The sequence below is a fragment of the Bosea sp. F3-2 genome, from assembly GCF_008253865.1.
In the GTDB taxonomy this organism is placed as follows: domain Bacteria; phylum Pseudomonadota; class Alphaproteobacteria; order Rhizobiales; family Beijerinckiaceae; genus Allobosea.
On the sequence record NZ_CP042331.1, the window covers coordinates 4,180,838 to 4,236,135 of the forward strand.

The 55,298-nt window shown below is 66.5% G+C and carries 57 protein-coding genes, 1 other RNA gene and 1 pseudogene (2 of these 59 running past the window's edge); 35 read left to right on the top strand and 24 right to left on the bottom strand.

Features of this window, described 5'->3' with window-relative positions; all coding sequences use genetic code 11:
* A protein-coding gene (locus tag FQV39_RS19220; RefSeq protein ID WP_149131752.1) for a DNA polymerase III subunit gamma/tau crosses the window boundary here: on the bottom strand, positions 1–916 show its beginning. Its footprint begins 950 nt before the window's first position; only the first 916 of its 1,866 coding nucleotides appear in the window; its start codon is at positions 914–916; the stop codon falls past the left edge of the window.
* A 109-nt stretch (positions 917–1,025) separates the two neighbouring features.
* Positions 1,026–1,122, bottom strand: an RNA gene (ffs, locus tag FQV39_RS19225) — signal recognition particle sRNA small type.
* A gap of 259 nt (positions 1,123–1,381) precedes the next feature.
* Here ffs and rpmH point away from each other — a divergent pair.
* The 6 genes from rpmH to FQV39_RS19255 are packed head-to-tail and all read left to right on the top strand — an operon-like array spanning position 1,382 to position 5,637.
* The gene (gene rpmH / locus FQV39_RS19230) at positions 1,382–1,516 is read left to right on the top strand and encodes a 50S ribosomal protein L34 (RefSeq protein WP_038364779.1); all 135 of its coding nucleotides are present in this window, start codon (positions 1,382–1,384) and stop codon (positions 1,514–1,516) included.
* 55 nt (positions 1,517–1,571) lie between these two features.
* Positions 1,572–1,973, top strand: coding sequence for a ribonuclease P protein component (gene rnpA / locus FQV39_RS19235; RefSeq protein WP_149131753.1), 402 nt, complete (start codon positions 1,572–1,574; stop codon positions 1,971–1,973).
* 50 nt (positions 1,974–2,023) lie between these two features.
* Positions 2,024–3,889 carry a membrane protein insertase YidC gene (yidC, locus tag FQV39_RS19240; protein WP_149133931.1) on the top strand — a complete coding sequence of 622 codons (1,866 nt, stop codon included), beginning with the start codon at positions 2,024–2,026 and terminating at the stop codon, positions 3,887–3,889.
* A 58-nt stretch (positions 3,890–3,947) separates the two neighbouring features.
* Positions 3,948–4,580 (top strand): CatB-related O-acetyltransferase, encoded by a 633-nt coding sequence (locus tag FQV39_RS19245; protein ID WP_149131754.1) that lies wholly within the window; start codon positions 3,948–3,950, stop codon positions 4,578–4,580.
* Between the two features lie 9 nt (positions 4,581–4,589).
* The gene (yihA, locus tag FQV39_RS19250) at positions 4,590–5,255 is read left to right on the top strand and encodes a ribosome biogenesis GTP-binding protein YihA/YsxC (RefSeq protein ID WP_149131755.1); all 666 of its coding nucleotides are present in this window, start codon (positions 4,590–4,592) and stop codon (positions 5,253–5,255) included.
* A gap of 7 nt (positions 5,256–5,262) precedes the next feature.
* On the top strand, positions 5,263–5,637 hold the full coding sequence (locus FQV39_RS19255; RefSeq protein ID WP_149131756.1) for a DUF423 domain-containing protein: 375 nt from the start codon (positions 5,263–5,265) through the stop codon (positions 5,635–5,637).
* 9 nt (positions 5,638–5,646) lie between these two features.
* Here the strand turns inward: FQV39_RS19255 and FQV39_RS19260 are convergent, their stop codons facing one another.
* Positions 5,647–5,829, bottom strand: a complete 183-nt coding sequence (locus FQV39_RS19260) for a YegP family protein (RefSeq protein WP_149131757.1) — start codon at positions 5,827–5,829, stop codon at positions 5,647–5,649.
* Positions 5,830–6,008: 179 nt separating this feature from the next.
* Between FQV39_RS19260 and argB the strand changes: the two genes are divergently transcribed.
* From argB to hisA, 7 genes are all read left to right on the top strand, one after another.
* On the top strand, positions 6,009–6,905 hold the full coding sequence (argB, locus tag FQV39_RS19265; protein ID WP_149131758.1) for an acetylglutamate kinase: 897 nt from the start codon (positions 6,009–6,011) through the stop codon (positions 6,903–6,905).
* Positions 6,906–7,170: 265 nt separating this feature from the next.
* Positions 7,171–7,911 (top strand): pyrimidine 5'-nucleotidase, encoded by a 741-nt coding sequence (locus tag FQV39_RS19270; protein ID WP_149131759.1) that lies wholly within the window; start codon positions 7,171–7,173, stop codon positions 7,909–7,911.
* Positions 7,912–8,030: 119 nt separating this feature from the next.
* Positions 8,031–9,227, top strand: coding sequence for an O-succinylhomoserine sulfhydrylase (locus tag FQV39_RS19275; protein ID WP_149131760.1), 1,197 nt, complete (start codon positions 8,031–8,033; stop codon positions 9,225–9,227).
* A 204-nt stretch (positions 9,228–9,431) separates the two neighbouring features.
* Positions 9,432–10,019 carry an imidazoleglycerol-phosphate dehydratase HisB gene (hisB, locus tag FQV39_RS19280; protein ID WP_149131761.1) on the top strand — a complete coding sequence of 196 codons (588 nt, stop codon included), beginning with the start codon at positions 9,432–9,434 and terminating at the stop codon, positions 10,017–10,019.
* Between the two features lie 70 nt (positions 10,020–10,089).
* Positions 10,090–10,578 (top strand): DUF2628 domain-containing protein, encoded by a 489-nt coding sequence (locus FQV39_RS19285; RefSeq protein WP_149131762.1) that lies wholly within the window; start codon positions 10,090–10,092, stop codon positions 10,576–10,578.
* On the top strand, positions 10,575–11,231 hold the full coding sequence (hisH, locus tag FQV39_RS19290; protein WP_149131763.1) for an imidazole glycerol phosphate synthase subunit HisH: 657 nt from the start codon (positions 10,575–10,577) through the stop codon (positions 11,229–11,231). Before FQV39_RS19285 ends, hisH begins: the two co-directional genes overlap by 4 nt.
* Positions 11,219–11,974 carry a 1-(5-phosphoribosyl)-5-[(5-phosphoribosylamino)methylideneamino]imidazole-4-carboxamide isomerase gene (gene hisA, locus FQV39_RS19295; RefSeq protein WP_187640330.1) on the top strand — a complete coding sequence of 252 codons (756 nt, stop codon included), beginning with the start codon at positions 11,219–11,221 and terminating at the stop codon, positions 11,972–11,974. Before hisH ends, hisA begins: the two co-directional genes overlap by 13 nt.
* A 15-nt stretch (positions 11,975–11,989) precedes the next feature.
* On the opposite strand, the gene FQV39_RS19300 is transcribed toward hisA, so the two are convergent.
* The gene (locus FQV39_RS19300; protein WP_149131765.1) at positions 11,990–12,727 is read right to left on the bottom strand and encodes a carbonic anhydrase; all 738 of its coding nucleotides are present in this window, start codon (positions 12,725–12,727) and stop codon (positions 11,990–11,992) included.
* A gap of 150 nt (positions 12,728–12,877) precedes the next feature.
* Here FQV39_RS19300 and FQV39_RS19305 point away from each other — a divergent pair, with 150 nt between their 5' ends.
* Complete coding sequence (locus FQV39_RS19305) at positions 12,878–13,777, top strand: hypothetical protein (RefSeq protein ID WP_149131766.1); 900 nt, start codon at positions 12,878–12,880, stop codon at positions 13,775–13,777.
* Complete coding sequence (locus tag FQV39_RS33235; protein ID WP_187640348.1) at positions 13,761–13,907, top strand: hypothetical protein; 147 nt, start codon at positions 13,761–13,763, stop codon at positions 13,905–13,907. The genes FQV39_RS19305 and FQV39_RS33235 overlap by 17 nt, the downstream gene beginning before the upstream one ends.
* 66 nt (positions 13,908–13,973) lie before the next feature.
* Here FQV39_RS33235 and FQV39_RS19310 read toward each other — a convergent pair whose 3' ends face one another.
* The gene (locus FQV39_RS19310; protein ID WP_149131767.1) at positions 13,974–14,768 is read right to left on the bottom strand and encodes a transporter substrate-binding domain-containing protein; all 795 of its coding nucleotides are present in this window, start codon (positions 14,766–14,768) and stop codon (positions 13,974–13,976) included.
* Between the two features lie 108 nt (positions 14,769–14,876).
* On the opposite strand from FQV39_RS19310, the gene hisF reads away from it, so the two are divergent.
* The 7 genes from hisF to FQV39_RS19345 all read left to right on the top strand — a co-directional run bounded on the left by hisF (position 14,877) and on the right by FQV39_RS19345 (position 20,208).
* Positions 14,877–15,641, top strand: coding sequence for an imidazole glycerol phosphate synthase subunit HisF (gene hisF, locus FQV39_RS19315; RefSeq protein ID WP_149131768.1), 765 nt, complete (start codon positions 14,877–14,879; stop codon positions 15,639–15,641).
* A 175-nt stretch (positions 15,642–15,816) separates the two neighbouring features.
* On the top strand, positions 15,817–16,137 hold the full coding sequence (locus FQV39_RS19320; RefSeq protein WP_149131769.1) for a phosphoribosyl-ATP diphosphatase: 321 nt from the start codon (positions 15,817–15,819) through the stop codon (positions 16,135–16,137).
* Positions 16,138–16,192: 55 nt separating this feature from the next.
* Positions 16,193–17,167 carry a type I pantothenate kinase gene (coaA, locus tag FQV39_RS19325; protein ID WP_149131770.1) on the top strand — a complete coding sequence of 325 codons (975 nt, stop codon included), beginning with the start codon at positions 16,193–16,195 and terminating at the stop codon, positions 17,165–17,167.
* Between the two features lie 17 nt (positions 17,168–17,184).
* The gene (locus FQV39_RS19330; RefSeq protein ID WP_149131771.1) at positions 17,185–17,712 is read left to right on the top strand and encodes a DUF1697 domain-containing protein; all 528 of its coding nucleotides are present in this window, start codon (positions 17,185–17,187) and stop codon (positions 17,710–17,712) included.
* A gap of 41 nt (positions 17,713–17,753) precedes the next feature.
* Positions 17,754–18,209 (top strand): YqaA family protein, encoded by a 456-nt coding sequence (locus tag FQV39_RS19335; protein WP_248313066.1) that lies wholly within the window; start codon positions 17,754–17,756, stop codon positions 18,207–18,209.
* 128 nt (positions 18,210–18,337) lie between these two features.
* Positions 18,338–18,688, top strand: coding sequence for a RidA family protein (locus FQV39_RS19340; protein WP_149131772.1), 351 nt, complete (start codon positions 18,338–18,340; stop codon positions 18,686–18,688).
* Positions 18,689–18,786: 98 nt separating this feature from the next.
* Entirely contained in the window at positions 18,787–20,208 is a 1,422-nt protein-coding gene (locus tag FQV39_RS19345; RefSeq protein ID WP_149131773.1) for a hypothetical protein, read from the top strand.
* 16 nt (positions 20,209–20,224) lie between these two features.
* Here the strand turns inward: FQV39_RS19345 and FQV39_RS19350 are convergent, their stop codons facing one another.
* Positions 20,225–21,373 carry an aminotransferase gene (locus FQV39_RS19350; RefSeq protein ID WP_149131774.1) on the bottom strand — a complete coding sequence of 383 codons (1,149 nt, stop codon included), beginning with the start codon at positions 21,371–21,373 and terminating at the stop codon, positions 20,225–20,227.
* A 359-nt stretch (positions 21,374–21,732) separates the two neighbouring features.
* Between FQV39_RS19350 and FQV39_RS19355 the strand changes: the two genes are divergently transcribed.
* The 3 genes from FQV39_RS19355 to FQV39_RS19365 all read left to right on the top strand — a co-directional run bounded on the left by FQV39_RS19355 (position 21,733) and on the right by FQV39_RS19365 (position 26,026).
* Positions 21,733–23,214, top strand: a complete 1,482-nt coding sequence (locus FQV39_RS19355) for a cobyric acid synthase (RefSeq protein WP_149131775.1) — start codon at positions 21,733–21,735, stop codon at positions 23,212–23,214.
* Positions 23,215–23,407: 193 nt separating this feature from the next.
* Positions 23,408–24,004: a TetR/AcrR family transcriptional regulator gene (locus tag FQV39_RS19360; protein ID WP_248313067.1), complete on the top strand. Its 597-nt coding sequence runs from the start codon at positions 23,408–23,410 to the stop codon at positions 24,002–24,004.
* Between the two features lie 66 nt (positions 24,005–24,070).
* On the top strand, positions 24,071–26,026 hold the full coding sequence (locus FQV39_RS19365; RefSeq protein WP_149133933.1) for a nucleoside-diphosphate sugar epimerase/dehydratase: 1,956 nt from the start codon (positions 24,071–24,073) through the stop codon (positions 26,024–26,026).
* Here FQV39_RS19365 and FQV39_RS19370 read toward each other — a convergent pair.
* The 3 genes from FQV39_RS19370 to FQV39_RS19380 form a co-directional block, all read right to left on the bottom strand.
* Positions 25,950–26,879, bottom strand: coding sequence for an NAD-dependent epimerase/dehydratase family protein (locus FQV39_RS19370; protein ID WP_149131777.1), 930 nt, complete (start codon positions 26,877–26,879; stop codon positions 25,950–25,952). The two genes, FQV39_RS19365 and FQV39_RS19370, sit on opposite strands and share 77 nt — an antisense overlap.
* Entirely contained in the window at positions 26,872–27,909 is a 1,038-nt protein-coding gene (locus FQV39_RS19375) for an MraY family glycosyltransferase (protein ID WP_149131778.1), read from the bottom strand. Before FQV39_RS19375 ends, FQV39_RS19370 begins: the two co-directional genes overlap by 8 nt.
* Before the next feature lie 75 nt (positions 27,910–27,984).
* On the bottom strand, positions 27,985–28,437 hold the full coding sequence (locus tag FQV39_RS19380) for a hypothetical protein (RefSeq protein ID WP_149131779.1): 453 nt from the start codon (positions 28,435–28,437) through the stop codon (positions 27,985–27,987).
* Here FQV39_RS19380 and FQV39_RS19385 point away from each other — a divergent pair.
* On the top strand, positions 28,436–28,654 hold the full coding sequence (locus FQV39_RS19385; RefSeq protein WP_149131780.1) for a hypothetical protein: 219 nt from the start codon (positions 28,436–28,438) through the stop codon (positions 28,652–28,654). The two genes, FQV39_RS19380 and FQV39_RS19385, sit on opposite strands and share 2 nt — an antisense overlap.
* A gap of 181 nt (positions 28,655–28,835) precedes the next feature.
* Here FQV39_RS19385 and FQV39_RS19390 read toward each other — a convergent pair.
* Positions 28,836–29,264, bottom strand: a pseudogene (locus tag FQV39_RS19390) (sugar nucleotidyltransferase); the annotation flags it as partial.
* A 56-nt stretch (positions 29,265–29,320) separates the two neighbouring features.
* Positions 29,321–30,409 carry a 2'-deoxycytidine 5'-triphosphate deaminase gene (locus FQV39_RS19395; protein ID WP_149131782.1) on the bottom strand — a complete coding sequence of 363 codons (1,089 nt, stop codon included), beginning with the start codon at positions 30,407–30,409 and terminating at the stop codon, positions 29,321–29,323.
* A 198-nt stretch (positions 30,410–30,607) separates the two neighbouring features.
* Between FQV39_RS19395 and apaG the strand changes: the two genes are divergently transcribed.
* Both apaG and argE read left to right on the top strand, forming a co-directional pair.
* The gene (gene apaG / locus FQV39_RS19400; RefSeq protein WP_149131783.1) at positions 30,608–31,000 is read left to right on the top strand and encodes a Co2+/Mg2+ efflux protein ApaG; all 393 of its coding nucleotides are present in this window, start codon (positions 30,608–30,610) and stop codon (positions 30,998–31,000) included.
* Positions 30,997–32,172: an acetylornithine deacetylase gene (gene argE / locus FQV39_RS19405; RefSeq protein WP_149131784.1), complete on the top strand. Its 1,176-nt coding sequence runs from the start codon at positions 30,997–30,999 to the stop codon at positions 32,170–32,172. Before apaG ends, argE begins: the two co-directional genes overlap by 4 nt.
* Positions 32,173–32,321: 149 nt before the next feature.
* Here argE and FQV39_RS19410 read toward each other — a convergent pair whose 3' ends face one another.
* From FQV39_RS19410 to FQV39_RS19420, 3 genes are read right to left on the bottom strand one after another with little or no spacing between them, the layout of a single operon-like run.
* Positions 32,322–33,323 carry an Hsp33 family molecular chaperone gene (locus FQV39_RS19410; protein ID WP_149131785.1) on the bottom strand — a complete coding sequence of 334 codons (1,002 nt, stop codon included), beginning with the start codon at positions 33,321–33,323 and terminating at the stop codon, positions 32,322–32,324.
* A complete protein-coding gene (argF, locus tag FQV39_RS19415) occupies positions 33,323–34,243 on the bottom strand; it encodes an ornithine carbamoyltransferase (RefSeq protein WP_149131786.1) in 921 nt (306 codons plus the stop codon). The genes FQV39_RS19410 and argF overlap by 1 nt, the downstream gene beginning before the upstream one ends.
* A 39-nt stretch (positions 34,244–34,282) precedes the next feature.
* Positions 34,283–35,503 carry an aspartate aminotransferase family protein gene (locus FQV39_RS19420; protein WP_149131787.1) on the bottom strand — a complete coding sequence of 407 codons (1,221 nt, stop codon included), beginning with the start codon at positions 35,501–35,503 and terminating at the stop codon, positions 34,283–34,285.
* 543 nt (positions 35,504–36,046) lie between these two features.
* Between FQV39_RS19420 and FQV39_RS19425 the strand changes: the two genes are divergently transcribed.
* Entirely contained in the window at positions 36,047–36,595 is a 549-nt protein-coding gene (locus tag FQV39_RS19425; protein ID WP_149131788.1) for a GcrA family cell cycle regulator, read from the top strand.
* Positions 36,596–36,667: 72 nt separating this feature from the next.
* On the opposite strand, the gene FQV39_RS19430 is transcribed toward FQV39_RS19425, so the two are convergent.
* From FQV39_RS19430 to FQV39_RS19445, 4 genes are all read right to left on the bottom strand, one after another.
* Entirely contained in the window at positions 36,668–37,711 is a 1,044-nt protein-coding gene (locus FQV39_RS19430) for an amino acid ABC transporter permease (RefSeq protein WP_149131789.1), read from the bottom strand.
* A complete protein-coding gene (locus tag FQV39_RS19435) occupies positions 37,708–38,871 on the bottom strand; it encodes an amino acid ABC transporter permease (protein WP_149131790.1) in 1,164 nt (387 codons plus the stop codon). The genes FQV39_RS19430 and FQV39_RS19435 overlap by 4 nt, the downstream gene beginning before the upstream one ends.
* A 186-nt stretch (positions 38,872–39,057) precedes the next feature.
* Positions 39,058–40,089, bottom strand: coding sequence for an amino acid ABC transporter substrate-binding protein (locus FQV39_RS19440; RefSeq protein ID WP_149131791.1), 1,032 nt, complete (start codon positions 40,087–40,089; stop codon positions 39,058–39,060).
* Between the two features lie 127 nt (positions 40,090–40,216).
* Complete coding sequence (locus FQV39_RS19445) at positions 40,217–41,092, bottom strand: LysR substrate-binding domain-containing protein (protein WP_149131792.1); 876 nt, start codon at positions 41,090–41,092, stop codon at positions 40,217–40,219.
* Positions 41,093–41,190: 98 nt separating this feature from the next.
* On the opposite strand from FQV39_RS19445, the gene FQV39_RS19450 reads away from it, so the two are divergent.
* Positions 41,191–42,414 (top strand): MFS transporter, encoded by a 1,224-nt coding sequence (locus FQV39_RS19450; RefSeq protein ID WP_149131793.1) that lies wholly within the window; start codon positions 41,191–41,193, stop codon positions 42,412–42,414.
* Positions 42,415–42,436: 22 nt separating this feature from the next.
* Here the strand turns inward: FQV39_RS19450 and FQV39_RS19455 are convergent, their stop codons facing one another.
* The gene (locus FQV39_RS19455; protein WP_149131794.1) at positions 42,437–43,480 is read right to left on the bottom strand and encodes a GMP reductase; all 1,044 of its coding nucleotides are present in this window, start codon (positions 43,478–43,480) and stop codon (positions 42,437–42,439) included.
* 138 nt (positions 43,481–43,618) lie between these two features.
* Positions 43,619–44,683 (bottom strand): DMT family transporter, encoded by a 1,065-nt coding sequence (locus tag FQV39_RS19460; RefSeq protein WP_187639990.1) that lies wholly within the window; start codon positions 44,681–44,683, stop codon positions 43,619–43,621.
* A 209-nt stretch (positions 44,684–44,892) separates the two neighbouring features.
* Between FQV39_RS19460 and FQV39_RS19465 the strand changes: the two genes are divergently transcribed.
* The 5 genes from FQV39_RS19465 (at position 44,893) to hemA (ending at position 50,638) form a co-directional block, all read left to right on the top strand.
* Positions 44,893–46,005, top strand: coding sequence for an AbrB family transcriptional regulator (locus FQV39_RS19465; RefSeq protein ID WP_248313068.1), 1,113 nt, complete (start codon positions 44,893–44,895; stop codon positions 46,003–46,005).
* A gap of 292 nt (positions 46,006–46,297) precedes the next feature.
* Positions 46,298–47,044, top strand: coding sequence for an SDR family NAD(P)-dependent oxidoreductase (locus tag FQV39_RS19470; RefSeq protein ID WP_149131797.1), 747 nt, complete (start codon positions 46,298–46,300; stop codon positions 47,042–47,044).
* Positions 47,045–47,318: 274 nt separating this feature from the next.
* A complete protein-coding gene (locus FQV39_RS19475) occupies positions 47,319–47,834 on the top strand; it encodes an invasion associated locus B family protein (protein WP_248313069.1) in 516 nt (171 codons plus the stop codon).
* A 251-nt stretch (positions 47,835–48,085) separates the two neighbouring features.
* A complete protein-coding gene (locus FQV39_RS19480) occupies positions 48,086–49,345 on the top strand; it encodes an allantoate amidohydrolase (RefSeq protein ID WP_149131798.1) in 1,260 nt (419 codons plus the stop codon).
* An 81-nt stretch (positions 49,346–49,426) separates the two neighbouring features.
* Complete coding sequence (gene hemA / locus FQV39_RS19485) at positions 49,427–50,638, top strand: 5-aminolevulinate synthase (protein ID WP_149131799.1); 1,212 nt, start codon at positions 49,427–49,429, stop codon at positions 50,636–50,638.
* 284 nt (positions 50,639–50,922) lie between these two features.
* Here hemA and truB read toward each other — a convergent pair whose 3' ends face one another.
* From truB to FQV39_RS19505, 4 genes are all read right to left on the bottom strand, one after another.
* The gene (truB, locus tag FQV39_RS19490) at positions 50,923–51,870 is read right to left on the bottom strand and encodes a tRNA pseudouridine(55) synthase TruB (RefSeq protein ID WP_149133935.1); all 948 of its coding nucleotides are present in this window, start codon (positions 51,868–51,870) and stop codon (positions 50,923–50,925) included.
* Entirely contained in the window at positions 51,860–52,294 is a 435-nt protein-coding gene (gene rbfA / locus FQV39_RS19495; protein ID WP_149131800.1) for a 30S ribosome-binding factor RbfA, read from the bottom strand. Before rbfA ends, truB begins: the two co-directional genes overlap by 11 nt.
* 153 nt (positions 52,295–52,447) lie before the next feature.
* Entirely contained in the window at positions 52,448–55,285 is a 2,838-nt protein-coding gene (infB, locus tag FQV39_RS19500; RefSeq protein ID WP_149131801.1) for a translation initiation factor IF-2, read from the bottom strand.
* Positions 55,282–55,298: the 3' portion of an RNA-binding protein gene (locus FQV39_RS19505; protein WP_282570088.1), read on the bottom strand. The gene runs 673 nt beyond the window's last position; the window shows 17 of its 690 coding nt (coding positions 674–690); the start codon falls outside the window, past its right edge — the gene reads right to left on this strand; it ends in the stop codon at positions 55,282–55,284. Before FQV39_RS19505 ends, infB begins: the two co-directional genes overlap by 4 nt.

Consider the following 55,298-nt stretch of genomic DNA (forward strand, 5'->3'; position numbering starts at 1 on the left):
GCAGCTCGCCCAATGCCGTGGCAATGTCGCCCTTCATCACCGACTCGAAGAGGTCGATGACGCGCGCCCGGTCGGCGAGGCCGAGCATGGCGCGGATGTCGTCAAGCGTGATCCGGCCGGCCGCGTGCGCAATGGCCTGGTCAAGGATCGAGAGCGAGTCGCGCACCGAGCCCTCGGCGGCGCGGGCGACGGCGGCGAGCGCCTCCTGCTCGGCATCGACGCCCTCGGCCTTGCAGATGCCGGCGAGGTGATCGACCAGCACATCGGCCTCGACACGGCGCAGGTCGAAGCGCTGGCAGCGCGACAGCACCGTGATCGGCACCTTGCGGATCTCGGTGGTCGCGAAGATGAACTTCGCGTGCGGCGGCGGTTCCTCCAGCGTCTTCAGGAAGGCGTTGAAGGCGCCGGTCGAGAGCATGTGCACCTCGTCGACGATATAGACCTTGTAGCGCGCCGAGACCGGGGCATAGCGCACGGCGTCGTTGATCTGGCGGATATTGTCGACGCTGTTGTTCGAGGCCGCGTCGATCTCCATCACGTCGATATGGCGGCCCTCGATGATCTCGCGGCAATGCACGCCGAATTCGCGCAGATCGGTGGTCGGGCCGCCCTGTCCGTCGGGCGTCTGGAAGTTCAGCGCGCGCGCCAGGATGCGGGCGGTGGTCGTCTTGCCGACGCCACGCACGCCGGTCAGCATCCAGGCCTGCGGAATGCGGCCGGCCGCGAAGGCGTTGGTGAGGGTGCGCACCATCGCTTCCTGGCCGATGAGGTCGCCGAAATGGGCGGGCCGGTACTTGCGGGCGAGCACGCGGTAAGGCGTCGGCGCCGTGCCGGACGCCGCCTGCGGCGCAGGCGCCGGATCGAAACCGGCGAATCCCGGTTCGTCAGCAGAGGCGGCGTCGATCTGGTCGGTCATGAGGACTGGTTTCGCCAATCGGGAGGCGAGGGTCAATGGCGCTATGCCGACTTGGGCGCCGTACCGACTTTAAGCCGGCCTGGGCGCAGCGCTTTCACACAGCGCATGAGGTGGGAGGCTGGACGAAGACCCGTTCGGTCTCGTTAGGGCTGCTTCCTTCCGGACCTGACCCGGTTGGCGAGTGAGACGTCCCTCGCCAACCTCCCGCCCGCTATATCGGGGATGTCGGCGCGAAGCGCAAGCCGGCATTGAAAGGCCGCGAAGCTTGGTCGCAGTCGGCGCCCAGGTCGTCAGTTTGGCGTTGGCTGGTTTTAGCGTTGACTTGGCGTCGCCCATCCGTCATAAGCCCGCGACCTGCGCAGCCGAAAGGCCGCGCCGACCCTTATCGCATGACAGGCTCGGTTGGCCATGCTTTCCTAAGGAAAGCCGCGGCCGTCGTGCTCACAAAGGCCCCGGAGACGGACCGTGAAGAGAACCTATCAACCCAGCAAGCTGGTTCGCAAGCGCCGCCACGGCTACCGCGCCCGCATGGCGACCAAGGGTGGCCGCAAGGTCATCGCCGCTCGCCGCGCGCACGGCCGCAAGCGCCTGTCGGCCTGAGCAAGCACTGGCGCGTGACCCTAGCGCGCCCGTTCCGGAAGACTGGCCAATCGCCATGCGCCTCGCCCGTCTGACGCAACGCAAAGAATTCCTGGCGGCGGCCGACCACGGCCGCCGTTTTCGTTCACCTGCCTTCATGGCGCAGGTGCGCGACTGCATGCCCGAAGAAGAGCGGGACGGGCTGAGGCTCGGGCTCACCGCCTCGCGCAAGACCGGCAATGCCGTGAAGCGCAACCGCATCCGCCGCCGCCTGCGCGCCGCCGCCGCCCAGGCCCTGCGCGACCAGACCGCCAAGCGCTGCGACATCGTGATCGTTGCCCGCTCCGAAGTGCTGAACGCGGATTTTCACGCACTCGTGGCCGATCTTTCCATTGCCATCGACCGGGCGAAGCCTCAAAAGCCGCATGCTGACCGACACCGCTCGCGCATAAAGCGCGGTGCGGCGCCGCAAGCCTGACCCGACACGCCGAACCCTGCCGGACCAAGCGAGATCCGTTTCCGATCATGATGAAAGAAGACAACCGCAATCTGCTTCTCGCGATCGTCATGTCCGTGGTCGTGCTGCTCGGCTGGCAGTTCTTCTACGGCGTGCCGCAGATGGAAAAGCAGAAGCAGATCGCGCAGCAGAACCAGCAGGCCCAGAGCCAGCAGGCTCCTGCCGGCTCCGCCGCTCCGGCGCCCTCCACCCCCGGCCAGCCCGGCAGCTCCGCCGCTCCGGGCGCTGCCGCGACGCAGGCCGTCGGCACGCGCGAGCAGGCTCTCGCGGCTAGCCCGCGCGTCCGCATCGACACGCCGAAGATCACCGGCTCGCTCTCGCTGACCGGAGCGCGGATCGACGACGTTTCGCTGAAGGCCTATCGCGAGACGGTCGATCCCAAGAGCCCGCACATCGTCCTGCTCTCGCCGCTCGGCGGGCCGAACGCTTACTACTCCGATTTCGGCTGGGTCGCTGCGCCGGGCAGCAATGTCGCCCTGCCGAACGCGACCACGGTCTGGACCGCCGACAACGAAGTCCTGACCCCGGCCAAGCCGCTGACGCTGAGCTGGGACAATGGCCAGGGCCTGACCTTCCGGCGCGTCATCAGCATCGACGACAACGCCATGTTCACGATCCGCGACGAGGTCGAGAACAAGGGTGGCAACGCCGTGACGCTGTTCCCCTATGGCCAGATCGTCCGGCAGGGCAAGCCCGCCACGCTCGGCTACTACGTGCTGCATGAGGGCCTCGTCGGCAATCTCGGCGACCAGGGCCTGCAGGAATACACCTACGACAAGATCGACAAGGAGCCGCTCCTCTCGCCCGGTACCACCGGCAAGAGCTGGAAGGACGTTGTCGGCGGCTTCGTCGGCATCACCGACAAGTACTGGGCGGCCGCGGTCATCCCCGACCAGCAGCGCAAATATGAGGGCCGCTATTCCGCGGTCCAGACCGGCACCGGCCACACCTATCAGGCCGACTTCCTCGGCGAAGCCATCGCGATCGCGCCGGGTGCCACCGCCTCCGCCAACGCCCGGCTCTTCGCCGGCGCCAAGGAGGTCGCGGCCATCGACGGCTATGAGAAGAATCTCGGCATCAAGCGCTTCGAGCTCTTGATCGACTGGGGCTGGTTCTATTTCATCACCAAGCCGCTCTTCTTCCTGCTCGACTGGATCTACAAGCACGTCGGCAATTTCGGCGTCGCCATCCTGATCGTCACGGTGCTGCTCAAGGCGCTGTTCTTCCCGCTCGCCAACAAGTCCTACGCCTCGATGGCGAAGATGAAGGCGCTGCAGCCGGAGATGACGGCGATCCGCGAGCGCTATGCCGACGACAAGATGAAGCAGCAGCAAGCGCTGATGGAGCTTTACAAGACGCAGAAGATCAATCCGGTCGCCGGCTGCTGGCCGGTGCTGCTGCAGATCCCGGTGTTCTTCGCGCTCTACAAGATCCTGTTCATCACCATCGAGATGCGGCACGCGCCGTTCTTCGGCTGGATCCACGATCTCGCCGCGCCGGACCCGACCAACATCTTCTTCTTCCTGCCGGCGACGATGACGGGCTTCCTGCACCTCGGCGCCTGGCCGATCATTATGGGCATCACGATGTTCATCCAGATGAAGATGAACCCGGAGCCGCCGGACCCGGTGCAGAAGACGATGTTCACCTGGATGCCGGTGTTCTTCACCTTCCTGCTCGGCTCGTTCCCGGCCGGCCTGGTGATCTACTGGAGCTGGAACAACCTGCTCTCGGTGACCCAGCAGGGCTTCATCATGAAGAAGAACGGGGTGAAGATCGAGCTCTTCGACAACCTCAAGGGCATGTTCGGCAAGAAGCCGGCGACGGCAAACACCGCCGCCGCGCCGCCCAAGCCTGCCAACACCAACAAGAAGTGAGAGATCGAAGGGCGGGATTTCCCGCCCTTCGCCTTTTCAGGCCAAGGCCTTATCCGCGATGCCGCTTCCCGACCCGCAGACACGCCATCCCATTCCCGGCTGGAAGGGCACCGCCTTCCTGAAGGCGGTGGTCGATCATCCGCTGATCGAAGTCGGTGACTACAGCTATTATGACGACTCGCGCGGGCCGGAGCATTTCGTCGCGCGCTGCGTGCGCTACCATTTCGACTTCATCGGCGACCGCCTGATCATCGGGAAGTTCGTCGCCATCGCTCAGGCGGCGCAGTTCATCATGAACGGCGCTAACCATCCGATCGGCGGCTTCTCGACCTTTCCCTTCCAGATGTTCGGCCTCGGCGCCCCCGAAGCGCTGAAGCGCCCTGGCCCGAACAACCGCGGCGACATGGTGATCGGCAACGATGTCTGGATCGGACGCGAGGCGGTGATCATGCCCGGCGTCACGATCGGCGACGGCGCGATCATCGGCACACGGGCGCAGGTCACGAAGGACGTGCCGCCCTATGCGGTCGTCGCCGGCAACCCAGGTCGGATCGTCAAGATGCGCTTTCCCCCGGAGATCGTGGCGGAACTGCTGGCGATCCGCTGGTGGGACTGGGAGGCCGACAAAATCGCGCGTCATGTCGACGCGATCCAGGGCGCCGACATCGACGCGCTGCGTGCAGCCGTGTAGGCAGGGGCCATGACCACGTCCACGACCAAGCCCTATGACGCCGAGGAGATCGAGGCCGCCCGCAAGCTCTTCGAGGGGCCGTGGGATTTCGTCTGGGCCTCGACCAAGATCGACGACCTGCCGCCGATGGTCGGCCAGGAGATCGCCTTCGCCGGCCGCTCCAATGTCGGCAAGTCGAGCCTGATCAACGCGCTGACCCGGCGAAACGCCCTGGCACGCACCTCGCACACGCCGGGCCGGACGCAGCAGCTCAACTTCTTCCGCCAGGTCGGCCATGACGAACGCCTGACCATCGTCGACATGCCCGGCTATGGCTACGCCGCGGTGGGCAAGGAGAAGGTCGCGGCCTGGACCAAGCTGATCCACGACTATCTGCGCGGCCGCTCGAACCTGATGCGCGTCTATGTGCTGATCGATGCCCGCCACGGCATCAAGGATGTCGACGGCGCTGTGCTGGAGACGCTCGACAAGGCTGCCGTCTCCTATCAGGTCGTGCTGACCAAGGGCGACGCGCTGAAGCCGGCCGACCAGCAATTCATGGCTGAGGCGACCTATGACGAGATCAAGCGTCGCCCGGCCGCCTTCCCCGAGGTGCTGCTGACCTCCAGCGAGAAGGGGATGGGCATCCCCGAGTTCCGCGCCGCCATCGCGCGGGTGCTGGCGGAACGGCCGTGAGGATCGCGTGACCGCGACCAAGACCCATCTGACCTTCGCCGCCCTGATGGGGCTCGCCGGCGTCGCACTGCTCGCGGCTGCCGCCCACGTCACCGGCACCGCCAATGTCCAGACTGCCGGGCAGATGCTGCTGTTCCACGCCTCGGTCGTCTTCGGCGCTACCGCGGCCCGCAAGGGTGGCCACCTCCACGACGCGCTGGCGCGCTTCGCGCTCTCGGCGATCATCTTCGGCGCAGTGCTGTTCGCGGCCGATCTCGGCCGGCGCGGCTTCGCCAACGAGGGGCTGTTCCCGCGCGCGGCGCCGATCGGCGGCTGGTTCATGCTCGGCGGCTGGCTCGGCCTTGCCGTCTCCGCCGTTCTGGCGAAGCCTGCCGGTCGCTGACGCCTGTGCCTATTGCGGCGTGCAGGTCATGCCGTTGCGCTGAGCGTTGGCGATGCAATTCGCCTTGCTCGTATAGCCCTCCGTCGAAGCGCCGACGATACGCCCGTTCGAGGCGACCCGGCGCCAACGCCATTCGCTGCCCGACGGGTAGATTTCCCACCTGTCTCCGCTTCGATCGGTGCAACTGCTCATCAAAATTCTCCCCAACCAGCGAATCGAGTTCGCGTGTCGAGTAAAGCGCAACATAAGAAAAATTCAACCTGTAGTTGTGTTTCAGTGAAATCCTGTTCGCCGCTGGTCCTTCCGCGTCGGGAAAACTTCCGCTAGAAGCGCCGCCGGACCCTTCCTGCGGCCGCGCGGAGCCTGCCCGAATGACCGACCATCCCCTGCTGACGCCGTCGCAATCTGCCGAGCTGCTCGTGCAGGCGCTGCCGCATATGCAGCGCTACGACCAGGAAATCATCGTCATCAAGTATGGCGGCAACGCCATGGGCGACGCGGCCACCGCCGAGGATTTCGCCGAGGACATCGTGCTGCTCGAGCAGTCCGGCCTGAAGCCGGTGGTCTGCCATGGCGGCGGCCCGCAGATCGCGGCGATGCTGAAGAAGCTCGGCATCCAGTCGGAGTTCAAGCAGGGCCTGCGCGTCACCGACGAGGCGACCGTCGAGGTCGTCGAGATGGTTCTCGCCGGCTCGGTCAACAAGGAGATCGTCGGCTACATCACCCGCGAGGGTGGCCGCGCCATCGGGCTCTGCGGCAAGGACGGCAATATGGTCACGGCCCGCAAGGTGACCCGCACGATCGTCGACCCCGATTCCAAGATCGAGGAGATTCTCGATCTCGGCTTCGTCGGTGAGCCCGATACGGTCAACACCACCGTGCTCGACGCGGTGTTGAAGGCCGAACTCATTCCGGTGCTGGCGCCGGTCTGCGCCGCCGCCGACGGCCAGACCTACAATGTCAACGCCGACACTTTCGCCGGCGCCATCGCCGGCGCGCTGAGCGCCAAACGCCTGCTGCTGCTGACCGACGTGCCGGGCGTGCTCAACAAGGACAAGCAGCTCATTCCGGAGCTCACGGTCGAGGAATGCCGCCGCCTGATAGCGGACGGCACGATCTCGGGCGGCATGATCCCGAAGATCGAGACCTGTATCTACGCGCTGGAAAAGGGCGTCGAGGCCGTCGTCATCCTCGACGGCAAGGTGCCGCACGCCGCGCTGATCGAGCTCTTCACCGATACCGGCGCCGGCACGATCATCCGGCGCTGAGGAGATTCCTCACGCCGTCATCCCGGGCGCAGCGCCGGCCTCCCCTTCTCCCCTTTCGGGAGGAGGTGGCTCGGCGGAGCCGAGACGGATGAGGGGTCGCGCGACCTGTGCCAAGGCGTTCTGGTTCGCCAACGAGTCAGGACGGCATGACCCCTCACCCCAACCCTCTCCCGCAGGGGAGGGAGTTCGTCGCGGCTGCCGCCGCGATTAAGCCTTGGCCAAGGACTTGCAGCGCAGACTCCGGATCGCCACATCACGGAGTCCTATGAAAAGACTCGCTGACATACCTGCCGCGGCGCCGCCCCTTCCGACAGAGGGCTTCGCGCATGTCGATCACTGGATCTTCGACCTCGACAACACCCTCTACTCGCACGAGGCCAGGGTCTGGCCGCAGGTCGATGAGCGCATCACCCTGTTCCTCGCCGAGCTGTTCGGACTCGATGGGCTCTCCTCGCGCGCGCTGCAGAAATACTATTACCAGCGCTACGGCACGACGCTGAAGGGGCTGATGGAGGAGCATGGCATCGATCCGGGCGATTTCCTCGACTTCGCCCACCAGATCGACCTGACTCTGCTCGACCCGAATCCGGACCTGGGCGAGGCGATCGCGGCCCTGCCCGGCCGCAAGCTGATCCTGACCAACGGCTCGCGCGGACATGCCGAGAACGTCGCCGGCAAGCTCGGCATCCTCCACCACTTCGAGGACATCTTCGACATCGTGCAGGCCGGCTTCACGCCCAAGCCCGAGCGTTCGACCTATGAGACCTTTCTCGCCAAGCACGCCGTCGATCCGGGCCGGGCGGCGATGTTCGAGGACATCGAGAAGAACCTCGTCGTGCCGAGCGCGCTGGGCATGAAGACGGTGCTGATCGTGCCGAAGACGCCCGATCCCTTCCGCGAGACCTGGGAACAGGTCGCCGTCGAGGCCGGACATGTCCATCACGTCACGGCCGACCTCACCGGCTTCCTGAAGCCGCTCGGACGGCCTGCCGAACGTCACGCCTGAGGCCGCAGAAGGTTTGTCGCGGGATAGGTTTTCAGAAAAGGAAATTCTGTTCTTCTTTACGAACAGAAGGGGAAGTGCTAGTGGCCTTGTCCGTTATAAAGAACGGACTGAGGTTCCCCATGTCGGCATCGGACAACGCCGCAGCCAAGCTGCATCCTGAAACCCGCCTCGTCCACGCCGGCACCTTGCGCTCGCAGTTCGGCGAGACGTCCGAGGCGCTGTTCCTGACGCAGGGCCATGTCTATGACAGCGCCGAACAGTGCGAGGCGCGGTTCCTCAACAAGGATCCGGGTTTCCAATACGCCCGCTTCTCCAACCCGACCGTGGCGATGCTCGAAGGCCGCATGGCCGCCTTCGAGGGCGCCGAGGCCTGCCGCGCCACCGCAACCGGCATGGCCGCGGTCACGGCAGCGGTGATGGCGCCCTTACGCGCCGGGGACCATGTCTTGGCGGCCCGCGCGCTGTTCGGCTCCTGTCGCTACATCGTCGAGGATCACCTGCCGCGTTACGGCGTCGAGTCGACGCTGGTCGACGGCACCGATATCGAGGCCTGGCGCAAGGCCGTTCGCCCCAACACCAAGGTTTTCTTCCTCGAAACGCCGTCGAACCCGACGCTCGAGGTGATCGACATCGAAGCGGTGGCGAAGATCGCCAAGGCTGCTGGCGCCCGGCTCATCGTCGACAACGTCTTCGCCACGCCGCTCTTCCAACGCCCGCTCGAGCTCGGCGCCGACCTCGTCGTCTATTCGGCGACCAAGCATATCGACGGGCAGGGGCGCTGCCTCGGCGGCCTCATCGTCGGCGCGAAGGAGCTGATCGAGGGCGATATCCAGACCTTCCTGCGCCAGACCGGCCCGGCGATCTCCCCCTTCAACGCCTGGGTGATGCTGAAGGCACTGGAGACGCTGCCGCTGCGCGTCGCCAAGCAGGCGGAGAACGCAACGAAGGTCGCGGACTGGCTCGCCGCGCATGCCAAGCCGTCCAAGGTCATCTTCTGCGGCCACAAGAGCCATCCGCAGGCCGAGATCATCGCGCGGCAGATGAGCGGCCCCTCGACGCTGATCGCCTTCGAGGTGCCGGGCGGCAAGGACGCTGCCTACCGCCTGCTCAACGCCTGCAAGCTGATCCGCATCTCGAACAATCTCGGCGACGCCAAGAGCCTGATCGTCCATCCGGCGACGACGACGCATCAGCGCTTCACACCCGAGGTCCGCGCCGACATGGGCGTCACCGACGGCATGATCCGCCTCTCGATCGGGCTGGAGCATTCCGACGATCTGATCGCCGATCTGGAGCAGGCGCTGGCGAAGGTGTGAGAACTGCCGTTTTCGTCATGGTCGGGCTTGTCCCGACCATCCACGCCTTCTGTTGCCGAAGGCGGAATCCAAGGCGTGGATGCTCGCCACAAGGGCGAGCATGACGTGCAAGCGGGATGACGGCTCCGCTTCTTCGGCCAGTGGCCATCCCCGCCCGCCCCTGCTAAAGCGGGGCCGGTTCCCGCCAAGGCTTGAGAGGCCAGCATGCGTTCGGGCGAAGTGAAGCGCCGTACCAACGAGACCGATATCGCGGTCTCGCTCCTGATCGACGGCACCGGCAAGGCCGAGATCGCCACCGGCGTCGGCTTCTTCGACCATATGCTCGACCTGTTCGCCCGCCATTCGCTGATCGACCTGAAAGTCGCGGTGAAGGGCGACACCCATATCGACGACCATCACTCGGTCGAGGATGCCGGCATCGCCATGGGCGAGGCCCTTAAAGCAGCGCTCGGCTCCAAGAAGGGCATCCGCCGCTATGCGGACGTGCATCTGCCGATGGACGAGACGCTGACGCGCGTCGCCGTCGACGTCTCCGGCCGGCCGTTCCTGGTGTTCCGCACGGAGTTCAAGGCGCAGAAGATCGGCAGCTTCGACACCGAGCTGGTGCGCGAATTCTTCCAGGCCTTCGCCATCAACGCCGGCATCACGCTCCACGTCGAGACGCTCTATGGCGACAACGCCCACCACATCGCCGAAAGCTGCTTCAAGGGGCTGGCGCGGGCGCTGCGCCAAGCGCTGGAGGTCGATCCGCGCGAGGGCGACCGCATCCCCTCGACCAAGGGCGCGCTCTGATTCTTCGTCTGCGCATTTTCTTCACGCGAACCGGTAGCCACTTCGCTCGAAAATGCTCTAGGAGGCGACCATGGCATTCTACACGGTTCTGACACCGCCGCTGGCCGCAGGCGGCCGTGTCGAGGAAATCGAGCAGGCGCGCCTCATCCCCGAGAGCTTCTCCTGGGGCGCCTTCCTGCTCACCGGCCTCTGGCTCCTCGGCCGGAGGCTGTGGCTCATGACCCTGCTGTTCGTGCTGGTCTGGGCCGGTCTCATCTATCTGCGCAGCCGTTTCGGGCTGCATTCGAGCGCGCTCTCGCTGATCTACTGGTCGATCGCGCTGTTCCTCGGCGTCGAGGGCAACAATTTCGTCGTCCGCAAGCTCCTCCGCAAAGGCTGGCGGCTCGCCGACGTCGTTGAAGCGCGCAGCCTGCCAGAGGCCGAGCGCCGCTATTTCGAGCGGGCGCTGGCCGGTGAAGCTGCGCCGCCGCGCGCCGAGCCCGCCGCTCCCACGATGGTGGCGCGCCCGAGCGGGCCGCTGCCGATCATTGGCCTGTTTCCGGAGGCCCGCGGACGATGAGCCAGACCGTCGCCATCATCGATTACGGCTCGGGCAACCTGCACTCCGCCGCCAAGGCCTTCGAGCGGGCGGCGCAGGAGAGCGGCATCGCCTCGACCATCCACGTCACCAGCGACACCGCTGTCGTGCGCGCCGCCGACCGCATCGTGCTGCCGGGCGTCGGTGCCTTCGCCGATTGCCGGCGGGGGCTCGATGCCGTGCCGGGCATGGTCGAGACGCTGGAGGAAGTCGTGCGGGCCAAGGGCCGGCCCTTCCTCGGCATCTGCGTCGGCATGCAGTTGCTGGCGTCGCGCGGGCTCGAATACACGATCACCCAGGGTCTCGGCTGGATTCCGGGCGACGTCGCGCTGATCAAACCGGACGACGACAGCCTCAAGATCCCGCATATGGGCTGGAACGTCCTGCACAAGCAGGATGAGCATCCACTGCTCGACGGCATCGAGACCGGGCCGCAGGGGCTGCACGCCTATTTCGTCCACTCCTATGCCCTGACGGCAGAGCGTCCGCAGGACGTGCTGGCGCTGACCGACCATGGCGGGCCGGTGACCGCAATGGTGGCGCATGGCAACGTCGCCGGCACGCAGTTCCACCCCGAGAAGAGCCAGAAGCTGGGGCTGAAGCTCATCGCCAATTTCCTGAGCTGGAAGCCATGATCCTCTTTCCCGCGATCGACCTGAAGGAAGGTCGCTGCGTCCGCCTGAAGCAGGGCGACATGGCGCAGGCGACCGTGTTCAACGACGATCCGGCCGCGCAGGCGGCCGCCTTCGAGGCCCAGGGCTTCCAGTGGCTGCATGTCGTCGATCTCGACGGCGCCTTCGCCGGCAAGCCGATGAACGCGGCCGCGGTCGAAGCCATCCTCAAGCGCGTGGCCTTCCCGGTGCAGCTCGGCGGCGGCATCCGCGACATGAAGACGGTCGCCGGCTGGCTGGAGAAGGGCATTCGCCGCGTCATCATCGGTACGGCGGCGGTGCGCGATCCCGGCTTCGTGCGCGAGGCGGCCAAGGAATTTCCGGGGCAGGTCGCGGTCGGCATCGATGCTCGCGACGGCTTCGTCGCGGTCGAAGGCTGGGCCGAGACCTCCTCGCTCGCGGCGGCCGATCTCGGCAGGCGCTTCGAGGATGCCGGCGTCGCCGCGATCATCTACACCGATATCGCCCGCGACGGCATGCTCGAGGGCATCAACTGGGACGGCACCATCGCACTGGCCAAGGCGGTCTCAATCCCGGTCATCGCCTCGGGGGGCTTAGCCTCGATGGCCGACATCGAGCGCCTCTGCGCTGATGATGCCGCGATCCTGGAGGGCGCGATCACTGGCCGCGCGCTCTATGATGGCCGCATCGACCCCGCCGCGGCGCTGGCGCGGATCGCCCGTTCGGCAGACGAAGCGGCCGCCTGAACGGGCGCTTCGCGATCAGACCAGGCTCACCTTGCCGGTCGCCAGGTCGTAGAGGCCGCCGACGACGACAAGCTTTTTCTCGGCGACGCGCTGCGACAGGATCGGCGTGGCGGTCTTCAGCTTTTCGACGTTGAGCTTGACGTTGGCGATAGTGGCGGCCTTCAGCAGATCGGCCGCCTCCTCCTTTTGCGCCGCGAGCACGGCCGGCCGGATCGCGTCGATCAGCGAAGGCAGATGCCCCGGCAATTGCGTGTTGTTCTTGACCACGTTGATGGTGGACGAGACGGCACCGCAATTGGTGTGGCCGAGCACCATGATGAGCTGGGAACCGAGCACCAAGGCGCCATATTCGAGGCTCGCCAGCCCATCCTCATTGACGAAATTTCCGGCGACGCGGACCACGAAGAGCTCACCGGCGCCCTGATCGAAGGCGAGCTCCGGGGCAAGACGTGAATCGGCACAGCTGACGATCGAGGCGAAAGGATATTGGGAGCCGACGCGCGCGGCGCGGCCGGCCGAGAAATCACGCTCGTTCGGCGTATTCGCCACATAGCGCGCATTGCCCTCCATCAGCTGCTTCAGGGCTTCTTCCCCACTTACCCCGGCAGGCCTTGCGGCCGGGGCGCTCTGCGCGAATGCGGGGTCGATCACCTGCGCGGTCAGGCCACCTGCGAGTGCGAGCCCCGCCCCACCCTTGAGAAAGGCGCGGCGCGAGGGAACAGGGGAGCGCGTCGTGGCGCAGAACTGGCACATGGCAGGCATCCTTGCGAGGCTGGGCGAGCCGCATCCCTTGCGGGAAGCGGCGTTGCTTGGGAGATTCGACGCGGCGATGGTATAAGCCCCCGCCGCGATGGAGAGTCCAAATTCTGCATCAATCTCGGCGCAGCGGAACGGGCGTTAACAATGCGTGAACCGGAAGAAGCGCTGTCGTCCTATCTGCCGATCAACCCCTTTGCTGAAGATGAAGCGGGAAATTTCGACAATTCAGCCTATCAGACGGCGATTGCTTGCTGCGCCGATGCGATTTTGCGCATGCATTTCGGCGAAAGGCTGGTGAACAAGATCTTCGGCCGCAATTTGCAGTCGCATGCTGCCGGCCTCGTCCTGGTGATGCATTACGAGGCGGAGCTGGGCCACGGCCGGCGCCCGACGCTGGCTCTGATCCAGCAGGAGATGGGGCGGTCTCGCACGCTCGTTGCGTTTTTCGGGCTTCTGCGTCTTGCGGGCTATCTGCAGCAGGAGCCGGTGCCGCATGACGGCCGCTCCACCTATCTGGTGCCGTCCGCACGTTTATCCGATGGCCTGCGCCAGTGGATCGTCCATCATGCCCGTTGCTGCGAAATCGTCGGCTTCGCCCGCCCGGGCCTGGCGGACAGGCTGCGGACTGACGATGACTGGTTCCGGCTTTATATCGGGCACTCGCGCCGGCTGCTTGCCGGGGCGCGCGCCGCCATGGCGGGCGATGGCGCCTGGGCCTGGTTCGACCGCTTCGATTGCGGAGATCGCATCGGCCTCGTGCTGTTGCGTGCCCATTACGGCGCTGGTGAGGTCGATGCCACGGGCCGGAACTGGGCCCCCTTCGGGAGCAGGCAGGTGGCGAGCCAGCTGGGCATTTCGCATTCGCATATCCGCAACGTCATCAACCAGGCGCAGGAGAACGGCCTGTTGTGGCAGGATCGATGCGCTGGCAGGGTCGCCCTATCGCCGCGCTTCCTGCGCGAGAGCGAAGCATGGTTCCTGACATTCTGGCGCTGGGTTGCCGAGACCGCTGCGGAAGCTGAGCAGCATGCGGCGGCGGGGTGACGAGGCCGGCCAGATCCGGCACAGGCTCGCCTGGGGCGCGATCACCAGCCGCGCGCTCCATGATGGCCGGATCGATCCGGCCAAAGCGCTGGCGCGGATTGCGCGTGCCGTGAGTGAAGCAGCTATCTGAACGCCAAAACCTGCGGCCGCGCGACCGATCCGATCGCGCGGCTTTCGGGACGTGCGCTGTCGTGCGTCAGCGCACGAACTGGTCGTAGATCTTTGCGAACTCGCCATTTGCCTTGGCGAGGTGCAGCCACTGATCGACGAAGGCCTTGAAGGTGGCGTCGCCGCGCGGGAGCATGTAGCCCATCTCGCCATATTGCAGCGGCTCGTCTGGATTGACCGCGCAGAGGCCGGGCTTGGCCTTTTCCTGCACCTTCACCTCGATCGACTCCGCGACCATGAGGTCCGCCTTGCCGGCGAGGATCTGGTCGAAGATCGTGACGTTGTCGGGATAGACCTCGATCTTGGCCTGCTTGAAATTCGCGCGCACGAAGCGCTCGTTGGTGCCGCCCGGATTGACGATGACGCGGGTTTCCGGCTTGTCGATGTCGGCGACCGTCTGGAATTTCGCCTTGTCGGCGCAGCGCACGATCGGCGCCTTGCCGTTGACGAGATAGGGCGCCGAGAAGAACACCTTCTTCTGCCGGTCGAGCGTCACCGAGATGCCGCCCATCGCGACGTCGCATTTGCCCGAGCCCATATCGGTCAGAAGATCAGCCCATTTCGTCTGGACGAATTTGGCCTCGACGCCGAGCGCCTTGGCGAGCGACTTCGCCAGTTCGATGTCGATGCCCTCGAAGGAGCCATCTTTCGCCAGAGTAAAAGGCTTGTAATCGCCGGTCGTGCAGATCTGCAGCGATCCGCGGCTCTGGACGGTGTCGAGCAGGCTCTGCGGCGTCTGCGCCTGCGCATCGGAGGCAGCAGCAAAGCCGAGGCAGCCTGCCGCAATGGCAGCACAGCGCAAGATGGTGGATACGATAGTCATGGCACTCCCCTCGTTGGACTGCTATCAGTCCCCGCCAGCAGAGCAGGCTTGCCCTTCGTTATCAATCGATCTCCGCAATCGGTCCCTCGTACGAGTTCCTTTCTGCCGATGACCTTGAAAACCCGCATCATCCCCTGCCTCGACGTCAAGGACGGCCGTGTGGTCAAGGGTGTGAAGTTCCTCGACCTCGTCGATGCCGGCGATCCGGTCGAGGCCGCCAAGGCCTATGACGCGGCCGGCGCGGACGAGCTTTGCTTCCTCGACATCACCGCGAGCCATGAGGACCGCGGCATCCTGCTCGATGTGGTGACGCGCACGGCCGAGGCCTGCTTCATGCCGCTGACCGTCGGCGGCGGCGTGCGCAAGGTCGAGGATATCCGCGCTTTGCTGCTTGCCGGCGCCGACAAGGTCTCAATCAACACCGCCGCCGTCACCAACAGGCAATTCGTCAAGGAAGCGGCCGAGAAGTTCGGCGACCAGTGCATCGTCGTCGCCATCGACGCCAAGCAGGTCTCGCCCGGCCGCTGGGAGATCTTCACCCATGGCGGGCGCAATGCCACCGGTATCGAGGCCGTCGCCTTCGCGCGCGAGGTCGTCTCGCTGGGAGCGGGCGAACTGCTCGTGACCTCGATGGACAAGGACGGCACCAAGTCAGGTTACGATCTCGGCCTGACCTGCGCGATTGCCGATGCGGTCTCGGTCCCGGTCATCGCCTCGGGCGGCGTCGGCAATCTCGACGATCTGGTCGCCGGCGTCAGCGAAGGCCATGCTTCGGCCGTGCTCGCCGCCTCGATCTTCCATTTCGGCACCTACACGATTCAGCAGGCCAAGGCGCATATGGCGGAAGCGGGCTTGAGGATGAGGCTGGACTGATGCCGAAACGCGTATCCGTCATTCCGGGGCATTGCGCAGCAATGAGCCCGGAACCCATGAACACCGGCAGCGACCAGATTGCATCGGGGTTCGGAGCTTCACCGTCCGTCCCAGTGTTCATGAGTTCCGGGCTCGGACCTACGGTCCGCCCCGGAATGACAATGGAGCGGCCGGCATGACCACCTTCACCCTCGCCGATCTCGAAGCCCGCATTGCCGAGCGGGCTAACGCCTCGCCCGAGGAATCCTGGACCGCCAAGCTCATCGCAGCCGGGCCGGAACGGGCCGCCAAGAAGTTCGGCGAGGAAGCGGTCGAGGCCGTCATCGCCGCCGTGAAGGGCGACCGGGCCGAGCTCATCGCCGAAAGTGCCGATGTGCTTTATCATCTTTTGGTCGTGCTCAAGGCCCGCGATGTTGCATTGCAAGACGTCTTGAGCCAGCTTGAGGCTCGCACCGTCCGTTCCGGACTGGCGGAAAAGGCGGCCCGGCCCCGTTGAGTAACGCGAGGATGGCCCTGCGTTGAATCTCGAATCCTGGATTGCGGGTCGCGTCATGGACCAGCGCCCCATCAACACCCCGCCCGAACGCGAACTGATCTCGCCCTACCGTCTGTTCTCGCGGGACGAATGGGCGCATCTGCGCGCCGACACGCCGCTGACGCTCTCGGTCGACGATCTGACCAAGCTGCAATCGATCAACGATCCGATCTCGCTCGACGAGATCGTGGCGATCTACCTGCCGCTGTCGCGCCTGCTCTCGCTCTATGTCGCCGCGACGCAGGGCCTGTTCAAGGCGACGCAGCGCTTCCTCCTGGCCGAGTCCGAGGTCAAGGTGCCCTATGTCATCGGGGTCGCCGGCTCGGTCGCGGTGGGCAAATCGACCACGGCGCGCGTGCTGAAGGCGCTGCTCTCGCGCTGGCCGAACACGCCGAAGGTCGAGCTGGTCACCACCGACGGCTTCCTTCTGCCCAATGCCGAGCTCGAGCGGCGCGGCCTGATGCAGCGCAAAGGCTTCCCCGAGAGCTATGACGGCGCGGCGATCCTGCGCTTCCTCTCGGATGTGAAGGCCGGCAAGCCGCAGGTGACGGCGCCGGTCTATTCGCACCTCGTCTATGACGTGGTGCCGGGCGAGACGGTGACGGTCGAGCGGCCGGACATCCTGATCCTCGAAGGGCTCAACGTGCTGCAGCCGAACCGGATGCCGAAGGACGGCACGGTGATCCCCTTCGTCTCCGATTATTTCGATTTCTCGGTCTATCTCGACGCCGACGAGAACGATCTGCATCGCTGGTATGTCAATCGCTTCATGACGCTGCGCCACACCGCCTTCCGCGATCCGCGCTCCTTCTTCCGCAAATATGCGGAGATCGGCGAGGAAGAGGCGCTCGCCATCGCCGAGAAGCTCTGGACCGGCATCAACCTGCCGAACCTGCAGGAGAACATCCTGCCCACGCGCCAGCGCGCCAGCCTGATCCTGACCAAGGGCGCGAGCCACCGCATCCAGCAGGTTGCGCTGAGACGATTGTAGCACGGGCAGAAGCCGGCATGACGACCTATGTCGCCCTCCTCCACTCGATCGTGCTCGGCCCCGGCAAGCGACTGGCGATGGCGGACCTGAAGGCTATGACGGCGGCGCTCGGCTTTGGCGATCCGCGCACCTGGGTTGCCACCGGCAATCTGATCTTCGAGGGCGACGATGCGCCCCTCGCGGAGATCGAAAACCGATTGGAAGCGGCCTTCCGCTCCGGTTTCGGCAAGCATGTCGATATCATCCTGCGCACAGCGCAGGTCTGGCGGCGGCTTGCCGCCCAAAATCCCTTCCCGGACAGGAACGGCGCCAATATCGGCATCCGCGTCATGCGAACGCCGCTCGGTCCAGACGCCTTGTCCATGCTCGGCGGGATCGCCGCGCCTGGCGTTGGTCTTGCCCTCGCGGACGGCGATTTATGGATCAATTTCGGCGGCAAGCCGAATGAGACGAAGCTGCTCTCGCATCTGACGACCAAAAAACTCGGTATCGGCACGCTGCGCAACGCCAATACCGTCAATGCGCTTTCCACAATGCTGGACTGATGCTCCGGCCAGCTCACTCGGCGCGATAGGAACCTCTGGCGGTGCTGGAGCACCTCGATCTTTCCCCTCTCGGCCTGATGGCCGGTGCGGCCTTCGTCGCCGCCACCTTGCTGCCGGCGCAGTCGGAAGCGGTCTTCATCGGATTGCTGGCGACGAAGAGCGCCGATCCGCTCGCGCTGTTCCTGACCGCGAGCCTCGCCAACACCGCCGGCTCCATCGTCAACTGGTGGCTGGGGCGGCTGATCACGCGCCATGGCGTCGAGAAGCTGCCCGCACGGCTGCGGCCGGACCCGATCCGCTTCGGCCAGGCCCAAGCCTTCTTCGGACGCTTCGGCTGGCCGTCGCTGCTACTGGCCTGGCTGCCCGTCGTCGGCGACCCGCTGACCTTCGTTGCCGGCACGCTGAACTATCCGCCCGGCCGCTTCATCGCGCTCGTGTTGCTCGGCAAGGCGGGCCGCTACGCCGCGCTCTGGGCGGGTTGGGTGAGCCTCGCCTGAACCGACTTGTTCTACGCGAACGCCTTTCTGAAAAGCAGCCTCCGCTTTTCGGGCGCGCGCAGCATATCATTTGCGAAACCGGGCGGGGCGGGCTACCAGCGGAGGCGTCCGTTCAAGGAGATTTCACTATGAGCATTCAGCGTATGGGCGTCGGCCCGCGCATGTCCAAGGCCGTCGTGCACGGCGACACCGTCTATCTGGCGGGCCAGGTCGCGGACAAGGCCGCCGGCAAGAGCGTGGGCGAGCAGACCGCCGACATCCTCGGCATCATCGACGGGCTCCTGGCCGAGGCCGGCACCGACAAGTCGAAGCTGCTGATGGTCAATATCTGGCTCTCCGACATGTCGACCTTCGCCGAGATGAACGCCGTCTGGGACAAGTGGGTCGTCGCCGGCCAGACCCCGGGCCGCGCCACGGTCGAGGCCAAGCTCGCTGCGCCGCAGTTCACCGTCGAGATCGCGGTCATCGCCGCGAAGTAAACACTTAGAGCATTCCGCGTTCCTCGCATTGCGGAATGCTCTATCTCTTTATTTTATCGCATTTTCTTCACGCGAACCAGTATCCACTTCGCTCGAAAATGCTTGAGGCCGAGCCGGAGCGGGAGGCAGCCATCAGTCAACCCGACCAGATCGTCCCGCTTCTGGCGCGCGTCGCCGGACGCCACGGCCTGCCGCCGGTGGCGCTGGCGGCGATGATTGCGGACTGGCTGCGTCGCCCCGGCTCGACACCTCCCGCCGAAGCCTTGCTCGATCGCAAGGCCGCCGACTTCCTGGCCTTAGTTCAGCGCCTTGCCGAAGCGATCGGCGACCCCGAGGTTCAGCGTCTGCGCCAGGAGGCCGCTGCTGCCCTCAACGCCGGAAACTTTGCCGATGCTGACAAGGCTCTGGCGCAAGCCGAGCTGCACGCCATCGGCGGCGTGACCGACCTTTCGACATTGCCGATCGAACGCCGATTGCTGATCGGCGAGAACCGGGCGGACCGGGGCGCGCTCAGCTTCCTGCGCACGACCGCCGAAGGCTATCGCGAAGCTTCCGCCCGTTACGGCGAGGCCTCCACCCTGATCGGTCTCGCCGATGTCGAACGCAGCCGCGCCATGGCGCTGGAACAAGCGAAGGCATTGGCGCGCATCAGCGAAGATTTCGGCGGGCGCGACGGTTATGACGCGGCCATTGCGGCATTGCGCCGCCTGCTCGAAGGTCTCGACCGTCTGGCGGATACCGTGGCCTTTGCCGGCGCCCAGGAGGCCCTGGCCGCCACGCTGGAAGGCCTCGCGGCGCTCACCGGCGAGACGAAACTGCTGACCGCGGCGCTCGTCCATTGCCGCTCGGGCATCGAATATCTGAGCCGCGACGAGGCGCCGCCGCTCTGGCGCATGCTGAGCCTGCGCATCGGTCGCATCGCGGTCACGCTCGGGGTTACGCAGAAGGACGATGAGCTTCTCGAAGAAGCCATCGCCACCTATGCCAGCGTCCTCAGCGCCTGGGACCGTGCCGATGATGAACCGCGCTGGCTCGAAGCCGAACATATGATCTCGCGGGCCCGTGCGACGCTTGGGCGGCGACGGAGCGATCTCTCCCTGCTGGAGCGCGCCTTCAACGGCCTCAACCGGGTTTCCTTGGCGACGGAGCGGGCCCGCGAGCCGCTGCGCTGGGCCGAACTCCAGGACCAGATGGGCAACGTTCTCGCTGCCATGGGCGAACGCTATAGCGAGCCGGTCGTGATCGAGGAGGCGATCGCCGCCTTCGCCGCTGCTCTGCAGGAAAGGCGGCAGGACAGCGTGCCGCTGCTCTGGGCGCGCAGCCTCGCCAACCAGGCCGAGGCCATGCTCCAGCTGGCGCGGCGCAACAAGGACAAGGAGCTGGCCCAGAAGGCACTCACGCAGTTGATGACGGCGACGGAGACGGCTCGCCGCTCATCAGGCGGAGATTCGCTCGCCGCCGATCTCCAGAAGCGACTCGTCGCCGCCGGAGCCATGGCGACCAAGCTGATCGGCGGCTGACGAACAGCCGCCCGCCTCAGCGCGGACGGCGGGTTGCAAGCCTCTCCAGCGCGGCATCGAGCGTCGCATCGCGCTTGGCGAAGCAGAAGCGGACGACATTCCTCACCGCGCCCTCGGCATAGAAGGCGCTGACCGGGATCGCGGCGACGCCGCTCTCGGTGACGAGCCGCCGGCAGAAATCGGCATCATCGCTCTCGCCGAGTGGAGCGATGTCGACATTGAGGAAATAGGTTCCGGCGCTGGGCAGCACCGCAAAGCCGAGATCGCGCAGTCCCGTGGCGAAACGGTCGCGCGAGCGCTGGAAATCGGCACGCATGTCCTCGAAGTAGTCGTCCGCCTTGCCGAGCCCGTAGGCAACCGCCGCTTGCAGGTTCGGCGGGGTGGTGAAGGTGATGTACTGATGCGCCTTGGCCAGGACCCGCATGATCGCGGGAGCGGCCATGACAAGCCCGACCTTCCAGCCGGTGAGCGAGAAAATCTTGCCGGCCGACGAGATCTTAACGGTGCGCTCGCGCATGCCCGGCCGGCCGAGCACCGAGGCATGGCGATGCCCGTCGAAGACGACATGCTCCCAGACCTCGTCGCAGATCGCGATCGCATCGTGGCGTACGCAGAAATCGGCGAGGAGGTCGAGATCGGCCTGGCCGAAGATCGTCGCCGTCGGGTTGAGCGGGTTGTTGAACAGCACGACCTTCGTCTTCGGCGAGAAGGCCTTGGCCAAGGCCTGCTCCGTCAGCCCGAAATGCGGCGGCGTCAGCGTCACGAATTTCGGAATGCCGCCGGCGCGCCGCACCAGCGGCAGATAGGCATCGTACATCGGCTCGAACAGCACGACCTCGTCGCCAGGCGTGACGAGCGCCATCAGCGCTCCGGCAATCGCCTCGGTCGCACCGGAGGTCACCATCACCTCGCTGTTCGGATCGAGATCGAGGCCCTGCCAGTGCTTGTAATGCGTGGCGACCGCCTGGCGCAGTTCAGGCAGACCCATCATCGGCGGATACTGGTTCCAGCCGTCCATGACGGCATCCGCGGCCTTGCGCCGCACATCCTCCGGCCCCGGATCATCCGGGAAGCCCTGGCCGAGATTGACCGCGCCGGTTTCGCGCGCGAGCTGCGACATCGCCTCGAAGACGGTGGTCGGGAGAGCGGAGAAGATCGGATTCATCGCAGAGGCCGGCAGGAACAAGGACGAAGCCGGCTTTAACATGCCGCGAGGCGGCGCGCATCCCGAGCCCCGCAACGAGCACGACCTCATTCCATCAACTGCCGAGTGATGAATGTTGACATTCGTCATCGGTCAGTGTTTACTGAGTCTCAGCCGGTCCTCGGCGGGATCTTGTTGCGACTTCGCCCCTTTGGCGTAGCAAGGTGCCGTAGTGGACCGGCGAACCTTGTCAGGATGACGATCCCTGCGAGCGGGATCATCCGGCGCAGACAGCGGCCAGAGTCCCGCACCTTCCTTGCATGAAGATTGCCCTCGGCAAGCGGCTTTCCGCGCCACGGAAAACCGGGCTAAGCAGGGCGATGCCTCGCGCTCCTACGCCCGCCATCATGATCCTCGGCACCGGCTCCAATGTCGGCAAGTCGCTGGTCGTCGCCGGTCTCTGCCGGCTCTTCGCGAATCGCGGGCTGCGCGTGCGCCCCTTCAAGCCGCAGAACATGTCGAACAATGCCGCCGCCACGGCCGGAGGCGAGATCGGACGCGCACAGGCGCTGCAGGCCCGCGCCGCACGCATCGAGCCGCATCCCGACATGAACCCGGTCCTGCTGAAGCCCGAAGGCGAGCAGGGCAGCCAGATCATCCTGCAGGGCCGCGTCGCCGGGCGGCTGGCCTCCCGCGATTTCGCGCGGCGCGGCGATTTCCTGCCCCGCGTGCTGGAAAGCTTCGGGCGCCTTAGCGAATCGGCCGATCTCGTCATCGTCGAAGGAGCCGGCTCGCCGGCCGAGACCAATCTGCGCGCCCGCGACATCGCCAATCTCGGCTTTGCGCGAGCCGCCGGCGTTCCTGCGGTGCTGGTCGGCGATATCGATCGCGGCGGGGTGATCGCCAGCCTCGTCGGCACCCATGCCGTGCTCGATCCGGCCGATCGGGCGATGATACGCGCCTTCGCGATCAATCGGTTCCGCGGCGATGTCGGGTTGTTCGGCCCCGGCCTCGATACCATCGCGACCGCGACGGGCTGGCCCTCTCTCGGTGTCATCCCCTGGTTCGCGGCTGCGGCGCGCCTGCCCGCGGAAGACGGACTTGATATCCGCTCGGGGCAGAAGCCCGGCGCGCGCCTGAAGATCGCCGTGCCGGTGCTGCCCGGCATCGCCAATTTCGACGACCTCGACCCGCTCAAGCTCGAGGATGCCGTCGACCTCGCGATGATCGGCCCCGGCCAGGCGCTGCCGGGGGATGCCGATCTCGTCATCCTGCCGGGTTCCAAGACGACCTTGCGGGACCTTGCCGCGTTGCGACGGGAGGGCTGGGACATCGACATCCTCGCCCATCGCCGGCGCGGAGGACATATCCTCGGCCTCTGCGGCGGCTATCAGATGCTCGGGCACGTGGTCCGCGACCCGCTGGGACTGGAGGGCACCGCCGGAGAGGCGCCGGGCCTCGGCCTTCTCGATGTCGAAACCTGCCTCGATGCCGAGAAGACCGTTCGCGAGATCGGCTTCGCCGACATTGCGAGCGCCACGCATGGGCAAGCCTACGAGATCCATCTCGGCCGAACCACAGGCGGCGACACCCTCCACGCGCCGTTCCAGGTCGATGGGAGGGCCGAAGGGGCGGCAAGCCCCGACGGGCGGGTCGCTGGCTGCTATCTGCATGGCATCTTTGCTTCGGATGCAGTGCGCGGCGCCTGGCTTACCCGCATTGCGGGCGCCGGCCTGTCGTCGATGCTGAACTACGACGATGCCGTCGACAGAACGCTCGATGCACTCGCGGACCATCTCGAGCGCCATCTCGACACCGTTACGCTGCTGGATATCGCGAAATCGCGCGCTCCGACCTCATAAGCCATCGGAACGCCGGATCAGAGTGTAACCCCTCGCGCGAATGGCAGCGGCTTGTCAGGATTGGACTTCAGCCGAGATTGATGTGAATCAAATCAAAAGCCTTTATTCGCCATAGCGTTGACGAATGACGAAATTCGTCATAAGGATCAATTCTTCACCGCATTCGTTGAAATACAAACAAGCCGGCGACGCCGTGAGTCATTCCGAACGCGATACCAAGCAGATCATCGTCGACACCGCCGAACGTTTTTTTCGGGACATCGGCTATCAGAAGACGACCGTGGCGGACATCGCGAAGTCCCTACGGATGAGCCCCGCCAATGTCTACCGCTTCTTCGATTCCAAGAAGTCGATCAATGAGGCCGTGCTGGAGCGCTACAAGCGCGAGCAGGAAGAAGCCATCGCCACCATCGCCGCCGAGGATCGGCCTGCGGCAGATCGGCTACGCGATATCCTCGCGACCTCCTATCGGCTCAACGCCGCCCGCTTCGCCGGGCATGCCAAGATGCAGGAAATGGTCTGTGCGGCGATGGAGGAGAGCTGGGACGCGATCATCGCGCATATCGAGCGCTTCGACGTCGTTCTGCGCCGGGTCGTGGCCGATGGCATCGCCCGTGGCGAATTCCGGCCTATGGAGCCTGCCCATGCGACGGGCTGCATCCGCACGGCGATGATCCGATTCATGCATCCTCTGCTGATCACGCAATGCGAGTGCATTCCCGGCCCCTCGCCCGACGAAATGATCGCCTTCGTCCTCAGCGCGCTGGAAGCCAGGCCGTCTGTGAACTGAGCGACCGCACAACGGCGCGTTGACAAGCCATCGAGGGAGCGGGATACCCCGCCTGACATGGCCATCCTGCCCAAACAGAATCTGAAGAAGACAGCTGTCGTCGTCCACGACCTCGTGATGACGGCGCTGGCGATCTGGCTCGTCTTCGTCGTTCGCTTCGAAGGCGGGCAGCTCGACGAGCATCTGCGCTACCTGCCGCGCTTCCTGCCGTTCTTCGTGGCTTATGCCGGGCTGGTCTACTGGTTCTTCTCGCTCTACCGCTCGAAGTGGCGCTTCGCCTCGCTGCCGGACCTGTCGAACATCGTCAAGGCCGTCTCGATCCTCACCGTGAGCTTGCTGGTGATCGACTATGTGCTGGTCGCACCGAACTTTTACGGCAATTTCTATTTCGGCAAGATCACCATCGCGCTCTACTGGCTCGTCCAGACCTCTCTGCTGGGCGGACCGCGCCTTGCCTATCGCTACTTGAAATATGCCCGGTCGCGCTCCAACGCAGGACGCGAGGGGACTCTGCCGACCCTGATTCTGGGGCGTGGCGTCGAAGTCGAAATGGTGATCCGCGCGATCGAGACGGGGACGATGAAGCGATTGCGGCCATCTGGCATTCTGTCGCCTCGCCCCGACGATCTCGGCCAGTCGATCCGCGGCGTCCCGGTGCTCGGCTTGCTCTCCGACATCGAGGCGATCGCGTCCGATGCCACCGAACGCGGGGAGGCCTTCCGCCGCATCGTCGCCACGCCGTCGGCTCTGTTGCCTGAAGCACAGCCCGAGAAATGGCTCGCCCGGACCCGCAAGCTCGCCCTGCCGATCTCGCGCATCGAAACCCTGGGCGAAGGCGCGCGCGACACCGAGGTTGCACCGCTGGAGATCGAAGACCTCTTGGTGCGTTCGACGGTCGCCATCGACCGCGAGCGGCTCGGCGCCTTTCTCGAGGGCAAGCGGGTGATCGTCACGGGCGGCGGCGGGTCGATCGGCTCGGAGATCTGCCTGCGCTGCGCCGCCTTCGGCGCGGCCGAGCTGCTGATCGTCGAGAGTTCGGAGCCCGCCCTGTTCCAGATCACCGAGCAGCTTGCTGTCCAGGCTCCGGACACGGCTGTCTCGGGTGTCCTGGCCGATGTCCGCGACCGCGACCGCATCATGCCGCTCTTCGTCGCCTTCCAGCCCGACATCGTCGTCCACGCTGCTGCGCTGAAGCACGTTCCCTATCTTGAGGCGGATTGGAGCGAGGGCATCAAGACCAACATCTTCGGCTCGGTGAACGTCACTGATGCCGCTGTCGCTGCCGGAGCGAAGATCTTCGTGATGATCTCGACCGACAAGGCGATCGAGCCGGTCTCGATGCTCGGCGCGACCAAGCGCTTCGCGGAGATGTATGCGCAGTCGCGCGATGCCGAGTTCGTGGCCGCCGCCTCCGACATGCGGCTCGTGGCGGTGCGCTTCGGCAATGTGCTCGGCTCCGTCGGTTCGGTGGTGCCGAAATTCAAGGCGCAGATCGCCCGGGGCGGCCCCGTCACCGTCACCAGCCCCGACATGATCCGCTACTTCATGACGATCCGCGAGGCCTGTGACCTCGTGCTGACTGCGGCGTCGCACGCCACCGTCGATGGGCAGCATGCCGAGCGGGCAGCGGTTTATGTGCTCAAGATGGGCCAGCCCATGCGGATCATGGACCTGGCCGAGCGGATGATCCGCCTTGCCGGTTTCGAGCCGGGCGAGGATATCGAGATCATCGTCTCCGGCGTCCGCCCCGGCGAGCGCCTGAACGAAATCCTGTTCGCTCGCGACGAGCCGATGGCCGAGACCGGGCTCGACGGCGTCATGGCGGCCAAGCCGATCTTCGCCGGCCGCGCCCGCCTGCAAGGCTGGCTTTCACGGCTGGACGCGGCCGTGAAAGCCGACGACCGCGCCGCGGCCAATGCGGTGCTCGACGAGGCGATCCCCGATTTCAGCCAGCGCGAGGCCCAGCAGCCAGACGCGCCAGAGCCGCTTTCGTCTCTGCAGGCGGCTGCCAGCCGGCCTTGAGCAGGCGCTCGGGCCGCGCGACGAGGCTCCCCGCCAGCTTGAGAAAGGTCTCCTCGCGCCCGGCGAGGCGCGCCAGCCGCCTGAGCAAGGCTTCCGGCACCGCAAGCAGCCCCGGCGAACGGCCGAGGCCGGAGCGCAGCGCCGCCAGGATGTCGGCGACGCTGATCGGCTCGGGGTCGGAGACCGTATAGGCCTGCCGCGCCGGGCAATCGGGCGTCAGGGTGAAGCGGATAGCGTCGGCCATGTTTTCGACGGCAAGCAATGAGCGCGGCGCCTTCAGATCCCCGAACGGGAGGGGGATGGGGAGCCGCGCGAGCCTGAGCAACGCCGCCATGTTGGCCTTGACGCCGGAGCCATAGATCAGCGTGGGGCGCAGCGCCACCCAATCGAGAGCGAGCCGATCGAGCCCGCGTTCGGCCGCGAGCTTTGAGCGGCCATAGGCATCGCCGGGCACAGGCTCTGCCGCTTCGGACAAGGGCGGTCCGTCGAAGGCGCCGGACAGCGCCTTGATCGAGGAGAGGTAGACGAAACGCCGCACGCCGGCCGCCACGGCCGCTTGCGCCAGCTCCAGCGTCGCTTCGGTGTTGATGCGGTTGTAGAGCGCCTCGTCCAGGCCCGGCCCGGCATGGGCAAGACCTGCCATGTGAACGACGTGATCGACGCCTTCGAGGGCCGGCCGCCAATCGATCGGCCCCGCCAGATCGCCCGTCACGATGGTTTCGATGCCGTCTGGTGCGTCGTGCGGCCGACGCTGGGCGAGACGCAGGCGATGGCCGGCCTGGTTCAGAGCCGCAACGACGTGCGGGCCAACGAAGCCGCTGGCGCCGGTCACGAGGATCAACGGGCTAGCCATGCCGCGGCCCTGCCGCAAAGCGGTGCAGCAGCAACCCCGTCAGCAGGCCGGCGGCGGCGAGGCAAGCCAGCTGGACCCCGGTTTGCGGCCAGGCGATCGAGATGCCGGCCAGCACGACGAGAGCGACGTTCAGAAGAGCGACGCGCCCGATCACCGCGATCACGCTGAAGCCGTTCGTCGTCGCCTGCTGGTAGAAATGCGAGCGATGCGCCTCCCAGACCTTCTCGCCACGCGCCAGACGGCGCAGCAGCGTGATGGTGGCATCGGCGATGTGGTAGAGCGGCAGGATCACCGCCGCGGCAAAGGCGCCGGCTCCGGCGAGCCGATAGAGCAGATAGGCGGTGACGAGGCCGATCGGGAGCGAGCCGACATCTCCGAGAAACAGCCGGGCTACCGGCTTGTTGAAGGGAGCGAAGCCGATCAGCCCACCGCAAAGCGCAGCGGCCAGCCAGCCGGTGACCGGATCGATGACACCCGCGCTGCCCGCCAGTGCGAGAGCCCCGGCCAGCGGCACCAGGCCTGCGACGGTGATCCAGTCGAGCCCATCCATGAAGTTGACGAGGTTGACGAACCAGACCCCGGCGAGAAGGGCAAGCGCCCGCTCGATCGCCAGCGGCACGACCTCCGGGAAGAGGCGCAATTCCGGCGCGGCGCGAAACAGGACGTAGCCGACACAGGCCGCCTGCAGCACGAGGCGAATGCCGGCAGGCAAAGGCCGGATGTCGTCCCAGGCGCCGACGAGGGCCAGGGCCAGAACCGCCGAGCCGAGGATCAGCACCGTCCGCCACGCTTCGCTCTCGCCCTGTCCGAGCCAGAGCGCCACCGCCAAGGCCAGGAAGGCTCCGGCGAGCACGGCGATGCCTCCGCCCTGCGGCGTGGGCACCTTATGGCTGGAGCGCGCATTCGGCCGGGCAAGCGCATAGCGCATCAGGAGCGGGCGCAGCCAAACGCAGAGCAACGCCGCCAGGAAGGCAGCGGCGGAGAGGGCGACAAGCGGGATCAGCTGGATCGACAAAGCGGGCCGCACCATAGTCGAGGCTGCGCAAAAGCCTAGAGCTAATGCGCCGCATAGCACCCGATGATCGACGCCGGCCCGCCCTGAGATTTATTGCTTGAAGCCGACCAGCACGCCATCGGCGCCAAACGAAAGCTGCAGCCCCTGCCGACGCGTGGCCAGCCGCAGCGTCACGCCCTTGTCATTGCGCAGCCAGACATTGCCGCTTCCCTGATTGCCGACCGCCCAGCCTTCCTTCAGCTGGACATAGGCGCCGGGGAAATCGGAGACGTTGCGCAGGCCATAGACCGTCCCCGTCGCGACGGTGCGGGAGGCGCCGACCGTACCGATACCGAGACCGCCGACGGTGATCGGATAGGAGCGGCCGCGGAAGCGCAAGGTGCCGCCGCCGCCCTCGCCAGAGGCGATAAAGCCCGCCTGGAACTGCTCGATGCGCACGGAACCCGTGGAAGGTCCGAGCGAGCGCGCCGACTGCGCCATGGCTGGCGGCGCCAGCATCAGAAAGGCCGCGAAGGAAACGGCTGTGTGCCTGATCGTGATCATGTCCTACTCCTTGCGCTCGATTGGCGGCGCAGGGAATGAACCCGCGAAACGCGATTTCGATCCCGACACGGGAGGCGTCGCGATCAGGCTTAGCTCCCCCGACGGCGGCGAAAGGTCGGAAATGACTGCGGCGGAGCGGGAAACCGCACAATTCGACGCAATTTTATCTGCCGAATTGATCCCGATTTCAGAGCTCGCCCGGCATGGTCCCGCGTAACGATCCATCCGCCGCAGGTCACCATGTCTCCTGTCCGATTCGTGAGTTTCGCCTTCCTGCTGGCGCTCGCCGTCTTTTTCTTCTCTTCAGCGCAATCGGCGCCGGTCTGAACCGGCTCGCCGCGCAGCCAAGCCGTCGCTTCGACACCTTCCGCCGCTGCGGTTCCCCCGGGACTGCCCGGCTACGCGCCCGTATCTGCGATCTGCAGGATGTAGCGGCCATAGTCGCTCTTCGCGATCTGCTCGCCGAGGGCCCTGAGCTGGGTGATCGAGATCCAGCCCTGGCGATAGGCGATTTCCTCGGGGCAGGCGATGCGCAGGCCTTGCCTGGCTTCGAGCGTACGGACGAACTCGCCGGCCTCGATCAGGCTGTCGGGCGTGCCGGTGTCGAGCCAGGCGAAGCCGCGGCCCATCGATTCGACCGAAAGCTCGCCGCGCTCCAGATAGATGCGGTTGATGTCGGTGATCTCGAGCTCGCCGCGCGGGGACGGCTTCAGGTTCTTCGCGATGCCGACGACCTGGGCGTCGTAGAAGTGGAGGCCCGTGACCGCCCAATGCGACTTGGGGTTCTGCGGCTTCTCTTCGATCGAGATCGCCTTGCCGTTCGCGTCGATCGCTTCCGTCTCCCGCTCAGGCCGCGCCGAGGCGCTCGCCGAACCGCCCCCAGTCAGCCCTTGAAGTGCTTGGACAGCTTGAGGGCCTGGCCCTGATAGTTCGATTTCAGCCCGGCGCCGTAGAGCGCCTCCGGTCGTGCCGCCATGGCCTCGTAGACGAGCCGTCCGACGATCTGGCCGTCCTCGATGATGAAGGGCACGTCGCGGGAGCGAACCTCAAGCACCGCGCGCGCGCCCTGGCCGCCGGCGGCGCTGTGGCCGAAGCCGGGATCGAAGAAGCCCGCATAATGCACGCGGAATTCGCCGACGAGCGCGTCGAAGGGCGTCATCTCCGCGGCATAGTCCGGCGGGACATGCACGGCCTCCTTGGAGGCGAGGATGTAGAACTGGCCGGGATCCAGGATCATGCTGCGCGAGCCGTCATCCGGGATCGGCTCCCAGAAATCGGCTGCGCGGTAGGCGCCGACGCGGTCGACGTCGATCAGGGCGGTGTGATGCTTTGCGCGATAGCCGAGCAAGCCGTCGAAACCCGAGAGATCGACGCTAACGGCAACGCCGCCCTGGAATGAGGGCTCTGCAGCAGTGACCAGCGTCTCGCGGGCATGGACCTCTTCGAGCGCACGGTCGTCGAGCCGGGTCTCACCGGCGCGGAAGCGGATCTGCGAGAGCCGTGAGCCGGAGCGGACCAGCACAGGGAAGGTGCGTGGCGAAATCTCGATGAAGAGCGGCCCTTCATAACCGTCCTCGACCAGATCGAATTCGCGGGCGCGGTCGGTGATGACGCGGGTGAAAACGTCGAGACGGCCAGTCGAACTCTTCGGATTGGCGGCGGCGCGCAGCCCCTTGGGCAGTTTCAGGCCTTCCATCAGCTCGGCGATGTAGACGCAGTCGGTCTCCAGCACCGCACCGCGCGTCAGGTCGATCTCGTGCAGCGACAGATCATCGATTCGGCTGCGCACCGTGCGCGCGGGACCGGGCAGGAAGCTGGCGCGGACGCGGTAAGCGCGCTCGCCCAGGCGCAAATCGAGGCTCGCCGGCTGGATCTGTCCCTCGGCCGGCGGCTGGGCGAGCCTGATCGCGCCCTGCTCGATGAAGGCGCGGATGGAGGCGTCGGGCTGGATGCCGGGCTTGAAGGGCAGCATGCGAGGTCCGCGAGGATAATCGGTCATAGCTAGCGAAGCGCCCTGGAAAGGCCAAGCACGGCGGGCCACATGCGGGCAATAGCCACAGGGTTGTCCACGCCAGAATCAAAGCACAGACGCATTGACGCTGCCGCCGGCAGGCCGATAACTGAGCCGTGGCGGCAGACGCCGTCACAGGCTGCAGCCGGAGCCTCGACCATGTATCAGGCACAAACGCGCGGCGTGCGTGTGACCGTGGCGCCGTCCTTCCTGGAAGCGGAATCCTCGCATGCGCAAGGCCGCTATTTCTGGGCGTACGCGATCGAGATCGTGAATCTCTCGACGCAGACCATTCAGCTGATGACCCGTCACTGGTTCATCACCGACGGACGCGGCGAGATGCATGAAGTGCGCGGCGAGGGCGTCGTCGGCAAGCAGCCGGTGCTCAGACCGGGCGAGAGCTTCAACTATACCTCCGGCTGCCCGCTCACGACGCCGGACGGCTCGATGCACGGTTTCTACGCCATGCAGGATGAGAGCGGCACGATCTTCGACGTCGAGGTGCCGCTCTTCCCGCTCGACTCCCCCTATGTGAAGAAGGTTCTGCATTGACCGCCTCCGCTCAAGCTGGGCAGCGCCATACGCCGCTCGAGATGCTCGCCCGCCTCGTCGCCTTCGACACGGTCAGCGACAAATCCAACCTGCCGCTGATCGATTTCGTCGAGGCCTATCTTACGGGGTGGGGCGTACCCTCCGTCCGCTTCCCGAACGCGAAGGGCGACAAGGCGGCGTTGTTCGCGACAATCGGGCCACAGGATCGCGGCGGAGTCGTGCTGTCCGGGCATACCGATGTCGTGCCGGTCACAGGGCAGGCCTGGAGCCGCGACCCCTTCACGCTGCATGTCGAGAACGGCCGCGCCTATGGCCGCGGCGCCGTCGACATGAAGGGCTTCCTGGCGCTGGGACTGGCGCTGGTGCCGGATTTCCTGGCAGCCGACCTCAAGACACCGATCCACCTCTTCCTGTCCTATGACGAGGAGGTGACCTGCCTCGGCGTCGTCGACGGCATCGCCGCAATGGGCAAGACGTTGCCGCGGCCGCGCGCCGTCATCGTCGGCGAGCCGACCTCGCTCGATATCTGCGACGCGCATAAGGGCGTCCGGACGTTCCAGACCGTCATCAAGGGCTTCGCCGCACATTCGTCCAAGCCGCAGCTCGGCGCCAGCGCGGTCCATGCCGGCGCGCTGCTCGCCGCCGAGCTCGACCACATGGCCGAGGACGCCGAGCAGCGGCTTGACGCAAGCGGCCGCTTCGACCCGCCCTACGACACTGTCCATATCGGCTCGTTCCATGGCGGCATCGCCCGCAACATCCTGGCCGATCACAGCGAGATCCTCTGGGAGATCCGCACCCTGCCGACCTCCGACCCCGAGGCGGGCCCCGCGCGCTTTGCCGCCGTGTCGGACAAGGCCCAGGCGCGGATGCGCGCGACCGCGCCGAGTGCGGCGATCGAGACGTTGATGACCTCCGATGTGCCGGGGCTGGCGCCCGAGCCGGGCTCGGAGGCCGAGCGGCTCGCCATGCGCCTGTCAGGGCGCAACCACACCATCGCAGTCTCCTATGCCACCGAGGCCGGGCATTTCCAGCATGCCGGGCTGGCGACCGTGGTCTGCGGGCCCGGCTCGATCGACCAGGCGCATCAGCCCGACGAATACATCACGCTGGAGCAGCTCCAGGCCGGCGAGGCTTTCATGCGCAAGCTGATGGCGGAGTGCCGGGGCTGAACGTTCCTTTCCCGCCGTCATTCCGGACAAGCGGCGAAGCCCCGCCGATCCGGAATCCATCGAAGATTTGCGCTCTAAGATGGATTCCGGGTCTGCGCTTCGCGACGCCCGGAATGACGTTGGATGAATGCCCAGAGGGTTCGAGAAGCTTAGAGCCCTGCCGCGAGCCCCTGCTCGACCTCGGCCGGGTCGAATGAGTAGCGCCGGGAGCAGAACTCGCAGGTGACGCCGAGCTTGCCATCATCGGCGATCATCGCGCGGCGGTCCTCGGGCGAGAAGCCGCGCAGCATCGTCAGCACGCGCTCGCGCGAACAGCGGCAGGCCTCGCGGACAAGAACCGGCTCGAAGACACGGGCGCCGCGCTCGTGGAAGAGCCGATAGAGCAGGCGCTCGCTTTCCAGCATCGGGTCGAGCAGCTCGTGGTCCTCGACCGTCTCGACCAGCGAGCGCGCCTCCATCCAGGCATCGTCGCTAATGCCGTCGGGGTCGCTGCTGGTCAGGATCTGATGACCCTCGGGCGCGTCGCCGGGGTGGATGTCGGCCGCGCGCAGGCGGTCGGGCGAATGCGGCATGAACTGGACCAGGATGCCGCCGGCGCGCCATTGCGGCCGGCCGCCCGTCGTGACCGTCCCGACACCCAGCCGCACGCGGGTCGGAATCTGCTCCGACTGCCGGAAATACTGATGCGCCGCCTCTTCCAGCCCCTGCCGCTTCAGCGCGACGATGCCCTGATAGCGGGTCGTCGTCGTTCCCTGGTCGACCGTCATGGCGAGATGGCCCTCGCCGAGCAGCTCGCCGGTCGAAAGCTTGTCGAGCGCGATCGCCTGGGCGAGCTTCGCCTCGTCGATATGGGCGACGGCGCGGAAATTGTCGGGCGCATTGAAGTCGACCACCATCATCGGGATCGCGCCGTCGCTCTTGGTCTGGAGCTGGAAGCGGCCCTCGAACTTCAACGCCGTGCCGAGCAGCACGGTCAGCGCTGCCGCTTCGCCCAGCACGCGCGAGACCGGCGCGGGATAGTTGTGCCGCTCGAGAATCATGTCGATCGACGGGCCCAGCCGCGCCACGCGGCCGCGCACGTCGAGATCGGGCACGGCGAAGGGCACGACCCGATCGTCGAGCCCCACAGTGACCGTGTCGGCGGCGGCCATCAGGCCGCCACTCCGCCGAAGCACCAGGCGAGAATGCCCTTCTGCGCATGCAGCCGGTTCTCGGCCTCGTCGAAGACGGCCGATTGCGGGCCGTCCATGATCTGGTCGGTAACCTCCTCGCCGCGCGAGGCAGGCAGGCAGTGCATGAAGATCGCATCCTTCTCGGCGCGGTCCATCAGCCTCTCGTCGACCTGATAGGGCCGCAGCAGGTTATGGCGCGTGCCTTCCTCGTCACCCATCGAGACCCAGCAATCGGTGATGACGCAATCGGCGCCCTCCACCGCTTCCTCAGGGCGGCTGGTCAGCGAAAGCTTCGCGCCCTGCTTCTTCGCCCAGGCGATCAGGGCCGGGGGCGGCGCGAGCTCCTCAGGCGTCGCGATGGCGAGCTCGAAATCGAGCCGGCCGGCGGCATGGACCCAGGAGGTCAGCACATTGTTGGTGTCGCCGGTCCAGGCGATGCGCTTGCCCTGGATCGAGCCCCTGCGCTCCTCGAAGGTCATGACATCGGCCATCACCTGGCAGGGATGCTGGCGCTTGGTCAGCCCGTTGATCACCGGCACGGTCGCATACTTCGCCATCTCGACCAGCGAATCGTGATCGAGGATGCGGATCATGATCGCATCGACATAGCGCGAGAGCACGCGGGCGGTGTCGGCGATGGTCTCGCGCTCGCCGAGCTCGATCTCATGGCCGGCGACCATCATCGGCGAGCCACCGAGCTCGCGGATGCCGACGTCGAAGGATACGCGCGTACGCAGGGACGGCTGCTCGAAGATCATGGCTATGACCTTGCCTTCGAGCAGGCGGTCGCCCGCGGCCGCCGGTGTGCGACGTCGCGACTTCATCTCCTCGCCGGCGCGCAGGATGGCGCGCAGCTCGCTGCCGGAGAAATCGGAGAGATCGAGGAAATGGCGCGTCACGGGCGCTTCCTTCGCTTCGCTGGGGAGGGTGGGTTGAACTTATTCGGCGGCCGGGCGCTTCAGCGAAGCCTCGACGGCGCCCGCGGCCTTGTCGAGCCGCGATACGGCCTCGGCGACATCCGCCTCGGTGATGATCAGCGGCGGCAGCAGGCGCACGACGTTATCGCCGGCGCCGATCACGAGCAGGCCCTGCGCACGAGCTTCGTTGACGAATTCGGTGTTGGGCGTGTGAAGCTTGAGGCCCAGCATAAGCCCCTCGCCGCGGATCTCGGCGATCACGCCCGGATGCTTGTCCTTGAGCTCGGCCAGCGACTGCTTCAGCCTGAGCGCGATCTGGCCGACGTTCTCGATGAAGCCCGGCGCCAGCACCACGTCGAGCACGGCATTGCCGACCGCCATGGCGAGCGGGTTGCCGCCGAAAGTCGTGCCGTGCGTGCCGAGCGTCATGCCGGAAGCGGCTTCCTCCGTCGCAAGGCAGGCGCCCATCGGGAAGCCGCCGCCGATGCCCTTGGCGATCGACATGATGTCGGGCGTGACGCCGTACCTCTCATAGGCGAAGAACTTGCCGGTACGGCCAACGCCGGTCTGGATCTCGTCGAAGATCAGCAGCAGGCCGTTCTCGTCGCAGAGCTCGCGCAGGAGCTTGAGGAAGCGGGCCGGTACGGAGCGCAAGCCGCCCTCGCCCTGGATCGGCTCGATCATCAGCGCGGCGGTCGCGGGCGTGATCGCCGCCCGCAGCGCCTTCTCGTCGTCGAAAGGCACCTGGTCGAAGCCACCGACCTTGGGGCCGAAGCCGTCGATGTATTTCTGCTGACCGCCGGCGGCGATGGTCGCCAGCGTCCGGCCGTGGAAGGCACCCTCGAAGGTGATGATGTGATAGCGCTCGGGATGGCCCTTCGCGGCGTGGTACTTCCGCGCCATCTTGATGGCGCACTCGTTCGCCTCGGCGCCGGAATTGGTGAAGAAGACGCGCTCGGCGAAGGTCGCCTCGCAGAGGCGGCGGCCGAGCCGCTCACCTTCCGGCGCGCCATAAAGGTTCGAGGTGTGCCAGATCTTGGCAGCCTGCTCGGTCAGCGTCTTGACCAGATGCGGATGCGCGTGGCCGAGCGCGTTGACGGCGATACCGGCGCCGAAATCGAGATAACGCGTGCCGTCAGCGGTGATCGCCCAGGGACCCTCGCCGCGCTCGAAGGCGACGGGGGCGCGGGCATAGGTTGGCACGAGCACGGACTGACTAGCGGAAGCGGGGGCGGGAGCCATGAGACGAAGATCCTCGCGAAGGGGGACGGGGTGAGAACGGATTGGCGCTGAACTGAAGAACGACGATCCGGGATGGATGCTGCAGTCTGCAGCCATGATGAGACCCGGTGACGACGTTATCGTCGCACCCAGCTCCTGACTTCTCGTCGCGCCGTCATCCGCATCGTTCGGGGCCTTGATCCGCAAACATAAGCGCCGCCCGAGCGGGCGGCGTCACCTTGTGGATAAATATGCTTAAGGCGGCCGGAGCTGTCAATTCAAAGCCGCGGCTACGGTGTTGCCGAAAGGATTCGCTTGACGGCGCAATCGCGAATCGCCTGGGGAAAAGCTGTTTTCGGATTCGCCGACTCTTGTTCGCGAGTCACCGCAGCTTGTATGCTTCCTTTCGTCGGATACGACATTTCGTGCGGCGACCCCTGTACCGTCTGTTGCGGCAGCAACAGCCTTGTCTCTAGCGACAAGGCTGACGGTCCCGGATTCCGTCACGAAGCGCCCTTAAAGGCAGGCCTCGCAAGGGCTAGCCGGACAAGACAGGTGATGCGGATGAACGAAGCCGGAGCATGGACTGACGAGCGCGTCGAATTGCTCAAGAAGCTCTGGAGCGACGGGCTGAGTGCCAGCCAGATCGCCGCCGAGCTGGGCAATGTCACACGCAATGCGGTGATCGGAAAGGTTCACCGTCTCGGCCTTTCTGGCCGTGCCAAGAGTGCGGCCCAGCCGGCCGCACCGCGCAATGCCCCTCCCCGCAAGACGCCGCCGCGCTCGCCGAGCCACCCGATGGCGAGCCCAGCCGCACATGCCACGCGCGGCGCCCACGCCTTGGCGCCTGCGTTCGCGCCGGAGGCCGAAATCGAGGCAGAGGCTGCACCGTTGCCTTCCGAGGATGTGGTGATCCCGTTCTCGGAGCGCGTCACCATCATGGAGCTGCGCGAGTATATGTGCCGCTGGCCGATGGGCGACCCGACCAGCCCGGATTTCCGCTTCTGCGGCGCGCGCTCGCAGACCGGCCTGCCCTATTGCAGCCACCACTCGCGCATCGCCTACCAACCCGCCGCCGACCGCCGGCGCGACCGGAGCAAGGCACGAGCCTGATCCGAGAGAGCCATCTCAGAAAAGAAAACCGGCCTTTGGGCCGGTTTTTTGTTGCGTGATCCGAAAGCCCGGTCAGAGCCGGCGCTTGTTCTCCAGAGAACGGCTCCAACGCGAAAGCGCAAAGCAGATCAGCCAGTAGATCGCCCCCGAGAAGGCATAGGCCTCCATGTTCATGCCGACCCAGTTGGGGTCGGCGAGCGAGGCCTGGGCGATGCCGAGCAGGTCGAGGATCGAGACGACCAGCACCAGCGTGGTGTTCTTGATCAGCGCGATGAACTCGTTGGTCATCGCCGGCAGCGAGATGCGCAGCGCCTGCGGCAGGATGATGAGGCCCGTCGCCTTCCAGTAGTTGAGGCCGAGCGCGGTCGCCGCCTCGCGCTGGCCCTTGGGAAGCGCCTGGAGGCCGCCGCGGACCGCTTCCGCCATATAGGCAGCGATGACGAAGCCGAGGCCGATCACGGCGCGCGCCAGCCGGTCGATGCCGATACCGCCGGGCAGGATCAGCGGCAGCAGCAGCGAGGCGAGGAAGATCACCGCGATGATCGGCACGCCGCGCCAGAACTCGATGAAGAGGATGCTGATCAGCCGGATGACGCGCAGCTGCGACTGACGGCCGAGCGCGAAGAGGATGCCGAGCGGAATCGCGATCAGACTCGAATAGATCGAGATGAACAGGGTGAGCGTCAGCCCGCCCCATTCGCGTGTCTCGATGTAGCGCAGCCCAAAGCCGCCCGAGAGCAGCCAGATGCCGAGCGGCGGCAGCAGCACGAGCATGGTGACGCCGAGCTTGAGCCTCAGCCGCTGCGGGGCAAAGACGACGGCGGCGATGCCGAGCAGGAAGGCGATACCGGCGATATCGACGCGCCAGCGCTGGTCTACGGGATAGAGCCCGTACATGAACTGGCCGAAGCGGGCGCGGATGAAGACCCAGCAGGCACCGCCTGGCGCGCAATCGGCCCGGGTCGTGCCGCTCCAGGTCGCGTCGATCAGCGCCCAGCGGATGATCGGCACCGCGACCCAGGCGATCGCGAGCGCCAGCACCACGCTGACGAAGCCGGTGAAGGGCGTGCCGAAGAGGCGCTCGCGCCAGATCGAGAGGGAAGAGGCGCGGTTCATCGCGTCACCAGGGCGATGCGGGCGTTGTACCAGTTCATCAGCGCCGAGACGGCGAGGCCGATGACCAGATAGACGGCGAGCGTCATGGCGATGATCTCGATCGCCTGGCCGGTGTTGTTGAGCGCCGAGCCCATGAACAGGCTGACCACGTCGGGATAGGCGATGGCCGCGCCGAAGGAGGAGTTCTTCAGCACGTTGAGATACTGGTTGGTCATCGGTGGGATCATCACGCGCAGCGCCTGCGGGATGGTGACGAGCCGCAGGATCTGGCCGGAGCGCAGCCCCAGCGCCGACCCGGCCTCGGTCTGGCCGTGCGAGACCGACTGGATGCCACCGCGGACGATCTCGGCGATGAAGCCGGCCGTGTAGGTAACGAGCGCGGCGAGCAGCGCGACGAATTCGGGAATGACGGCGAAGCCGCCGCGATAATTGAAGCCGCGCAGGGCCGGAACATCCCAGCGCGTCGCGAGCGTAGCCCAGACCAGCGCCAGGAGCGGCACGGCGAGGAGCAGGACGAAGCCCGCCGCCAGCGTCGGCGCCTGCTGGCCGGTGCGTTCCCGCCGCCGGCGCGCCCAGACCGAGAAGGCCCCATAGACGAGGACACAGGCGAGGATGACGAGCCCGGCGATGCGGAAATTCTCCATCCCGTCGGGCAACGGGATCGTCACCCCGCGATTGTTGAGGAAGGCGACGCCGAACAGGCTGATGCTCTGGCGCGGCGCCGGCAGGGCGGCGATGACGCCGAAATACCAGAACAGCACGAAGAACAGGAGCGGGATGTTGCGGACGAACTCGATATAGGCGCCGGCGATGGTCGAGACGAGCCAGTGCGAGGATAGCCGCGCGATGCCGACGACGAAGCCGAGCAGCGTCGCCAGCACGATCGCGATCACCGTGACCAGCATGGTGTTGGCGACGCCGACCCAGAACAGTCCGAGAATGTTGTCGGCCTGGGTATAGCCGGTCAGGACGAAGGGCACCTCGATGCCGGAGGTGCGCCAGAGGAAGTCGAAGCCCGAGGCGATGCCGGCCTTGACCATGTTCTCCGAGGCATTGCGCACGAAGAAGACGGTGATGCCGACGAGGAAGACTACGACGGCGATCTGGTAGATCCAGTCGCGGACGCGCTTGTCGTTGATGAAAGACAGGGCCTTGGTCAAGGCGGTCCTCCGGCAAAGGGCGGGGAGGAAAACCAGCCGTCGTTCCGGGCGGAGCGAAGCGGAGACCCGGAATCCATCGTAGAGCACCGAGCTTTGTGATGGATTCCGGATCGGCGCCGCTACGCGGCTTGTCCGGAATGACGGCTGCGCTTCATGTCGGGCGAGACGTCCGAAAGCGCTTCGCTCTCACTGGAAGGGCGGGGTGAAGAGCAGGCCGCCCTTGGTCCAGAGCTGGTTCTGGCCGCGCTCGAGCTTCAGGGCTGAGCCCATGCCGACGGTGCGCTCATAGCTCTCGCCATAGTTCCCGACCTGCTTGATCGCGTTGTACATCCAGTCGTTCGACAGACCCATCATCGCGCCGAAGCCACCCTCGGCACCGAGCAGGCGGCGCACTTCCGAATTCTTGGAGTTCGCCTTCATCTCGTCGACGTTCTTGGAGGTGACGCCGAGCGCCTCGGCCGCGATCGTGCCGTTGAGCACCCAGCGGACGATGAGCTGCCAGCGCTCGTCGCCCCAGCGCGTCACCGGGCCCTGCGGATCGTTCGAGATCGGCTTGGTCAGGATGATGTGCTCATCGGGGACCTTGAGCTTGGCGCGCTGGCCGGCAAGCGCGCCGACGCCCGCCGTATAGGCATCGCAGCGGCCGGAATCATAGGCGGTGATGGCGTCGTCGTTCTTCTGGAAATTGGTGATGGTGACCTTGAGATTGCGCTCGCGGAACCAGTCGGCGGCGTTCTTCTCCTCGGTCGAGCCGGCGGCGACGCAGACCGAGGCGCCGTCGAGGCCCTCGGCTTCCTTCACGCCGGTGGACTTGCGGACGATGAAGGTCTGGCCCTCGTAGAAGTTGATGCCCTGGAAGTTGAGGCCGAGCGTGGCGTTGCGCGAGAAGGTGATGGTCGAGTTGCGCGAGAGCACGTCGACCTGGCCCGATTGCAGGATCGGCCAGCGCTGCTGCACCGAGGTCGGCGTGTACTTCACCTTGCTGGCGTCGCCGAGGACGGCGGCGGCAAGCGCCTTGCAGTAGTCGACGTCGAGGCCGCTCCACTCGCCCTTGTCATTGGCGAAGGAGAAGCCGGGCAGGCCGAGATGCACGCCGCATTCGAGATTGCCGCGCGCCTTCACCGCATCCAGCGTCGGGCTCGGGGCAAGCTGCTGTGCCTGAGCGAAGGAGATTCCGGCGGCAAGCATCGCCGCCACGCTCAAAGTCCTGATAGTCATATCCGTCTCCCCGAAGCCATTGGCGGCTTTCTGCGCTGGAGGCCGGACTATGCAACAGCCGCGCCCAAAGCGATAGCGCCCGACACGATCTCACGCGAGAGCATTGCCGGAACCCTGTCGAAGGCTGTCAGGAGGTGCGCGCCGCGGCGACGAGCCAGTCCCGAAAGCGCCGCACCGCCGGCTTCTGAAGAGCTTCCGCCGTGCCGACGGCGTAGTAGGCAAGCTGCGTCGGCCATTGCACGGCAATCGCCTGCCGCAGCCTCCCGCTGCGCAGTTCGTCATCGGCATAAACGTCGCGGACGAGCGCCAGGCCCTGCCCGGCGGCGGCGGCCCTGACCAGCAGATGGTCGTCGGAAAAGGACGGCCCCTTGAGCTCGCGCGACACCGGCACGCCCTGGGCTGCGAGCCAGAGCCGCCAGTCGGCCCGGTCGATGTCGTGCAGCAGGGAGAAGGCAAGGCAGTCGGCTGGAGATGCGATCGGGGGATGAGCGCCCAGCAAGGCGGGGCTCGCCACCACGATCAGCTCCGGCGCCATCAGCCAGATGGTCTCCAGACCGGGGTAGTCGCCGAGGCCGTGGCGGATCGCGAGATCGATCGGCTCGCGCTTCAAATCGACGACGCGGTTGTCGGTCTCCAGCGCGATGTCGATGCCGGGATTGAGTCGCGTGAAATCGGCCAGACGAGGCACCAGCCAGTTCGCGGCGAAGGATGCCAACGTGGTGATCGTGACCCGGCCGGAGGGCGACGCCGTCAATTCCCGGCCGACCGCCTCGATCCTGCGAAACGGCCCGTCTAGGGCATCCATGAGCTTGCGGCCGGCAGCCGTCAGCTCGACGCCGGCCTGCGTGCGCTGGAACAGCCGACGCCCGGCGCCTTCCTCCAGCTCGCGAATCCGTTGGCTGATCGCGCCCGGCGTCAGCGCCATCTGCTCGGCCGCGTCGCGCATCCGGCCGACGCGCGCCACGGCGACGAAGGTGTGCAGCAGAGAGAGTCGAATGGTCATGAGCGTGTTTAGCACAGCTAAACACGAAACGAGAAACCATCGTTTGCCGGAGGAGGCGTGCGGCGCGATGGCTGGCGGACGATCCGAGGAAACCGACTATGTCCGACCCACGCTCCCGCTTTACCTTCCTGCCCTGGCTTCTGGTGGGCTTCGGCTTCCTGGCGCTGGCCATCTCGTTCTCGGCGCGCGCGACGCTCGGGCTGGTGATGCCGCTGCTGATGCAGGAATTCGGCTGGTCGCGCAGCTTCATCTCGGGTGCAGCCGCAGCGACGCTGCTGGTGATGGCGCTGACCGCCCCCTTCGCCGGCCATGCCGCCGACCGCTATGGCGTCCGCGTCACGCTGACGGGCGGCCTGCTTCTGGTCGGGATAGGCTGCCTCATCGTCGCTTCGAGCAACCATCCAGTCGTCTTCCTGCTCGGTTTCTCCGGCATTGCCGCGGTCGGCTTCGGCTTCGTTGCGACCCATGTCGTCTCGACGGCGATCGCCCGGCTGTTCGACGAAAATCGCGGCCTTGCGACGGGTATCGCGACCTCGGGAGCGACGGGCGGGCAATTCCTGATCGTGCCGCTGATCGCCGTGCTGCTGGCGACGCTGAGCTGGCGCTGGAGCTTCCTGGCCGTCGGCATCGGCTGCCTGACGCTGGCGCCGCTGCTGTGGTGGACCCTGTCGGGCAAGAATGCGCCGGCGGCCCCCGTACAGCGTGCCGAAGCGCATACGCTCTCGACCGATCTGCGCTTCGTCCTGCGCCAGCCGGCCTTCCACATCCTGTTCTGGAGCTTCCTGATCTGCGGCTACACTACGGCCGGCGTGATCGAGACCCATCTCATCCCCTATGCCGCCTTCTGCGGCTTCGGCCCGGTCCCGAGCGCGGCGGCCTATGGCCTGCTCTCCGCCGTCAACCTCGCGGGCATGGTCGCGGCCGGCTGGCTGACCGACCGGGTCAACCGCGTGGCGCTGCTGGGCTCGATCTATCTGCTGCGGGGTTTGAGCTTCCTCCTGCTCATGCGCGTCGGGGCCGATTACGAGACGCTGGTCGCTTTCGCCGTGCTGTTCGGCGCGGTCGACTATGCGACGATCCCGGTCACGGCGAGCCTCGCCGCCAGCCATCTCGGCCTGCGCGTGATGGGGCTCAGCATGGGGCTGATCTCGGCCGGCCATTCGGTCGGCGCAGCCGCCGGTGCCTTCCTGGGCGGCTATCTCGTCGACCTCAGCGCGCGCTACGACTGGGTCTGGCTCAGTTCCGTCGCGCTTGCGCTGATGGCCGGCGCCCTGGTGTTCGTGATGCGGGAACAGCCGCGGGCGCAGGCCGTGCCGGCCTGATCCGGACAGGTGCTGGCTTGGTTCAGTTGCCGAACACGGTGTTGAGCTGGGTGCCGACCATGATGAAGGTGGTACGCTTCGACATCTCCTTCAGGCGGACCGCGCCGATATAGGTCATCGCAGAGCGCACGCCGCCCATGAGCTCCTGCATCGTGCCCTCGACCGGGCCGCGATAGGGCACCTCGACGGTCTTGCCCTCGGATGCCCGGTACTTGGCGACGCCGCCGGAGTACTTGTTCATCGCCGTGTCGGAGGACATGCCGTAGAAGGTCATGGCAACCGGCACCTTCTCGCCGTCGCGCTCCTCGTAGCGGATCTCGCCCTCGCATTCGTCGTGGCCGGCGAGCATGCCGCCCATCATCACGAAATCCGAGCCGCCGCCGAAGGCCTTGGCGACGTCGCCCGGCACTGTCAGGCCGCCATCGCCACAGACCAGCCCCTTCAGCCCGTGCGCGGCATCGGAGCATTCGATGATCGCCGAGAGCTGCGGGTAACCGACGCCGGTCATCTTGCGGGTGGTGCAGACCGAGCCGGGACCGATGCCAACCTTGACGATATCCGCGCCGGCGAGGATCAGCGCCTCGGTCATGTCGCCGGTGACGACATTGCCCGCCATGATCGCGGCATCGGGGAAGGCGGCGCGCGTCGACTTGACCGTATCGACGAACTTCTCGGTGTAGCCATTGGCGACGTCGAGACAGATCTTGCTGATCGGCGACTGGGCGTGAACCGCCTTGAGCTTGTCATGGTCGGTGTCGGTCGTGCCAAGTGAGTAGAAGGCGTTGGCTGAGCCCGGCTCGCGGAAGAAGGCGATCAGCTCCTCGGCGCTGTAGTGCTTGTGCAGCGCGACCATGGCGCCGTGCTTCAGCAGCGCCCGCGCCATGCTCATCGTGCCGACCACGTCCATGTTGGCGGCGATCAGCGGGAAACCCTTCCACTCCTTGCCGGTATGGGCAAAGCGGAAGCTGCGCTCGACATCGACTTCGGCGCGGCTGCCGAGCGTCGAGCGCTTCGGACGGATCAGCACGTCGCGGAAGTCGAGCTTCGGGTCGTTTTCGATGCGCATGATTGGCCTCTGGTGGCGTTCCGGGGTGGCTGGAGCCGGAATCCCGAGGGCTGTTGCTCGGGTGACGCACGCGAAAGAGGCGTGCGCCGATTCATAGCGCCCTGGCCCCCGTCGATGCAATGCTGGTCCGGGCGAGGCTCAGGCCGAAGCAGGTGAGACCGGCGGCCGCGCGTTCTTGCGGATGGTGTAGAGCGTCGCCCCGATCACGATGACGGCGCCGATCCAGGTGGTGAGCGCCGGAATCTCGGCGAAGAAGACGAAGCCGGTGAAGCTCGCCAGCAGCAGGCGGCTGAAATCGAGCGGCGCCAGCGCTGCCGCCTCGCCGACCTGATAGGCGCGGGTGATGAGCCATTGCCCGGCCGTGCCGAACACGCTCAGGATGACCAGCCAGAACCACTGGTTCGGTGTCGGCGGTTGCCACCAGAGCCAGCAGGGCAGGGCGAGCAGAGCGATCAGCACGATGCCCTGATAGAGCAGGATGGTGTCCGTGCGCTCGCTCGCCGCGAGCTTGCGGACGCTGACGGTGATGCCGGCGCCGAAGATGGCCCCGGCGACGGAAAGCAGCGCATAGACGTCGAGCCCCTCGGAACTGGGGCGCAGCATGATCAGCACGCCGATGAAGCCGATGATCGTCGCGGCCCAGCGGCGGCCATCGACCGCCTCCTTCAGCACCAGAACCGCGGCGATGGTGACGAAGAGCACCTGGCTGAAACCGATCGCCGTCGCCTGGGCGAGCGGTATCCTGACCACGGCGGTGAAGCCGCAAAGCATGGAGAGCAGCGTGATCACGCTGCGGAAGATCTGCAGGCCGAGACGCTCCGTATGCAGCGCCCGGCGCAGGCTGCCGGCCGCGAAGGCGAGCAGGATCGCGGTCATGATCACCTGCCGGATCAGCAGGATCTGCACCAGCGGAACGGCCTGGCCGACATGCTTGATGCCGGCGACCATCACCGCATAGACCAGCAAGGCCGAGATCATGAAGACGGAGCCGCGCAGATTGGGGCTGGCGCCACGCCACCAGTGCCGCAGCCGGCGCAGAGACGGCCTCGGACCGCTGGGCACTTCCGAGAGGACGATCGGATCGGGCTCGTCAGGTGTGACCAACTTGTCGGAGAGCGGCGACGCAGCCGCCTCCTGCCAGGCGGGCGCTTCGCCTTCCACATCCGTCCGGCTTTGCCGGCCGGCCTGCCGATCCTCGCTCATCGCCCCCGACCCGGCCGGCCTTGAGGTCGACCCCGCGTTTCTCTTTGCGCAAATCATTGATGAAGCGCGTCAATCCGGCCAATGAGAAAGGCACATGGCCGGGTTGTGCCGGCGGCGCGGCCGGAGCGGGGCCGGCATTCGCGGCCGGGGGTGGGCAGCCGCACGAACAGGCTCTAGGAGGGCACTGTTTCACGTCCCGGAGCACGAGCTTGAAGGTTCTGATCGAGGATTTCGCGAACGGGATTCGGGCGCTGGCGCCGAGCCGCTTTCCTTATCGGCGCTTCGCTCTGGCGCTGGCACTCGGCGGGCTCGGGGGCTGGCTGTTCGTGCAGGCGCGACTGCCCCTGCCGTGGATGCTGGGCTCGATGGTATTCTGCACGGCGGCGGCCCTGATCAAGCTGCCGGTCGCCGCCCCGCCGGTGATCCGGCCGCCGATGACGGCGGTGATCGGCGTGATGCTCGGCGCATCGTTCAAGCCGGATGTCGTGGCGCAGCTGCCGAACTGGCTGCCGACGCTGGCCGGGCTCGTGCTGTTCATGGTCGCCTGCGGCCTGTGCTGCGTCGGCTATTTCCGCCGCGTTGCCGGATTCGACCCGGTCACCGCCTTCTTCTCCGGCATGCCGGGCGGTCTCGTCGAGATGGTGACGGTCGGCGAGGAGAAGGGCGGCGATGCCCGCATCATCGCCCTGATCCACTCTGCCCGCATCCTGCTGGTGGTGATGACCCTGCCCTTCATCGTGCAATGGATCGGTGGCGTTTCGCTCGGCGGCGGGCGTGTCGCCGGCCCATCTTTCGCACAGACACCTCTCGGCTCCGAGCTCTGGCTGATCGGTTGCGGCATCTTCGGCGTAATGGCCGGCCATTGGCTAAAATTGCCGGCTAAATATCTGCTTGGACCGATGCTGATGAGCGCGATCGTCCATGTCACCGGCCTCAGCGCGGCAGTGCCGCCGGCCGAGATCGTCAATGCGGCGCAGCTCGTGCTCGGCGTCACCATCGGCTGCCGCTTTGTCGGCACGGCGCCCAGCATCATCCTGCGCGTGCTGCTGCTCTCCGTCGGCTCGACCGTGATCCTGCTCGCCCTGACGCTGAGCTTCGCCTGGCTGGTGGCGCTGGTTTCAGTCCACGGCCATGTGCCGCTGATCCTCGCCTATTCGCCAGGCGGCCTCGCCGAGATGAGCCTGATCGCGCTGGCGCTGCACACCGAAGTCGCCTTCGTCGCAGCGCACCACATCATCCGCGTCTTCCTGGTCATGGTCTCGGCCGGGCCGATCTTCGGGCTGATCGGCCGCCGCCGCGAGAAGACCGCGCCGGCGGAATAGCGCCGACTCAGCCGGCTGCGGTGGCCGGGCTATGCAGCCCCTCGGACAATTCTGCCATCGTCCCTAACGTCTCGCATGACCGATCGGCGCTGACCACCGAAATGGAAGCGTCCTCTGGCCGGTGCCGATCAGCGACGCTAGAGACGGATTCACCGATCAGGTTGAATCAACCTGATCGGTGAATCCGTCTCTAAACTCAAATGAGAGAACGCGTTCTCCGATCTGACTGCGTTGCAGTCAGATCGGAGCGTGCTCTAGGGTGGTTCGAACGACATCCGGGAGGCTCAGGGGCATGAACCAAATCGATTTAAAGAACCGCGTGGCCATCGTCACCGGCGGGGCTCAGGGAATTGGCCGGGCCGTCGCCAAGCGCTTCGCCGCCAGCGGCGCGACGGTCGCGATCTGGGACGTCGACGGAGCGCTCGCAGAGAAGGCCGCTGCCGAGATCGGTCATGGCGCCGTCGGCGTCGCTGTGGACGTGACGGACGCCGCCGCCGTGCAGAAGGCGAGCGACGTACTGGAGGCGAAGCACGGCAGCGTCGATATCCTCGTCACCAGCGCCGGCATCGCCGGCCCCAACCACAAGACCTGGGAATACCCGCTCGAGGACTGGGCCCGCGTCATGCGGCTCAATGTCGACGGCACCCTGCATTGTTGCCGGTCGGTCATTCCCGGCATGGTCAAGCGCAACTACGGCCGCATCGTTCTCGTCGCCTCGATCGCCGGCAAGGAAGGCAACCCCAACGCCTCGGCCTATTCGGCCTCGAAGGCGGCGGTGATCGCGCTGACCAAGTCGCTCGGCAAGGAGCTCGCCGACAAGGACATCGCCGTGAATTGCATCACCCCGGCCGCCGCACGCACCCGCATCTTCGACCAGATGAGCGAGGAGCACATCGGCTACATGCTGGCGAAGATTCCGCGCGGGCGCTTCCTGCTGCCGGAGGAGGTCGCCTCGATGGTCGCCTTCCTGGCCTCGGCGGAGAACAGCTTCACCACCGCCGGCGTCTTCGACCTCTCAGGCGGACGGGCGACCTACTGAAGCAAATGCCGAAGATGGAGCTGCGCCGGCCAGGAGGATTTCCCTACAGCATTTTCGAGCGAAGTGGGTACCGGTTCGCGTAAAGAAAATGCGACAAAACAAGGAGATGGAGCATTTCCGCGATTCAGAGAAACGCGGAAATGCTCTAGCTTCGGCGCAGCGTCGGAAGGCCCGCGCCACGCCCTGCGCCAGATCGACGCACAAATATCTTGATCATGTTTACGCCCCGGTAAGGCTCTCTTTTCACCCTGAAGGGGCAAAAGGAGATGAAACGATGATCAAGATGGCGCTCTCAACGACCGCTCTTGTCCTGCTGACGGCCTCGGCAGCTCAGGCTGTCACCGCCAAATCGCTCGGACAGTTCAGCGACTGGAGCGCGGCGACCTATGAGCAGGGCGATACGCAGCGTTGCTTCATCATGAGCACACCATCGACCGAAGAACCTTCCAGCTTGCGCCATGGAGAGGTGTTCTTCTTCGTGCAGACCGGCGGCAGCGACAGCAATACCGAATCGAGCTTCCAGACCGGTTACGACTTCGCCAAGAACTCGATCGTCACCGTCACCATCGGCGACGACAGCTTCCGCATGCTGACCGAGGGCAACAATGCCTGGCTCGAACGGCTCGAACGCGAGCCGGCGCTGCTCGCCGCGATGCGGGCCGGCAACAGCATGGTGCTGGAAGCGCGCTCCGCCCGCGGCAACGCCACGACCTACACCTTCTCGCTCGCCGGCGTCACAGCCGCCTCCCGCATGATGCAGCGCTGCAATGCCGGCGCGGCGCAGAGCTAGGGTCTGTCGTCATTATGGCTGGTGTTCTGATCGGGCCAAAATGCCCGAAAGCACGGAGGCGCCCGCAGCCCGATGCCCTAGGCATCGGGCAAGGGACCGACACAGCTGTCGGGCATTTTCGCCCGACCCCGAAGGGGCGCGGGCCTTTTGGGCGGCGTCAGAACACCAGCCATAATGACGACAGACCCTAGAACAGGACCTTTGCGAAAAACCGGTTCCCACTTTTTCGTATCCTGCACTAACGTCGCGCCATGACGCAGACGCTTCCTTCCGCCGCCGTCCTCGGTGCCCGTGCCTTTGCCGCACTTGCAGGCCTCAACCGGTTCAGCGACGAGCCGGGCAAGCTGACGCGGCTCTATCTTTCACCCGCGCACAGACAGGCGGCGGAGTGGGTCAAGGGCGCCATGGAAGTCGCGGGGCTCACCGCCTTCATCGATGCCGCCGGCTCGGTGCAGGGGCGGCGTGAGGGCACGGTGCCCGGCGCGCCTGCCGTGCTGATCGGCTCGCATATCGACACGGTGAAGGATGGCGGTCGCTTCGACGGCAATCTCGGTGTCGTCGCCGGCATCCTCGCCGCGCAGGCGCTACGCGATGCGGGGATCAGCCTGCCCTTCCCGCTCGAGGTCGTGGGCTTCGGCGACGAGGAGAACGTGCGCTTCCCGACGCATCTCTCGACCTCGGAAGCGCTGGCAGGCGCTTATGATCCGGCCTGGCTGGAAGCGCGCGACAGCGAGGGCGTGAGGCTCGGCGATGCCCTCGTCGCCTTCGGCGGAAACCCCAATGGCATTGCTGCCCTCGCACGCAAGCCCGGCTCGATCCAGGCCTATCTCGAAGTCCATATCGAGCAGGGCCCGGTGCTGGAGGCGCAGAACGAGCCGGTCGGCATCGTCACCGCCATCAACGCCCAGAGCCGGGCTCGGGTGCGCGTCACCGGCGAGGCCGGCCATGCCGGTACCGTGCCGATGGCGCTGCGCAAGGACGCGCTGACGGCGTCCGCCGAGATGGCACTTGCGCTGGAGCAGATCGCGGCCGGACATGAGCTCGCCGTAGGCACGGTCGGCGTGCTCAGGCCCGAGCCCGGCGCGACCAATGTCGTCCCCGGCGCGGCTGAGTTCTCCATCGATTTCCGCGCACCGAAAAACGAGACGCTCGCAGCGATGGAAACCGCGATCCGCAGCCGCTTCGCCGAGATCGCGGCACGCCGCGGCGTCGGGCTCGAGATCGTGCCCTATGCGAAGGCCGATGCCGTTCCGATGGAGCCGCGCCTGCAGGACGCCTTCGCGGCCGGCATCGCCAGGACCGGCAGCAATATCGCGGGCCGCAAGCTTCCATCCGGGGCCGGGCATGACGCCATGACCATGGCGGCGATCGCGCCGGCGGCCATGCTGTTCGTGCGCAACGAAAAGGGCATCAGCCATTCGCCGTTGGAGAACATGAGCGAGGAAGACGCCGGCATCGCGATCAAGGTCCTGATCGAAACGCTTCTGGAACTGGCTGAACGCTCAAAGTAGAAGAATTCCAGCCGCGACACCGCGCACCATTCCGCAAGGGGCCGGAAAGGCCTAGGAGAGGCGCGCCGCAGGAGGCTGGCCATGGATTTCGAGAGTTTCTTCCGTAGCGAACTGGACGGGCTGCACCGCGAAGGCCGCTATCGCGTCTTCGCCGATCTGGAGCGCCGGGCCGGCCGCTTCCCGATTGCGACCTATCATGGCGAGGACGGCCCGCGCGAGGTCACCGTCTGGTGCTCGAACGACTATCTCGGCATGGGGCAGCATCCAAAGGTGCTTGCCGCGATGCATGAAGCGCTCGACGGCTGCGGCGCCGGCGCAGGCGGCACCCGCAATATCGGCGGCACCAATCACTACCACGTCCTGCTGGAGCGCGAGCTCGCCGACCTGCACGGCAAGGAAGCGGCGCTGCTGTTCAACTCCGGCTACATGTCGAACTGGGCTTCGCTCTCGACGCTCGCAGCCAAGCTTCCGGGCTGCGTCATCCTGACGGACGCGCTCAACCATGCCTCGATGATCGAGGGCATCCGGCATTCGCGCGTCGAGAAGCATATCTTCGCCCATAACGACCCGGACGATCTGCGCCGCAAGCTCGCCGCGCTCGATCCGGCCCGGCCGAAGCTGATCGCCTTCGAGTCGGTCTATTCGATGGATGGCGACATCGCGCCGATCGAGGAATTCTGCGACATCGCCGACGAATTCGGCGCGATGACCTATCTCGATGAGGTCCATGCCGTCGGGCTCTATGGCCCCCGCGGCGGCGGCATCTCCCAGCGCGACGGCCTTACCGATCGCCTGACCCTGATCCAGGGCACGTTGGCGAAATCCTTCGGCGTGATCGGTGGCTACATCACCGGTTCGGCCGCGCTCTGCGACTTCATCCGCAGCTTCGCCTCCGGCTTCATCTTCTCAAGCTCGCTGCCGCCGGCGGTGGCGGCCGGCGCCATCGCAGCGATCCGGCATCTCAAGGAGAGCTCGGCGGAGCGTGAGCGCCAGCAGGATCGCGTCGCGGCGCTGCGCGGCAAGCTCGACGCGGCCGGCATCCCGCATCTGGCCAATCCCAGCCATATCGTGCCGGTGATGGTCGGGGAGGCGAAGGCCTGCAAGGCGATCAGCGACGAGCTGCTGGCGCGCTTCGACATCTATGTCCAGCCGATCAACTACCCGACCGTGCCGCGCGGCACCGAGCGGCTCAGGATCACGCCCTCGCCGTTCCATTCCGACGCCGATATCGACCGCCTGGTCGCCGCGCTCAGCGCGATCTGGGCGCGGGACGGGCTGAAGCGGGCGGCTTAGCGGCGGCCCATTGTCTCCTGTCTCAGACACCGGAAGTCGTCGGTGCGGACGGCACGGGAGAAGCGCGGGGAACCCCTCTCCTGTAAGGAGAGGGGTAGGGGTGAGGTGTAGGCCCTTCGACCAGTAAAGCGCGTCCTGGCCGCGGCGGTGGTCAGGTCATGGCCTTTGCTTCCGACGGCCTACCCCTCACCCTGCCCTCTCCCTCCGGGAGAGGGTTCCCCGCGGTTCCTCACCCATTCGTCACGAGATGCTCGGGTCGAGCCCGAGCATGACGCGCGATTGGATCAAAGATTGAACACGCGGTGGGGGACGAATTCGCCGTTCTCGACCGAGCCGGTCGCGATCAGCGTGCCGGCGCAGGTTGCGTAGGCCGCTGCCAGCTCGATCGGCGCCCCGGCGCCGCGCAGCAGCGCGCTCTGGCCCCGCTTGATGCGGGCGGCGGCATCGCGGTGGATCACGATCTCCGGGATCAGCGTCAGCGCCGCCTTGACCGGCTGGAGGGCCGTCAGAGCGCTCTCCGGGCTTTCCCGCAGCATCTCGACGCTGGCGGCTTCACCGACCGTGAAGGGCCCGACACGGGTGCGGCGCAGATGCGCGACATGGCCGAGGCAGCCGAGCGCGAGACCGAGATCGCGGGCGATGGCGCGGACATAGGTGCCCTTGCCGCACTCCGCCTCGAAGGTCGTGGTGGCGCCGTCGTGGCTGACGATCGAAAGCGCGTCGATCTCGACGGGCCTCGCCTCCAGCTCGACCTCCTCGCCGTCGCGGGCGAGGTCATAGGCCCGCTCGCCGGCGATCTTGATCGCCGAGAATTTGGGCGGCGTCTGCAGGATCGTGCCGGTGAAGCGCGGCAGCAGCGCCGCGATCGCAGCCTCGTCCGGGCGCTTCTCCGAGGTCGCGATAACCCGGCCCTCGGTATCGTCGGTATCGGTCTGCGTGCCCCAGGCCACGGTGAACTGATAGGCCTTGCGGCCGTCCATGACGAAGGGAACGGTCTTGGTCGCCTCGCCCAGCGCGATCGGCAGCAGGCCGGACGCCAGTGGATCGAGCGTGCCGGCATGCCCGGCCTTGCGGGCCGAGAAGGCGCGCTTCACGACGCTGACCGCATGGGTCGAGGTCATGCCGACCGGCTTGTCGAGCACGACCCAGCCATGGACGTCACGCTTCTTCGGACGCGGCGCCGGGGCACTCTCCGGGGTCGGAACGGCTTCGGGGTTGCTCTCAGCGGTCATCGTCACGGTCGTCGTCTTGGTCGATCTTGAGGGGCTGGCGCAGCGTGTCGCGGCGGACCTGCTCGGAATCGAGCAGCGCGTCGATGCGCTCGGCTTCCGCGAAGCTCTCATCGGCGCGGAAGCGGATGTCCGGCGCGTATTTCAGGTTCACCCGGTGCGCGATCTCGCCGCGGATATAACGCTTGTGGCCGTCCAGCGCCTTGAGCACCGGGGCGACGTCCTGCCCGCCGAGCGGCATGATGTAGGCGGTGGCGAGCTTGAGATCGGGCGAGAGGCGCACTTCGGGCACGGTGACGACATGCTTCGCCAGTACATCGTCATGGATGTCGCCGCGCGAGAGCATGTCGGCAAGGGCGTGTCGGATCAGTTCGCCGACGCGCAGCTGCCGTTGGGACGGACCGGAAGGTTTTGCAGGTTTGGCCATGGTTCTCGTTCTCCGGGATCGGACCGGAACAAACGTCACGGTCGGGCTTGACCCGACTGTCTCTTCGAAGATGAGGCGCCTAACGCGCTCTTCTCGTCACGAGATGGCCGGGTCAAGCCCGGCCATGACGCGCTGTTTCAGGAAGCGGAGCCCTTACAGGCTGCGCTTGATCTCTTCGACGCGATAGCACTCGATCACGTCGCCGACGCGCATGTCCTGGTAGTTCTCGAAGGCCATGCCGCATTCCTGGCCGGCCACGACTTCCTTGGCGTCGTCCTTGAAGCGCTTGAGCTGGCCGAGCTTGCCTTCGTGAACCACGACGTTGTCGCGGATCAGGCGGACATTGGCACCGCGCTCGATCGTGCCGTCGGTGACGCGGCAGCCGGCGATCTTGCCGACCTTCGAGACGTTGAAGATTTCGAGGATCGTCGCGTTGCCGAGCATGGTCTCGCGCAGGGTCGGCGCCAGCAGGCCCGACATCGCGTCCTTCACATCATCCATGAGGTTATAGATGATGTTGTAGTAGCGGATCTCGACGCCAGCCCGCTCCGCCGCCTCGCGCGCTTCCTTGTGCGCACGGACGTTGAAGCCGACCACGACCGCGCCCGAAGCCTGGGCGAGTGTAACGTCCGACTCGGTGATGGCGCCGACGCCCGAGGAGAGCACGCGAGCGCGCACCTCGTCGTTGCCGACCTTTTCAAGCGCTCCGACAATGGCTTCCACCGAGCCCTGCACGTCGCCCTTGACGACCAGCGGGAACTCCTTGCGGCCAGCGCCTTCCTTGAGCTCGCGCATCATCTCGGCAAGCGAACGGCCGGCGCCGGAGGCGGCGCCACGGGCGGCCTGGCGGTCGCGGCGCTGACGCTCGCGATACTCGGTGATCTCGCGGGCACGTGCTTCCGACTCGACCACCGCGACGCGATCGCCGGCCTCGGGCGTGCCGTTGAAGCCGAGCACCTCGACCGGCATGGAGGGCGGAGCCTCCTTCACCTGGGCGCCGGTATCGGCGATGAGCGCACGGACGCGGCCCCATTCGGCACCCGCCACGACGATGTCGCCGGTGCGCAGCGTGCCACGCTGGACGAGCACGGTCGCGACCGGGCCACGGCCGCGATCGAGCTTGGCCTCGATGACCGTGCCTTCGGCGGCGCGGTGCGGATTGGCCTTGAGCTCGAGAACCTCGGCCTGCAGCGAGATCGCTTCCAGCAGCTTGTCGAGATTCTGCCCGGTCTTGGCCGAGACCTCGACCTCGAGCGTCTCACCGCCGAGCGTTTCGACCTGGATCTCGTATTGCAGCAGCTCGGCGCGGACGCGGTCCGGGTTGGCGTCGGCCTTGTCGACCTTGTTGATCGCCACGATCAGAGGCACGCCGGCAGCCTTGGCGTGGTGGATCGCCTCGGCCGTCTGCGGCATGACGCCGTCATCGGCCGCCACGACCAGCACGACGATATCCGTCACCTTGGCGCCGCGGGCGCGCATCGCCGTGAAGGCGGCGTGGCCGGGCGTGTCGATGAACGTCACCTTGCTGCCCAGCGGCGTCGTCACCTGATAGGCGCCGATGTGCTGGGTGATGCCGCCGGCCTCGCCGGTGACGACCTTGGTCTTGCGGATAGCGTCGAGCAGCGAGGTCTTGCCGTGGTCGACATGGCCCATGATGGTCACGACCGACGGCCGCGGCTCCAGGGTCTCGTCGGTATCCGGCGTGTCGAACAGGCCTTCCTCGACGTCGGATTCGGCGACGCGCTTGACGGAGTGCCCCATCTCCTCGGCGATGAGCTGGGCGGTGTCGGCATCGATCACGTCGGTGATCTTGTGCATCGCGCCCTGCTTCATCAGCAGGCGGATGACGTCGACGCCGCGCTCCGCCATGCGGTTGGCGAGCTCCTGGATGGTGATCGTCTCGGGGATCGTCACCTCGCGCATCACGCGCTCTTTCTGCGCGTCGGAAGCCCGGTGGCCGGTCATGCGCTGCACGCGACGGCGGAAGGACGCGACCGAACGTGTCCGCTCGTCGTCGCCGCCCGTGGCGGTCGCCAGCGTCAGGCGGCCACGCGGCTTGTCGTTGCTGGTCTTCGGCGTCTTGGGCGCCGCCGGAGCGGGACCACGGCCGGCGCCGGCACCCAAGCCGGGACGGCGGAAAGCGGCCTTGACATCGACGTCATCCGAGCGATTGCGCGGGGCGCCGCTCGACGGCGGAGCCTGGCGGGTCGGACGAGCGACGGCCGGCTCTGCCGGAGCCGACGAATCCATGCGTGGCGGACGCGGCGAATCGGAACGCGGCGGACGGGAGTCCAGCCGCGGCGGACGCGCGCCGACATCACGCCCGGGGCCGGGCGAGCGCGGCGTGAACTCACGCGGACCGGACGGGGCCGGGCGGCCGTAATACTGGGTCGGCTGCGGCGCAGGAGCGGCGGCCTGGGGAGCGGGCTCGCGCGGCGCGGCAGGGGGAGCGGCCGGGCGGGGCGCATGGTCCTCGCGCTGGCGCACGACGCTCTCGGCGCGACGCTTCTGCTCGTCCTCTTGACGGCGACGCTCTTCCTCCTGGCGCTGGCGGGCGGCGGCGGCTTCACGCTCCTGGCGCTCGCGCTCAATGGCGGCGGCGCGCTGGCGCGCCTCCTCTTCAGCGACGCGGCGCGCCTCGGCCTCAGTGCTGCGGGCTTCGGCAAGCGCGCGCTGACGCGCGTCCTTCTCCTCGTCGGAGAGCGTGCGCAGCAGCATGCTGCCAGCCGGGCGCTGAGGCGCCTGCGGGCTCGGCGCGGCAGGGCGCGGCAGGGCCGCCTGCGGGGCAGGAGCCTGCGGAGCGCGTGGCGCGACGGGTTCCTTCACCTCGTGGCCGGCGGCGCGGCGCTTGACCTCGACGACGACCTGCTTCGAACGCCCATGCGAGAAGCTCTGGCGAACAGTGCTCTGCTCGACAGGCCGCTTCAGCGACAGGGTCTTGGGCGGGTTGACGGTCAAAGTCTTGTCGCCCGGGTTTTTGGTATCGGTCATTCCGCGTTCGGTC

Coding starts and splice junctions, on each gene's coding strand:
- yihA (WP_149131755.1), top strand. CDS start 4,590: ATGACCACGTCCACGACCAAGCCCTATGACGCCGAGGAGATCGAGGCC.
- FQV39_RS19320 (WP_149131769.1), top strand. CDS start 15,817: ATGACCACCTTCACCCTCGCCGATCTCGAAGCCCGCATTGCCGAGCGG.
- FQV39_RS19330 (WP_149131771.1), top strand. CDS start 17,185: ATGACGACCTATGTCGCCCTCCTCCACTCGATCGTGCTCGGCCCCGGC.
- FQV39_RS19345 (WP_149131773.1), top strand. CDS start 18,787: ATGCTTGAGGCCGAGCCGGAGCGGGAGGCAGCCATCAGTCAACCCGAC.
- FQV39_RS19455 (WP_149131794.1), bottom strand. CDS start 43,480: ATGCGCATCGAAAACGACCCGAAGCTCGACTTCCGCGACGTGCTGATC.
- argB (WP_149131758.1), top strand. CDS start 6,009: ATGACCGACCATCCCCTGCTGACGCCGTCGCAATCTGCCGAGCTGCTC.
- rbfA (WP_149131800.1), bottom strand. CDS start 52,294: ATGGCCAAACCTGCAAAACCTTCCGGTCCGTCCCAACGGCAGCTGCGC.
- FQV39_RS19440 (WP_149131791.1), bottom strand. CDS start 40,089: ATGACTATCAGGACTTTGAGCGTGGCGGCGATGCTTGCCGCCGGAATC.
- yidC (WP_149133931.1), top strand. CDS start 2,024: ATGAAAGAAGACAACCGCAATCTGCTTCTCGCGATCGTCATGTCCGTG.
- FQV39_RS19285 (WP_149131762.1), top strand. CDS start 10,090: ATGGCATTCTACACGGTTCTGACACCGCCGCTGGCCGCAGGCGGCCGT.
- FQV39_RS19450 (WP_149131793.1), top strand. CDS start 41,191: ATGTCCGACCCACGCTCCCGCTTTACCTTCCTGCCCTGGCTTCTGGTG.
- FQV39_RS19310 (WP_149131767.1), bottom strand. CDS start 14,768: ATGACTATCGTATCCACCATCTTGCGCTGTGCTGCCATTGCGGCAGGC.
- FQV39_RS19305 (WP_149131766.1), top strand. CDS start 12,878: ATGCGTGAACCGGAAGAAGCGCTGTCGTCCTATCTGCCGATCAACCCC.
- FQV39_RS19420 (WP_149131787.1), bottom strand. CDS start 35,503: ATGGCTCCCGCCCCCGCTTCCGCTAGTCAGTCCGTGCTCGTGCCAACC.
- rnpA (WP_149131753.1), top strand. CDS start 1,572: ATGCGCCTCGCCCGTCTGACGCAACGCAAAGAATTCCTGGCGGCGGCC.
- FQV39_RS19340 (WP_149131772.1), top strand. CDS start 18,338: ATGAGCATTCAGCGTATGGGCGTCGGCCCGCGCATGTCCAAGGCCGTC.
- FQV39_RS33235 (WP_187640348.1), top strand. CDS start 13,761: ATGCGGCGGCGGGGTGACGAGGCCGGCCAGATCCGGCACAGGCTCGCC.
- FQV39_RS19380 (WP_149131779.1), bottom strand. CDS start 28,437: ATGATCACGATCAGGCACACAGCCGTTTCCTTCGCGGCCTTTCTGATG.
- coaA (WP_149131770.1), top strand. CDS start 16,193: ATGGACCAGCGCCCCATCAACACCCCGCCCGAACGCGAACTGATCTCG.
- FQV39_RS19480 (WP_149131798.1), top strand. CDS start 48,086: ATGACGCAGACGCTTCCTTCCGCCGCCGTCCTCGGTGCCCGTGCCTTT.
- FQV39_RS19410 (WP_149131785.1), bottom strand. CDS start 33,323: ATGGCCGCCGCCGACACGGTCACTGTGGGGCTCGACGATCGGGTCGTG.
- FQV39_RS19475 (WP_248313069.1), top strand. CDS start 47,319: ATGATCAAGATGGCGCTCTCAACGACCGCTCTTGTCCTGCTGACGGCC.
- FQV39_RS19245 (WP_149131754.1), top strand. CDS start 3,948: ATGCCGCTTCCCGACCCGCAGACACGCCATCCCATTCCCGGCTGGAAG.
- FQV39_RS19260 (WP_149131757.1), bottom strand. CDS start 5,829: ATGAGCAGTTGCACCGATCGAAGCGGAGACAGGTGGGAAATCTACCCG.
- FQV39_RS19385 (WP_149131780.1), top strand. CDS start 28,436: ATGTCCTACTCCTTGCGCTCGATTGGCGGCGCAGGGAATGAACCCGCG.
- FQV39_RS19275 (WP_149131760.1), top strand. CDS start 8,031: ATGTCGGCATCGGACAACGCCGCAGCCAAGCTGCATCCTGAAACCCGC.
- hisF (WP_149131768.1), top strand. CDS start 14,877: ATGACCTTGAAAACCCGCATCATCCCCTGCCTCGACGTCAAGGACGGC.
- FQV39_RS19470 (WP_149131797.1), top strand. CDS start 46,298: ATGAACCAAATCGATTTAAAGAACCGCGTGGCCATCGTCACCGGCGGG.
- hisH (WP_149131763.1), top strand. CDS start 10,575: ATGAGCCAGACCGTCGCCATCATCGATTACGGCTCGGGCAACCTGCAC.
- apaG (WP_149131783.1), top strand. CDS start 30,608: ATGTATCAGGCACAAACGCGCGGCGTGCGTGTGACCGTGGCGCCGTCC.
- FQV39_RS19430 (WP_149131789.1), bottom strand. CDS start 37,711: ATGAACCGCGCCTCTTCCCTCTCGATCTGGCGCGAGCGCCTCTTCGGC.
- FQV39_RS19350 (WP_149131774.1), bottom strand. CDS start 21,373: ATGAATCCGATCTTCTCCGCTCTCCCGACCACCGTCTTCGAGGCGATG.
- FQV39_RS19300 (WP_149131765.1), bottom strand. CDS start 12,727: ATGTGCCAGTTCTGCGCCACGACGCGCTCCCCTGTTCCCTCGCGCCGC.
- infB (WP_149131801.1), bottom strand. CDS start 55,285: ATGACCGATACCAAAAACCCGGGCGACAAGACTTTGACCGTCAACCCG.
- FQV39_RS19425 (WP_149131788.1), top strand. CDS start 36,047: ATGAACGAAGCCGGAGCATGGACTGACGAGCGCGTCGAATTGCTCAAG.
- hemA (WP_149131799.1), top strand. CDS start 49,427: ATGGATTTCGAGAGTTTCTTCCGTAGCGAACTGGACGGGCTGCACCGC.
- hisB (WP_149131761.1), top strand. CDS start 9,432: ATGCGTTCGGGCGAAGTGAAGCGCCGTACCAACGAGACCGATATCGCG.
- FQV39_RS19355 (WP_149131775.1), top strand. CDS start 21,733: ATGCCTCGCGCTCCTACGCCCGCCATCATGATCCTCGGCACCGGCTCC.
- FQV39_RS19445 (WP_149131792.1), bottom strand. CDS start 41,092: ATGACCATTCGACTCTCTCTGCTGCACACCTTCGTCGCCGTGGCGCGC.
- FQV39_RS19375 (WP_149131778.1), bottom strand. CDS start 27,909: ATGGTGCGGCCCGCTTTGTCGATCCAGCTGATCCCGCTTGTCGCCCTC.
- FQV39_RS19370 (WP_149131777.1), bottom strand. CDS start 26,879: ATGGCTAGCCCGTTGATCCTCGTGACCGGCGCCAGCGGCTTCGTTGGC.
- FQV39_RS19270 (WP_149131759.1), top strand. CDS start 7,171: ATGAAAAGACTCGCTGACATACCTGCCGCGGCGCCGCCCCTTCCGACA.
- FQV39_RS19460 (WP_187639990.1), bottom strand. CDS start 44,683: ATGAGCGAGGATCGGCAGGCCGGCCGGCAAAGCCGGACGGATGTGGAA.
- truB (WP_149133935.1), bottom strand. CDS start 51,870: ATGACCGCTGAGAGCAACCCCGAAGCCGTTCCGACCCCGGAGAGTGCC.
- FQV39_RS19395 (WP_149131782.1), bottom strand. CDS start 30,409: ATGCTGCCCTTCAAGCCCGGCATCCAGCCCGACGCCTCCATCCGCGCC.